This is a genomic window from Massilia sp. S19_KUP03_FR1 (assembly GCF_036688685.1).
GTDB lineage: Bacteria > Pseudomonadota > Gammaproteobacteria > Burkholderiales > Burkholderiaceae_D > JALYUM01.
Window position 1 is genome coordinate 57,672 of sequence record NZ_JAQQPS010000008.1, and the last position, 55,779, is coordinate 113,450.

58 protein-coding genes (2 of these 58 running past the window's edge) are annotated in these 55,779 nt (G+C 62.6%); 29 read left to right on the plus strand and 29 right to left on the minus strand.

Annotation, left to right across the window (positions count from 1 at the left end; genetic code table 11):
- The 4 genes from V6M87_RS10525 to V6M87_RS10540 form a co-directional block, all read right to left on the minus strand.
- A protein-coding gene (locus V6M87_RS10525; RefSeq protein WP_332876571.1) for a PAS domain S-box protein crosses the window boundary here: on the minus strand, positions 1–1,167 show its 5' end (the start). 1,569 nt of this gene lie to the left of the window's left edge; the window shows 1,167 of its 2,736 coding nt (coding positions 1–1,167); it begins with the start codon at positions 1,165–1,167; the stop codon falls past the left edge of the window.
- Positions 1,168–1,392: 225 nt separating this feature from the next.
- Entirely contained in the window at positions 1,393–3,549 is a 2,157-nt protein-coding gene (locus tag V6M87_RS10530) for a S46 family peptidase (RefSeq protein WP_332876572.1), read from the minus strand.
- Positions 3,550–3,661: 112 nt separating this feature from the next.
- Positions 3,662–4,942 (minus strand): phospholipase D-like domain-containing protein, encoded by a 1,281-nt coding sequence (locus V6M87_RS10535; RefSeq protein ID WP_332876573.1) that lies wholly within the window; start codon positions 4,940–4,942, stop codon positions 3,662–3,664.
- Positions 4,943–5,015: 73 nt separating this feature from the next.
- Positions 5,016–5,285, minus strand: a complete 270-nt coding sequence (locus tag V6M87_RS10540) for a GlsB/YeaQ/YmgE family stress response membrane protein (protein ID WP_332876724.1) — start codon at positions 5,283–5,285, stop codon at positions 5,016–5,018.
- Positions 5,286–5,587: 302 nt separating this feature from the next.
- On the opposite strand from V6M87_RS10540, the gene V6M87_RS10545 reads away from it, so the two are divergent.
- On the plus strand, positions 5,588–6,877 hold the full coding sequence (locus V6M87_RS10545; protein ID WP_332876574.1) for a hypothetical protein: 1,290 nt from the start codon (positions 5,588–5,590) through the stop codon (positions 6,875–6,877).
- Positions 6,878–6,945: 68 nt separating this feature from the next.
- Here V6M87_RS10545 and V6M87_RS10550 read toward each other — a convergent pair whose 3' ends face one another.
- Positions 6,946–7,524, minus strand: coding sequence for a YceI family protein (locus V6M87_RS10550; RefSeq protein ID WP_332876575.1), 579 nt, complete (start codon positions 7,522–7,524; stop codon positions 6,946–6,948).
- 54 nt (positions 7,525–7,578) lie between these two features.
- On the minus strand, positions 7,579–8,958 hold the full coding sequence (gene purB / locus V6M87_RS10555; RefSeq protein ID WP_332876576.1) for an adenylosuccinate lyase: 1,380 nt from the start codon (positions 8,956–8,958) through the stop codon (positions 7,579–7,581).
- 149 nt (positions 8,959–9,107) lie between these two features.
- Here purB and V6M87_RS10560 point away from each other — a divergent pair, with 149 nt between their 5' ends.
- Together V6M87_RS10560 and V6M87_RS10565 are read left to right on the plus strand one after the other, a co-directional pair.
- A complete protein-coding gene (locus V6M87_RS10560; protein WP_332876577.1) occupies positions 9,108–9,722 on the plus strand; it encodes a glutathione S-transferase N-terminal domain-containing protein in 615 nt (204 codons plus the stop codon).
- Positions 9,719–10,645: a PfkB family carbohydrate kinase gene (locus V6M87_RS10565; RefSeq protein ID WP_332876578.1), complete on the plus strand. Its 927-nt coding sequence runs from the start codon at positions 9,719–9,721 to the stop codon at positions 10,643–10,645. Before V6M87_RS10560 ends, V6M87_RS10565 begins: the two co-directional genes overlap by 4 nt.
- A gap of 118 nt (positions 10,646–10,763) precedes the next feature.
- On the opposite strand, the gene bfr is transcribed toward V6M87_RS10565, so the two are convergent.
- Positions 10,764–11,234, minus strand: coding sequence for a bacterioferritin (gene bfr / locus V6M87_RS10570; RefSeq protein WP_332876579.1), 471 nt, complete (start codon positions 11,232–11,234; stop codon positions 10,764–10,766).
- Positions 11,235–11,352: 118 nt separating this feature from the next.
- Here bfr and V6M87_RS10575 point away from each other — a divergent pair, with 118 nt between their 5' ends.
- On the plus strand, positions 11,353–11,766 hold the full coding sequence (locus V6M87_RS10575) for a DUF2141 domain-containing protein (RefSeq protein ID WP_332876580.1): 414 nt from the start codon (positions 11,353–11,355) through the stop codon (positions 11,764–11,766).
- A 60-nt stretch (positions 11,767–11,826) separates the two neighbouring features.
- Here the strand turns inward: V6M87_RS10575 and V6M87_RS10580 are convergent, their stop codons facing one another.
- A complete protein-coding gene (locus tag V6M87_RS10580; RefSeq protein ID WP_332876581.1) occupies positions 11,827–12,033 on the minus strand; it encodes a (2Fe-2S)-binding protein in 207 nt (68 codons plus the stop codon).
- Between the two features lie 222 nt (positions 12,034–12,255).
- On the opposite strand from V6M87_RS10580, the gene V6M87_RS10585 reads away from it, so the two are divergent.
- From V6M87_RS10585 to V6M87_RS10610, 6 genes are read left to right on the plus strand one after another with little or no spacing between them, the layout of a single operon-like run.
- Positions 12,256–12,522, plus strand: coding sequence for a FeoA family protein (locus V6M87_RS10585; protein ID WP_332876582.1), 267 nt, complete (start codon positions 12,256–12,258; stop codon positions 12,520–12,522).
- A 1-nt stretch (position 12,523) separates the two neighbouring features.
- Positions 12,524–14,407, plus strand: coding sequence for a ferrous iron transporter B (feoB, locus tag V6M87_RS10590; protein ID WP_332876583.1), 1,884 nt, complete (start codon positions 12,524–12,526; stop codon positions 14,405–14,407).
- A gap of 1 nt (position 14,408) precedes the next feature.
- Positions 14,409–14,696 carry a DUF6587 family protein gene (locus tag V6M87_RS10595; protein ID WP_332876584.1) on the plus strand — a complete coding sequence of 96 codons (288 nt, stop codon included), beginning with the start codon at positions 14,409–14,411 and terminating at the stop codon, positions 14,694–14,696.
- A gap of 41 nt (positions 14,697–14,737) precedes the next feature.
- Complete coding sequence (locus V6M87_RS10600; protein WP_332876585.1) at positions 14,738–15,409, plus strand: glutathione S-transferase family protein; 672 nt, start codon at positions 14,738–14,740, stop codon at positions 15,407–15,409.
- 24 nt (positions 15,410–15,433) lie between these two features.
- Complete coding sequence (locus tag V6M87_RS10605) at positions 15,434–16,210, plus strand: 5'-3' exonuclease (RefSeq protein ID WP_332876586.1); 777 nt, start codon at positions 15,434–15,436, stop codon at positions 16,208–16,210.
- A 34-nt stretch (positions 16,211–16,244) separates the two neighbouring features.
- The gene (locus V6M87_RS10610) at positions 16,245–16,640 is read left to right on the plus strand and encodes a response regulator (RefSeq protein WP_332876587.1); all 396 of its coding nucleotides are present in this window, start codon (positions 16,245–16,247) and stop codon (positions 16,638–16,640) included.
- Here V6M87_RS10610 and V6M87_RS10615 read toward each other — a convergent pair.
- Positions 16,624–17,025 (minus strand): GFA family protein, encoded by a 402-nt coding sequence (locus V6M87_RS10615; RefSeq protein WP_332876588.1) that lies wholly within the window; start codon positions 17,023–17,025, stop codon positions 16,624–16,626. The genes V6M87_RS10610 and V6M87_RS10615 overlap by 17 nt on opposite strands.
- 156 nt (positions 17,026–17,181) lie before the next feature.
- Here V6M87_RS10615 and V6M87_RS10620 point away from each other — a divergent pair, with 156 nt between their 5' ends.
- Positions 17,182–17,400, plus strand: coding sequence for a hypothetical protein (locus V6M87_RS10620; protein WP_332876589.1), 219 nt, complete (start codon positions 17,182–17,184; stop codon positions 17,398–17,400).
- Here V6M87_RS10620 and mnmA read toward each other — a convergent pair.
- Together mnmA and V6M87_RS10630 are read right to left on the minus strand one after the other, a co-directional pair.
- Complete coding sequence (gene mnmA, locus V6M87_RS10625) at positions 17,397–18,500, minus strand: tRNA 2-thiouridine(34) synthase MnmA (protein WP_332876590.1); 1,104 nt, start codon at positions 18,498–18,500, stop codon at positions 17,397–17,399. The two genes, V6M87_RS10620 and mnmA, sit on opposite strands and share 4 nt — an antisense overlap.
- A complete protein-coding gene (locus V6M87_RS10630) occupies positions 18,500–18,982 on the minus strand; it encodes an NUDIX hydrolase (protein ID WP_332876591.1) in 483 nt (160 codons plus the stop codon). The genes mnmA and V6M87_RS10630 overlap by 1 nt, the downstream gene beginning before the upstream one ends.
- A 242-nt stretch (positions 18,983–19,224) precedes the next feature.
- Here V6M87_RS10630 and V6M87_RS10635 point away from each other — a divergent pair, with 242 nt between their 5' ends.
- Genes V6M87_RS10635 through V6M87_RS10645 form a run of 3 tightly spaced genes read left to right on the plus strand, consistent with a single transcriptional unit; the run spans position 19,225 to position 22,142 of the window.
- Positions 19,225–20,343 (plus strand): Re/Si-specific NAD(P)(+) transhydrogenase subunit alpha, encoded by a 1,119-nt coding sequence (locus V6M87_RS10635; protein WP_332876592.1) that lies wholly within the window; start codon positions 19,225–19,227, stop codon positions 20,341–20,343.
- A gap of 9 nt (positions 20,344–20,352) precedes the next feature.
- Positions 20,353–20,685, plus strand: a complete 333-nt coding sequence (locus tag V6M87_RS10640) for an NAD(P) transhydrogenase subunit alpha (RefSeq protein WP_332876593.1) — start codon at positions 20,353–20,355, stop codon at positions 20,683–20,685.
- On the plus strand, positions 20,682–22,142 hold the full coding sequence (locus V6M87_RS10645) for an NAD(P)(+) transhydrogenase (Re/Si-specific) subunit beta (protein WP_332876594.1): 1,461 nt from the start codon (positions 20,682–20,684) through the stop codon (positions 22,140–22,142). Before V6M87_RS10640 ends, V6M87_RS10645 begins: the two co-directional genes overlap by 4 nt.
- 147 nt (positions 22,143–22,289) lie before the next feature.
- On the opposite strand, the gene V6M87_RS10650 is transcribed toward V6M87_RS10645, so the two are convergent.
- Genes V6M87_RS10650 through V6M87_RS10665 form a run of 4 tightly spaced genes read right to left on the minus strand, consistent with a single transcriptional unit; the run spans position 22,290 to position 26,556 of the window.
- Positions 22,290–23,420 (minus strand): FAD-dependent monooxygenase, encoded by a 1,131-nt coding sequence (locus V6M87_RS10650; RefSeq protein ID WP_332876595.1) that lies wholly within the window; start codon positions 23,418–23,420, stop codon positions 22,290–22,292.
- Complete coding sequence (locus V6M87_RS10655; protein WP_442920571.1) at positions 23,417–24,760, minus strand: aminopeptidase P N-terminal domain-containing protein; 1,344 nt, start codon at positions 24,758–24,760, stop codon at positions 23,417–23,419. Before V6M87_RS10655 ends, V6M87_RS10650 begins: the two co-directional genes overlap by 4 nt.
- Complete coding sequence (gene murU, locus V6M87_RS10660; RefSeq protein ID WP_332876596.1) at positions 24,757–25,476, minus strand: N-acetylmuramate alpha-1-phosphate uridylyltransferase MurU; 720 nt, start codon at positions 25,474–25,476, stop codon at positions 24,757–24,759. Before murU ends, V6M87_RS10655 begins: the two co-directional genes overlap by 4 nt.
- A gap of 9 nt (positions 25,477–25,485) precedes the next feature.
- Positions 25,486–26,556 carry an aminoglycoside phosphotransferase family protein gene (locus V6M87_RS10665; RefSeq protein WP_332876597.1) on the minus strand — a complete coding sequence of 357 codons (1,071 nt, stop codon included), beginning with the start codon at positions 26,554–26,556 and terminating at the stop codon, positions 25,486–25,488.
- Positions 26,557–26,652: 96 nt separating this feature from the next.
- On the opposite strand from V6M87_RS10665, the gene V6M87_RS10670 reads away from it, so the two are divergent.
- Genes V6M87_RS10670 through rsmA form a run of 4 tightly spaced genes read left to right on the plus strand, consistent with a single transcriptional unit; the run spans position 26,653 to position 32,319 of the window.
- Positions 26,653–29,007, plus strand: a complete 2,355-nt coding sequence (locus tag V6M87_RS10670) for an LPS-assembly protein LptD (protein ID WP_332876598.1) — start codon at positions 26,653–26,655, stop codon at positions 29,005–29,007.
- 44 nt (positions 29,008–29,051) lie between these two features.
- Positions 29,052–30,479, plus strand: a complete 1,428-nt coding sequence (locus V6M87_RS10675) for a peptidylprolyl isomerase (protein WP_332876599.1) — start codon at positions 29,052–29,054, stop codon at positions 30,477–30,479.
- A 5-nt stretch (positions 30,480–30,484) separates the two neighbouring features.
- Positions 30,485–31,537, plus strand: coding sequence for a 4-hydroxythreonine-4-phosphate dehydrogenase PdxA (gene pdxA, locus V6M87_RS10680; protein ID WP_332876600.1), 1,053 nt, complete (start codon positions 30,485–30,487; stop codon positions 31,535–31,537).
- Entirely contained in the window at positions 31,537–32,319 is a 783-nt protein-coding gene (gene rsmA, locus V6M87_RS10685) for a 16S rRNA (adenine(1518)-N(6)/adenine(1519)-N(6))-dimethyltransferase RsmA (protein ID WP_332876601.1), read from the plus strand. The genes pdxA and rsmA overlap by 1 nt, the downstream gene beginning before the upstream one ends.
- Here rsmA and V6M87_RS10690 read toward each other — a convergent pair.
- From V6M87_RS10690 to V6M87_RS10740, 11 genes are all read right to left on the minus strand, one after another.
- On the minus strand, positions 32,316–32,558 hold the full coding sequence (locus V6M87_RS10690) for a hypothetical protein (protein ID WP_332876602.1): 243 nt from the start codon (positions 32,556–32,558) through the stop codon (positions 32,316–32,318). The two genes, rsmA and V6M87_RS10690, sit on opposite strands and share 4 nt — an antisense overlap.
- 72 nt (positions 32,559–32,630) lie before the next feature.
- A complete protein-coding gene (locus tag V6M87_RS10695) occupies positions 32,631–33,572 on the minus strand; it encodes an FkbM family methyltransferase (protein WP_332876603.1) in 942 nt (313 codons plus the stop codon).
- Positions 33,573–33,590: 18 nt separating this feature from the next.
- On the minus strand, positions 33,591–35,150 hold the full coding sequence (locus V6M87_RS10700) for a GMC family oxidoreductase (RefSeq protein ID WP_442920577.1): 1,560 nt from the start codon (positions 35,148–35,150) through the stop codon (positions 33,591–33,593).
- Between the two features lie 259 nt (positions 35,151–35,409).
- Entirely contained in the window at positions 35,410–36,270 is an 861-nt protein-coding gene (locus tag V6M87_RS10705) for a pirin family protein (protein ID WP_332876605.1), read from the minus strand.
- A gap of 32 nt (positions 36,271–36,302) precedes the next feature.
- Positions 36,303–36,869 (minus strand): MFS transporter, encoded by a 567-nt coding sequence (locus V6M87_RS10710; protein ID WP_332876606.1) that lies wholly within the window; start codon positions 36,867–36,869, stop codon positions 36,303–36,305.
- On the minus strand, positions 36,866–37,759 hold the full coding sequence (locus V6M87_RS10715) for a pirin family protein (RefSeq protein WP_332876607.1): 894 nt from the start codon (positions 37,757–37,759) through the stop codon (positions 36,866–36,868). The genes V6M87_RS10710 and V6M87_RS10715 overlap by 4 nt, the downstream gene beginning before the upstream one ends.
- Positions 37,760–38,038: 279 nt before the next feature.
- Positions 38,039–39,025 carry a zinc-binding dehydrogenase gene (locus V6M87_RS10720; RefSeq protein WP_332876608.1) on the minus strand — a complete coding sequence of 329 codons (987 nt, stop codon included), beginning with the start codon at positions 39,023–39,025 and terminating at the stop codon, positions 38,039–38,041.
- Between the two features lie 21 nt (positions 39,026–39,046).
- A complete protein-coding gene (locus V6M87_RS10725; protein WP_332876609.1) occupies positions 39,047–40,066 on the minus strand; it encodes an MBL fold metallo-hydrolase in 1,020 nt (339 codons plus the stop codon).
- 180 nt (positions 40,067–40,246) lie between these two features.
- Positions 40,247–42,352 (minus strand): acyltransferase family protein, encoded by a 2,106-nt coding sequence (locus V6M87_RS10730; RefSeq protein WP_332876610.1) that lies wholly within the window; start codon positions 42,350–42,352, stop codon positions 40,247–40,249.
- A 401-nt stretch (positions 42,353–42,753) separates the two neighbouring features.
- On the minus strand, positions 42,754–43,671 hold the full coding sequence (locus tag V6M87_RS10735; protein WP_332876611.1) for a LysR substrate-binding domain-containing protein: 918 nt from the start codon (positions 43,669–43,671) through the stop codon (positions 42,754–42,756).
- A gap of 131 nt (positions 43,672–43,802) precedes the next feature.
- Positions 43,803–44,228, minus strand: a complete 426-nt coding sequence (locus V6M87_RS10740; RefSeq protein ID WP_332876612.1) for a DoxX family protein — start codon at positions 44,226–44,228, stop codon at positions 43,803–43,805.
- Positions 44,229–44,476: 248 nt separating this feature from the next.
- Between V6M87_RS10740 and V6M87_RS10745 the strand changes: the two genes are divergently transcribed.
- From V6M87_RS10745 to V6M87_RS10755, 3 genes are all read left to right on the plus strand, one after another.
- Positions 44,477–45,334, plus strand: a complete 858-nt coding sequence (locus V6M87_RS10745; protein ID WP_332876613.1) for an SDR family NAD(P)-dependent oxidoreductase — start codon at positions 44,477–44,479, stop codon at positions 45,332–45,334.
- 2 nt (positions 45,335–45,336) lie between these two features.
- Positions 45,337–46,080: an SDR family NAD(P)-dependent oxidoreductase gene (locus tag V6M87_RS10750; RefSeq protein ID WP_332876614.1), complete on the plus strand. Its 744-nt coding sequence runs from the start codon at positions 45,337–45,339 to the stop codon at positions 46,078–46,080.
- Between the two features lie 62 nt (positions 46,081–46,142).
- A complete protein-coding gene (locus V6M87_RS10755; protein ID WP_332876615.1) occupies positions 46,143–46,715 on the plus strand; it encodes an NADPH-dependent FMN reductase in 573 nt (190 codons plus the stop codon).
- Between the two features lie 155 nt (positions 46,716–46,870).
- Here V6M87_RS10755 and V6M87_RS10760 read toward each other — a convergent pair whose 3' ends face one another.
- Together V6M87_RS10760 and V6M87_RS10765 are read right to left on the minus strand one after the other, a co-directional pair.
- The gene (locus V6M87_RS10760) at positions 46,871–47,581 is read right to left on the minus strand and encodes a hypothetical protein (RefSeq protein ID WP_332876616.1); all 711 of its coding nucleotides are present in this window, start codon (positions 47,579–47,581) and stop codon (positions 46,871–46,873) included.
- Positions 47,582–47,602: 21 nt separating this feature from the next.
- Positions 47,603–48,274, minus strand: coding sequence for a hypothetical protein (locus tag V6M87_RS10765; RefSeq protein WP_332876617.1), 672 nt, complete (start codon positions 48,272–48,274; stop codon positions 47,603–47,605).
- 176 nt (positions 48,275–48,450) lie between these two features.
- Between V6M87_RS10765 and V6M87_RS10770 the strand changes: the two genes are divergently transcribed.
- Positions 48,451–49,149: an HAD family hydrolase gene (locus V6M87_RS10770; protein ID WP_332876618.1), complete on the plus strand. Its 699-nt coding sequence runs from the start codon at positions 48,451–48,453 to the stop codon at positions 49,147–49,149.
- A gap of 30 nt (positions 49,150–49,179) precedes the next feature.
- A complete protein-coding gene (gene hrcA / locus V6M87_RS10775) occupies positions 49,180–50,196 on the plus strand; it encodes a heat-inducible transcriptional repressor HrcA (RefSeq protein WP_332876619.1) in 1,017 nt (338 codons plus the stop codon).
- Positions 50,197–50,268: 72 nt separating this feature from the next.
- Here hrcA and fur read toward each other — a convergent pair whose 3' ends face one another.
- Positions 50,269–50,697, minus strand: coding sequence for a ferric iron uptake transcriptional regulator (gene fur / locus V6M87_RS10780; protein ID WP_332876620.1), 429 nt, complete (start codon positions 50,695–50,697; stop codon positions 50,269–50,271).
- A 77-nt stretch (positions 50,698–50,774) separates the two neighbouring features.
- On the opposite strand from fur, the gene V6M87_RS10785 reads away from it, so the two are divergent.
- The 6 genes from V6M87_RS10785 to holA form a co-directional block, all read left to right on the plus strand.
- On the plus strand, positions 50,775–51,368 hold the full coding sequence (locus V6M87_RS10785) for an outer membrane protein assembly factor BamE (RefSeq protein ID WP_332876621.1): 594 nt from the start codon (positions 50,775–50,777) through the stop codon (positions 51,366–51,368).
- A 10-nt stretch (positions 51,369–51,378) separates the two neighbouring features.
- On the plus strand, positions 51,379–52,182 hold the full coding sequence (dapB, locus tag V6M87_RS10790; RefSeq protein ID WP_332876622.1) for a 4-hydroxy-tetrahydrodipicolinate reductase: 804 nt from the start codon (positions 51,379–51,381) through the stop codon (positions 52,180–52,182).
- Positions 52,182–52,508, plus strand: a complete 327-nt coding sequence (locus V6M87_RS10795; RefSeq protein WP_332876623.1) for a barstar family protein — start codon at positions 52,182–52,184, stop codon at positions 52,506–52,508. Before dapB ends, V6M87_RS10795 begins: the two co-directional genes overlap by 1 nt.
- A gap of 92 nt (positions 52,509–52,600) precedes the next feature.
- Positions 52,601–55,243: a leucine--tRNA ligase gene (gene leuS, locus V6M87_RS10800; protein WP_332876624.1), complete on the plus strand. Its 2,643-nt coding sequence runs from the start codon at positions 52,601–52,603 to the stop codon at positions 55,241–55,243.
- A gap of 3 nt (positions 55,244–55,246) precedes the next feature.
- Entirely contained in the window at positions 55,247–55,759 is a 513-nt protein-coding gene (locus V6M87_RS10805; protein WP_332876625.1) for an LPS-assembly lipoprotein LptE, read from the plus strand.
- A gap of 12 nt (positions 55,760–55,771) precedes the next feature.
- On the plus strand, positions 55,772–55,779 hold the 5' portion of the coding sequence (gene holA, locus V6M87_RS10810; protein WP_332876626.1) for a DNA polymerase III subunit delta. 1,006 nt of this gene lie beyond the right edge of the window; 8 of the gene's 1,014 nt are visible here — the first part of the coding sequence; the start codon lies at positions 55,772–55,774; the stop codon falls past the right edge of the window.

Below are 55,779 nucleotides of genomic sequence, written 5' to 3' on the forward strand. Positions count from 1 at the left end.
GCTGTCGGTGAATGTGACCACCGCGCCGTTGGGGACGCCATCGACCAGGATCGGGGCGACCGAGTACGCAACCGGCACCGGATGGCCGTCCTTGTGCCAGAACACTTCGTCGTCGACGCGGATCGATGCGCCCTCGCGCGCGGCGCGGTTCAGCTGGCACGCTTCGAGCGGGTAGGGTGAGCCATCGGCATATTTCTGGTGGATGACGTCGTGCAGCCTGAGACCTTGCAGTTCGTCCGGCTGGTAACCCAGCATGGCCGCACCGGCCGGGTTGATAAAGCTGCAGCTGTTATCGCCAGCCATGCCGTAAATGCCTTCGCCGGACGAAGCGAGCAACTGCGAGAAACGGTCGCGCGAGAGATTGAGCTGCTCGTCGGCCAGCTTGCGCTCGGTGACGTCGCGGAAGATCTTGGCGAAGCCGCGCAGCGTGCCGCTGGCATCGACCAGCGACACCATCACGCCATCGGCATAGAACTGGGTGCCGTCGCGGCGCAGGTGCCAGCGCTTGTCGTCGGCGCGGCCGTGTGCGCGCGCCAGGCCCAGTTCCATTTCGGGGCGGCCGGCCGCCTTGTCTTCGGGATGGAAGATCAGGGCGATCGATTTGCCCAGCACGTGCGCTTCGGTCCAGCCGACGATTTGCTCGGCCACGCCTTCCCATTGGGTGATGATGCCGTCGGCGTCGGTGATGATCAGGGCGTAGTCGGTGGTGTTGTCGAACACCAGGTTCAGCCAGTCGATCCGTTCGCGCGCGCTGGCGACCGGTCCGGTGCGCACGCGGTCGGCGATTTGCACCGTTTGCCAGTGCAGCGCCGCCATTTGCAGGCGCGCGCGTACCAGGCCGCCATTGAAGGGCAGCGAAAGAAAGTCGGCCAGGCCGAGGCCATAGGCCGCATCGATGCGCGCACGCGCCGTGTCGAAATCGACCAGAAACACCAGGGGCGTCGGCGCCGTGTTCATGGCCCGCAGGCGCGCGCCAAACACGGCCGGATCGAGTTGGCAATGCACCAGGTCGATGACGGCCAGGCCCACCGCTTGTATGTCGGCGTGGGCCAAAGCCTGTTCGTCGGTGTCGACACCCACGATGCGGATGGACAGTTCCGCCGCCGCTTGGGACAGCATGGTGAGCGAAGCGGGATCGGCGCCAATGACCAGCACGGAAAACGGCACGGTGTCGGACAGGTCAGCGGGGCGGCGTTGAACGTGGACGGTTTCTGAATTGATAAGCGCTCCATGTAAAGACAGGCTAAGAGTAATTAAGGATAACGTATAGCTTGTCGGCGAGGTAGCACATTACAATTGTTTCAATTAGGGAAACTTTTTCTATGATCAGACTCGACGGACGAAAAAAAGCCGCGTGGCGCACCACGCGGCTGTTGTCTTGCTAAGCTCAGCTTACTTGACGTTCATCTCGCGCAGCAGGTTGTCCGCGTGGTCCACATGCTGCATGTTCCACAGGATGTAGCGCACATCGACCTGGATGTCGCGCGTGTTCGCCTTGTTGAAATCCCAGTCCGAAATGATCGAATCGAGCGTGCCGTCGAAGGCCAGGCCGATCAGTTCACCCTTGCTGTTCAAGGCTGCCGAACCGGAATTGCCGCCGGTGATATCGAGCGTGGCCAGGTAGTTGACTGGCACCGTTTTCAACTTCGGATCGACATAGTTGCCGAAGTCCTTGGCCTTGATGGCGGCCAGTTGCTTCTCCGGCGCGTTGAATTCGCCTTCGCCGGTGGCTTTTGCCACGACGCCCTTGACGGTGGTGAACGCGGTCCAGGAACCGGTGCCGTCTGAACCATGGTCGCGGCCGGCGATCTTGCCGAACGTGACGCGCAGGGTACCGTTGGCGTCCGGATAGACGGCTTGACCGCGGCTTTCCATGTAGGCAATTTTCGCTTTCATGTAGTTCGCGTAGGCTTGCTGGACTTTGCCGGCCAGCTCTTCCTCGGCGCTTTCACGCGCAATGTCGGAGGCGGACAGGGCCACTGCCAGCTTGATGAAGCTGTCGTTGCTGGCTTTGAAGTCGGCTGGCGACTTTTTCAGCCAGGCGCTGCGCTCGTCCTTGTTGGCCAGTGTCGAGCCGGCATAGATCCGGTCGAGCTGGGCCATGAGCTCGGCGTCGCTCATGCCTGCGCGCACGCCCAGGGCCTGGATGAAGGCGGCATCCTGCTCGCCGGCTTGCTGGGCCAGGTATTTCTTCAGACTGTTCATGACCAGGGCTTTGTCGACGCGGTCGACGTAGGTGCGGTCCTGGCCGTTGATGACGGCCGTCAGGCGCGGCATGTCGCGGTCCTGGTAGCCGAGCTTGCGGTCGGCGTCCGGTTTGGCGCGCTCGAGCGACAGGCGGTACAGGGTACGGGCCGAATTGAGGAACTTCGGCGCGGCGCTGGCGTAGTAAAAGTCGCGCTTGGTTTCGGCATCGCGCTGGGCCAGCAACTGCTCGACGGCGTCGATGTCGGCGCCAAATGCGGCCTTGCGGGCTGGGGTGGCGTTGACCCAGGCTTTCAGGGCGGCGTGTTCGGCCGTCTTGCGCGCCAGGAAATCGCTGTCGCCATAGCTGGTGAGCATGCCGCGGCGGTTTTTATAGTAATTGTTCACGTTTGCTACCTGGCCGGCGTACTTCAGCGTGGCAGCCGGGTCGCCCTTGGTTTCGCGCGCGATGATGTCCAGCGTTTCGCCCGAGTTTTTCACGAAGGCAGGGTAGTTCCAGTCGAACGTGAACGCCACTTCCGATGGCAGGCGGTGGCGGTTGGTGCGGCCGGGATAGCCCAGCGCCATGATGAAGTCGCCTTCCTTGACGCCTTCGCTGGCCACCTTGATGAAGTGTTTTGGTACGTAAGGAACGTTGTCCTTCGAGTAGTCGGCGGCCTTGCCATCTTTGCTGACGTAGGCACGGTAGAAACCATAGTCGCCGGTGTGGCGCGGCCACATCCAGTTGTCGGTGTCGCCACCGAATTTGCCGACGCCGGCGGCCGGCGCATGCACCAGGCGCACGTCGCGAATTTCGAGTTGCTTGATCAGGTAAAACTCCAGGCCACCATAGTAGCTGGCCACCGTGCAGCGGTAGCCGGCTTCTTTTTCACAGGCGGCGAGCAGGCGCTTTTGCGCTGCTTCGATGCCTTCGATGCGCGCTTTGCCCACCAGTTTCGCCACGTCAGGGGAGATGACCTGGTCCGACACATTTTTTACGTCGACCGTGACGAACACGCGGCTGCCTGGCGAGGCCGGCAATTCATCGGCCAGGGTTTTGGCCAGAAAACCGTTGGCCAGCAGGTCGCGCTCGGGCGTCGAGTTGACGGCCACGCTGTTGTAGACGCAGTGGTGGTTGGTAATGACCAGGCCTTGCGGCGAGACGAACGAGGCCGAGCAGCCGCCCAGGCTGACAATCGCGCCCATCGGGAAATCGGTCAATTTGGTGAGCGCTGCCGGGTCGAGCTTGAGTCCGGCGGCTTTGAGTTGCTTGGCTACTTGTGGCAGCTGCTGCGGCATCCACATGCCTTCGTCCGCGTGGGCGAAGCCTGAAAGGATGGCAAGCGAAAGGAGAGTCTTTTTCATGCGCATGGCCTGGTCTGGAGTGATCGAATTGTTTTAAGGGCGGCCCGAAAACCGCCCCCGAAAGTATCGTCACCACAACGCCGATAGTCAATTGTAATTTATGCGATTGATATCAAAGTTGGGTTCCGAACAGTGCGGCAGCTTCGCCCGCCAGTTTCTCCGTCCACGACCGTTTTTCCCACTGTGCCAGCGACATCGGCTTGGCTTTCGCCCAGTCGCTTTCGAACACGGCTTTCTGGGCGCGGGCAAAGTCCGGGTCCATCACGTTCAAATTCGCTTCATCGTTCAGGCTGAACGAGCGGTTGTCGAAATTGGTCGAGCCGACCGATACCAGCAGCGAATCGACCACCATGGCCTTGACGTGAAACATGGTTGGCTGGTATTCGGCAATGGCAATTCCGGCCTTCAATAAATCGCCCCAGCCTTCGCGCGACGCGATGCGCACGACGTCGGAATCGATGAATTTGCCGGGCGTGATGATGCGGATGTTGACACCGCGTCCTGCGGCGTCGACCAGCGCCTTGATGGTCAGGGCATCCGGCACGAAATACGCACTCGACAGGTCGATCGATCTGGTCGCGGCGGTGATCGCCATCAGGTACATCAGGTGCATGCTTTCGCTGCCGCCGGTGGGCGAGCTGCTGAACATTTGTGCGGGCATGCCATCGGTCACGGGCGCCAGGTGCGGAAAGTAGAGGGGCCCGTCGAGCACGGTGCCGGTCGACTTGGTCCAGTTGTCGGTGAACACCGCCTGGATCTGGCCAACTGCCGGACCTTCAACGCGGAAATGGCTGTCGCGCCAGTGGTGTTCATCTTCGCCGTTGCCGCGCCATTTGTCGGCGATGCCGACGCCGCCGGTGAAGCCGACCTTGCCGTCGACCACCAGCAGCTTGCGGTGGGTGCGGTTATTCAGGCGCGTCAATTTCCACCAGACTGGCTTGTGGTAACGCTGCACCTGCACGCCGGCCGCGCGCAACTCGTCCAGCGATTTGTTGTCCATTTTTAGGCTGCCGATGAAGTCCAGCATCAGGTGAACCTTGACGCCGGCGCGTGCGCGTTCCATCAGTGCGTCGGTGAATTCGCGGCCGATGGTTTCGGACCAGTAAATATAGGTTTCGAATGTGATGCTTTGCTTCGCAGCGCGGATCGCGCCCAGCATGGCCGGGAAAATCTGGTCGCCATTGACCAGCAGTTCGACCTTGTTGCCTTCGAGCATAGGCGGCCCCAGCAGCACACTGAGGGAACGGCGAAATTGTGGATCGCTGGCGCTGTACTGGTGCACCATCTGCGAATCGATTTTCTTTTCTTTGGGGGCGAAATTGAGTGCAACCAGCCCCACGACGAGCGTGACGATGGCGGTGTTAAATATATAGAACAGGGGCGAGCGGCGCATAGGCGAACATTCCAGGCAAAAAAAAGCCAACGCAGTGAAGGGCGTTGGCTTTTTGGGGTACGGCGAAAATAAATTAACGAGCGCGGCCGCGGCGCAGCAAGTTGACGATAGCTAACAAGATGACAGCGCCCAGGAACGACACCAGCAAAGACGACACGCTGAAGTCATCCGAGTTAATGGTGCCGCTACCGAACAGCGGCGAGAGCAACCAGCCACCCAGGAACGCACCGATGATGCCGACCACGACGTTCAAAATCATGCCCTGCTCGGCATCCGTTTTCATGACCATGCTTGCCAGCCAACCCAGGATGCCGCCTACAACGATCCAGATAATAAATAACATGGTAAATCCTCCGTAAGTGAAATGTACCCCAATAAACTCTGACGAATTTCTGTGGCCTTGTTGATAACTGTAGTGATGAGGGACGCCCGGGTCGGTGCGGCAACGAACCTTGGACGAGCAAATCCATTTCTGGTTCATTTGCGTGACGTTCGCACGAGAAGTGTTCTACTTGGAAACATTCGATGACGGTGCGTCAACGTACAGAAGAGTCGACAGCCAGCGCCTACTGTGGATACCTGATGACGGCATACAGCCGTCGTAACGCATGTCAAAACATCGAGACTTCACAAAGGATTAACGCTATGAGCAACTACGACACCAATCACCAGAATTCCCGCATGGTCACCGGCTTGTTCAACGATCGCGACAGCGCAGAGCGCGCCTATAACGCCATTTCTACGCGCGGCTACAGCCGTGACGATGTCACCCTGATGATGTCGGACGACACCCGCAAGACCCATTTTTCCGATACCGATTCCGAGCTGGGCTCGAAAGCGGCTGAAGGCGCCGGTGTCGGCGCTGGTATCGGCGGCACCATTGGCGCCGTGCTGGCGGGCATTGCTGCCGTCGGCACCACGCTGGTCCTGCCCGGCGTCGGCCTGGTCATCGCCGGTCCGATCGCCGCGGCGCTGGCTGGCGCTGGCGCCGGTGGCCTCACGGGCGGTCTGATCGGTGCACTGATTGGCGCCGGTATCCCGGAAGAGCGCGCAGCACACTATGAAGAGTCGCTCAAGAACGGCGGCATCCTGATGGGCGTGACGCCACGTTCGGAAGAAGATGCGACCCACATCGAGCGCTCGCTCACTGAAAACAATGGCCAGCACGTGATCGGTACGGGCCTGGGCGCCACTGCCGGCGCTTTGACCGGCGCGTCGATTGGTGCCGTGGCCGGCCCGGTGGGTATGGCGGCCGGTGCTGCCATCGGCGGCATCGCCGGTGGCCTGGCCGGCAAGGGCGCAGCCGAAGTCGTGAACCCGAAATCGGGTGACGATCTGGGCGAACATTACCTGGCCAAAGGCGTGGGCGCCGGCGGCGGCGCAGCAGCAGGCGCGGCGATTGGCGCGGTGGGCGGCCCGATCGGCATGGCTGCCGGCGCGGCTATTGGCGGCATCGCGGGCGGCATTGCCGGCCGGGGCGCAGGTGAAGTAGCGAACCCGCATGGTGCAGACCGGCTGGGCGAACACAACCTGGCTGAAGGCGTGGGCGCCAGCGGCGGCGCGGTTGCCGGTGCGGCAGTTGGCGCAGTCGGTGGCCCGATCGGCATGGCAGCTGGTGCGGCAATTGGCGCACTGGCCGGCGGCGCAGCCGGGCACGGCATTGCACGCGTGGTCAATCCACAAGCGGAGGATGCTTACTGGCGCGATGCGTACACCACGTCGTCGTACTACACCCCAGGTTACACCTACGACGATTACGCACCAGCCTACATGCTGGGTTACACCGGCGCCAGCAAATATCCAGGCAGCTACGATACGTCTGAGTCGTACCTGGCCAACGAGTGGGATACCGTCAAGGGCGAGTCGCGCCTGACGTGGCAGCAAGCCAGATCGGCTTCGCGCGCGGCCTGGGACAAGGTCGACCGCAAGATGTAATCCGCTTGCGCAATCGAAAAAGCCCCACGACCTCGCGGTCGTGGGGCTTTTTTAATGTAGGCTACTAATTAGTTTGCTTTGATCGCTTCGACTTCGATCAGCAACTTCACTTCCGGCAAGAACTTCGGCAAGCCGTAGCTGATGCCGAAATCGCCGCGGTTGAACATGCCGGTCACGTCCGCGCCGCAGGCTTCCTTCTTGAACATCGGGTGCTCGATGCACTTGAAGCGGTTGATCGTCAGGGTCAGTGGCTTGGTCACGCCGTGCAGCGTGAAGTCGCCTTCGGCCGTGGCTGGCACGTCGCCGTTGAACGTGATTTTTTTCGATTTGAAGGTCGCGGTTGGGAATTTGGCGACGTCGAACATGTCAGCGCCCTTGGCGTGATCGTTCAGCTTGGCATTGCCGAAATCGAGGGTCGACGTATCGACGGTGATGTCCACTTCGCCGGTTTTGGCGGCGCGGTCGAGCGTGATGGTGCCGCTGGTTTTGAGGAATTTACCGCGCAGGATCGACAGGCCGCCCATGTGGTCGGCCTCGAAGCTTGGATAGGTGTGGTTCGGCTCGATGTTGTAGGTCACTGGCGCAGCAGAAGCAAACGATGCGCTGGCTGCGGCGATCAGGGCCAGGCTCAATTTTTTCAATGTCATCTTGTTTTCCCTCGTGGTGGTAGTGAAATGAGAAGGTAGCACGAAATAGCGATATTAAATCGTCGCCGCCAGCTTCGCCGCCAGCCCGATGTAGTTGGCCGGCGTCATCGCCAACAGCAAATCCTTGGCATCTTGCGGAATGGCCAGCGTCAGGATGAATTCGCGCAGGGCGTCTTTCGAAATGCCCTTGCCGCGCGTGAGTTCCTTCAACTGTTCATATGGGTTGGCGATGCCATACCGGCGCATCACGGTTTGTACCGGCTCGGCCAGCACTTCCCAGTTCGCATCGAGGTCCTGGGCCAGGCGCGCCGCATTCACTTCCAGCTTGTTCAGGCCGCGCAGGCAGCTGTCATACGCCAGCAGCGTGTAGCCGAAACCGACGCCGATGTTGCGCAGCACGGTCGAATCGGTCAGGTCGCGCTGCATGCGCGATACCGGCAATTTTTCCGCCATGTGCTTCAGGATTGCATTGGCCATGCCCAGATTGCCTTCGGAGTTTTCGAAGTCGATCGGGTTGACTTTATGCGGCATGGTCGACGAGCCGATTTCGCCGGCTTTCAGGCGCTGCTTGAAATAACCGAGCGAAACATAGGTCCAGATATCGCGGTTCAGGTCGAGCAAAATGGTATTTGCGCGGGCAAAGGCGTCGAACAGCTCGGCCATGTAGTCGTGCGGCTCGATCTGAATGGTGTACGGATTGAACACCAGGCCCAGGCGATCTTCGATGACGGCTTTGGAAAACGCCGCCCAGTCGACATCCGGATACGCCGACAGGTGGGCGTTGTAATTGCCGACCGCGCCATTCATTTTGGCGAGCATCTCGACCGCTTCGATGCGGCCGGCCGCGCGCTGCAGGCGCGCCACGACGTTGGCGAATTCCTTGCCGAGCGTGGTCGGGCTGGCGGTCTGGCCGTGCGTGCGCGAGAGCATCGGCAGGTCGGCGTTGGTATGGGCAATCTCGGTCAGCTTGGCGATGACGGCATACAGCGTCGGCAGCATGACGGTGTCGCGCGCGGCTTTGAGCATCATGCCGTGGGAGGTGTTGTTGATGTCTTCCGAGGTGCAGCCGAAGTGAATGAATTCGCTGGCGGCCACCAGCTCCGGCACGTCCTTGACCTGCTCCTTGAGCCAGTACTCGACCGCTTTCACGTCGTGGTTCGTGACCGCTTCGATTTCCTTGATGCGGGCAGCGTCAAGCGCCGTGAAGTCGTTCGCCATGCGCTCGAGGTAAGCATTCGCTTCGGCGGAGAATGGCTTGATCTCCGGCAGGCCCGCTTCCGACAGCGCCTGCAGCCAGGAAATTTCGACTTTCACGCGGTGGTGCATGAAGCCCGCTTCGGACAGGATAGGACGCAGCTTGTCGGTTTTGGACGCATAGCGGCCGTCCAGTGGGGACAGGGCCGACAGGGTAAAGGAGGGGGCGGTGGCGGTCATGGCGGGGCGCTTGGTGAAAAGACGCGATTTTACCACCCCCGCCAAGTGTTGCAGCGCCGGCATATAGCTGTCGCATACAGCGCCCGGGGGCCGACTTTCGCCGCAGACCCGATGATATACTGGCATCCAATCCTGCCACCTGAGCGCTTATGAAACTGATCGGTTCCCTGACAAGCCCCTTTGTCCGCAAAGTGCGGATCGTGATGGCTGAAAAAAAGCTCGATTATGTCTTCGAGCTCGACAATGTCTGGGGCGCTGACAGCAAGGTCGGCCTGGCCAACCCGCTGGGCCAGGTGCCGTGCCTGGTGATGGAAGACGGCGGCGTGATGTACGACTCGCGCGTCATTGCCGAGTATCTCGACACGCTCACGCCGGTCTGCAAACTGTTTCCCCCGAACAGCCGCGACCGCGCCGCCGTGAAGGTCTGGGAAGCGCTGGCCGACGGCGTGCTCGATGCCGCCGTACTGGTGCGACTGGAAACAACCCTGCGCCCGCCAGAACAGCAAAGCGCGCCCTGGATCGCGCGCCAGCTGGGCAAGGTGCACGCGGGTCTGGGGGTGATGGCCGCCGATCTCGGCGAGCAGCCGTTCTGCATGGGCATCCACTACACGCTGGCCGACGTTGCCGTGGGCGGCGCGCTGGGATGGCTGGCGTTCCGCTTCCCCGACATCGACTGGCGCAGCGATTACCCGAACCTGGCGCGCCTGTCCGATAAATTGTCCGAACGCGCCTCGTTCAAGGACACCGTTCCGCGCGAGGCATGATGCGCACCACCGTCATCATCGGTGAAGCCCTGGTCGACGACTTCGGCACCGAGCAAATCGTCGGCGGCGCACCGTTCAACGTCGCACGCAACCTTGCCGCCTTCATGGCGCCGCAGCTGATGGTCACGCGCATCGGCGACGACCGCAACGGCGCCGTGGTACGCGCCGAATTCGAGCGTTTTGCGATGTCGAGCGCCGGCTTGCAGCAGGACGCGATGGAAGAAACCGGCCGCGTCGTGGTCGAGCGCGCGCCCGGCGGGCACCGTTTTGTGATTGTGCCGAATCAGGCCTACGACTTCATTGCCACGCCCGAGGCGCTGGCGGCGGTGGCGGCGGTCGAGGTGGGCGCCGTGTATTTCGGCACGCTGGCACAGCGCTCGGAACGTTCGCGCGCGACGCTGTTTGCCGTGCTCGAGGCGACCGACGCCACCCGCTATCTCGATCTGAATTTGCGCGGCAACCAGGTCGACGAGCAGTGCGTGACCCGGTCGCTGCGTGCGGCCAACATCGTCAAGGTCAACGAGGAAGAGTTGCAGGCCTTGTTCCAGTGGTATTTCCAGATCAAGCCGACCGACCCGGCGCTCACCGCCGATGAAGTACGGGCCTCGTGCCGCGCGCTGATGCAGATGTTCGCGCTGGACGCGCTGATCGTCACGCTGGGTCACCGCGGCTCGGTGTATTTCGGCCGCGACCTGGAACAACCCATTGTGCACCGCGACAATCCGGCGCCGCCGTTCGTCATCGACACGGTCGGCGCGGGCGATGCGTTCTCGGCCATCTTCCTGCTGGGCCGCATGCGTGGCTGGCCGCTGGAAACGACGCTCGCGCGCGCGAACGAATTCGCCGGTGCGATCTGTGCGATTCCGGGTGCGATTCCGCAGGATATGGGGTTTTACGACAAGTGGATGACGCGCTGGCGTTGAGCACGCACCGCTACAGCCGTCACCCCCGCGAAGGCGGGGGCCCATACTGACTATTCGACTTCGGAACCTCAGCATAGGCTCCGGCTTTCGCCGGAGTGACGGTTTCTAAGGCCGGTAGTTACGTTTCCAGCTGGCTCTGCAGGTAGTTCTGGATACCGATCTTGGTGATGATGTCGAGCTGCGTTTCCAGCCAGTCGATATGCTCTTCGGTGTCTTCCAGGATCATCAGGAACAGGTCGCGCGAGACGTAATCGGCCGCGATTTCCGAGGCGGCGATGCCTTCCTTGACGGTCACTTGCGCGGCGCGTTCCAGTTTCAGGTCGCATTCCAGCATTTCCTGGGTCGATTCACCGATCAGCAGCTTGTGCAGCGCTTGCAGGTTCGGCAAGCCGTCGAGCATCAGGATGCGGTCGATCAGCTTGTCGGCGTGCTTCATTTCCCCAATGGATTCTTCGTATTCCTTCTTGCCCAGCTTGGCGAAGCCCCAGTGCTGGTACATCCGGGCATGCAGAAAATACTGGTTGACTGCAGTCAGCTCGTTGGTCAACTGCGCGTTGAGCAAACGGATGATGTTTGGATCGCCTTTCATGACTTGCCTTGTTCTGTGTTTGGGGATAGGCCCATGATAACAAAATGGGTGCGGCGAATGGGAGGAATTGTCCGATCCGCCGTAAGATGACGCTTCATCCATCTCATCCGGACCCAACATGAAAAAACTGCTCATCATTGCATCGCTGGCCCTGTCTGCCAGTGCATCGGCTGCGGCCGCCACGGTCCAGGTCAAAATCGACGGTGTGCGCAACGACAAGGGCGTCGTGCAAGTGGCCTTGTGCGACGAAGCGACTTATCCGAAAGATTGTCGCCTGACCGCTTCCGCGCCTGCCAAAACCGGTTCAGTGACCGTCGACGTGCCCAACGTGCCTGCCGGAACCTGGGCCGCCTTGGCCTACCACGACGAAAACAGCGATAAAAAGCTCGATACGAACTTCGTCGGCATACCCAAGGAGGGTTACGGCTTTTCGAATGGCGCCAAGGGCACGTTCGGGCCGCCCAAGTTCAAGGACACCGCCATCACGGTGGGTGAGGGCGCAAGTACGGCCACGATCACGTTGAAATATTAATTAGTGAGGAATGCAGTGCGGCGCGAGAATTCGCGCCGACCGGTAACTTGCAGAGGATTGTTACGCAGCCTGGCGTTGGAAGCGCAGTTCGGTAGCGTTGAGAGTGCTCAAGTGCTCGTCGAGCACTTCACGGGCGTAGTCGATGCACTTGCCGCAGCAGGTGCCGACGCCCAATTGTTCATGCAGTTCCGCCATGGACGAGATGCCAAGCTCCACTGCCTGGCGGATTTCGCGGTCGGAGATGTTGTTGCAGACGCAGACGATCATCGTATTTCCTTGCCATTCAATCACTATGAGTGAGAATCATTCTCATTACGTTTCGTATTGTGCCTCCACTTTTGACGCTTTGCAAGCGGTTTACGCGCCGTACGGCAGGTCAGCATTGGGCGCGTTTGCGCGATGCCAAAAACGCAAATAGAAATTATTCGCATTTAGGTTTATGATGTGTCATCCGTGTCCCAACAGTGCTCCACTGTTCAAGAAGACTCTATGACTTTAGCTCCTACCCTCACCACGCTCGACGCCCTGCCTGCCGGGAAAAGCGCCACCGTGATCCACCTGGCGCCAGCCGCGCCCAACGGCCAAGGCGCCGATGTGTCGCGCCGCCTGATGGAACTGGGCTTTGTTCCCGGCGAACGCATTCGCGTGCTCAAGCGCGGCGTGCCGGGCGGTGAACCGATTGCCGTGAAGGTGGGCCAGTCCACCTTCGCACTGCGCCGCTTCGAAGCGGCCCTCATCTCCATCAAACCGGAATAACATGGGCGCAGCGGAATATGTACAAGCGGCGGTGACGCCGCTGGTGGCGCTTCTGGGTAACCCGAACTGCGGCAAGACAGCCTTATTCAACCGTCTCACCGGTTCGCGCCAGAAGGTGGCCAACTACGCGGGCGTGACCATCGAACGCAAAGAGGGCGCGTTCACGTCGCCTGCCGGGCAGCATTTCCGCGTGCTCGATTTGCCGGGCGCCTACAGCCTGTCGGCCCATACGCCCGACGAAGCCATCACCCGTGACGTCGTCGCCGGCCTGCGCGCCGGGGAAGCACCGCCGAATGCGGTGGTCTGTGTCGTCAATGCCACCAATTTGCGCCTGAATTTGCGCCTGGTGCTGGAAATTCAGCGCCTCGGCCTGCCGATGATCCTGGCGCTGAACATGGTCGACGTCGCCAAAAAACGCGGCATCGTGATCGACACCGTGCGCATGGCGCAGGAGCTCGGCATGCCGGTGGTAGAAACCATCGCGGTGCAGGCCGGCGGCGAGAAGGAACTGCTGCGCGTGCTCGACCAGATGCCGTTCGGCGACGTCACCACGCCGTTTCCCCTGTCCGTGATCGACGCCGTCTCGGTCGAAGAAACCCAGCGCGAAGTGCGCCGCATCCTCGACGTCTGCACCAGCCATGAATCCGATACCGGCAACCTGACCGAGCAGATCGACCATGTCGTGCTGCACCCGGTGGCCGGTCCCCTGATCCTGGCCGCCATCATGTTCCTGATTTTCCAGGCCGTGTTCAGCTGGGCCGCCGCACCGATGGAGATGATCAAATCCGGCGTCGAAGCGGTCGGCGCCTGGATCGGCACCGGCTTGTCCGACGGTCCCCTGCGCAGCCTGCTGGTGGAAGGCATCATGGGCGGCGTCGGTAGCGTGCTGGTGTTCCTGCCGCAGATTTTGATTCTGTTCTTTTTTATTTTGGTCCTGGAAGACTGCGGCTACCTGCCGCGCGCCGCCTTTTTGCTCGACCGCCTGATGGGCCGCGTGGGTCTGTCGGGGCGCGCGTTCATTCCGCTGTTGTCCAGCTTTGCCTGCGCCATTCCTGGCGTGATGGCCGCACGCACCATCCAGAACCCGCGCGATCGCCTGATCACCATCATGATCGCGCCGCTGATGACGTGTTCGGCGCGCCTGCCGGTGTACGCGCTGATCATCGCCGCCTTCATCCCGGACCGCGAAGTCGGCATCTTCAATTTGCAGGGCCTGGTGCTGTTCATCCTGTACGCGGCCGGCATCCTGTCGGCCATGGCGGTGGCGTGGGTGTTCCAGCGCTTCATGGGTTCGCACGGGCAGCAGCCGCTGATGCTCGAGCTGCCAAGTTATCACTGGCCGCACCTGCGCAACCTCGCGCTGGGCCTGTGGGAACGCGCGCGCATCTTCATGACGCGGGTCGGCACCACCATCCTGGTGCTGATGATCCTGGTCTGGTTTTTGTCCAGCTTCCCCGGTGCACCGGAAGGCGCGACCCAGCCGCCGATTTATTACAGCGTGGCCGGCATGATCGGGCGCGGCCTGTCCGTCATTTTCGAGCCGATCGGGTTCGGCTGGCAGATCTGCATCGCGCTGGTGCCCGGCATGGCGGCGCGCGAAGTGGCCGTGGGCGCGCTCGGCACAGTGTACGCGCTGTCGGCCAGCGGCTCGGACGTGGCCCAGTCGCTCACGCCCCTGATCGCCAAATCGTGGTCGATCGCCACGGCGCTGTCGCTGCTGGCCTGGTATGTGTTCGCGCCGCAGTGCCTGTCCACGCTGTCGGTCGTCAAGCGCGAAACCGGCAGCATGCGCTATCCGCTGATCATGGCCGCCTACATGTTCGCGCTGGCCTACGTCGCCTCGTTCATCACCTATCGCGTCGCGCTGGCGACGCTCGGAGGCTGATATGCAGAACCTGGTCGTGGCAGTCATCGTGGCGATTGCGCTGGTGGTCGCGGCGGCCAGTTACCTGCCGCGCGCCTGGCGCGAGCAGATCGTCTATTACCTCAGCCAGCGTGGCCTCAGTCAAACCCGCCTGGCGAAGTTCTTCAAGACCGAGGCCAGTTGCGCCAGCGGCTGCGGCAGTTGCGGCAGCGGCGAAGGCGGCTGCGCAGCGCCGGCGCTGAACCTGGACGACGACGCGCCTGCCAATGGGCGGCGCGTCATCAAGATTCACTCCCATCCCCGGCCCTAGTGCTGCTAAGCTAGCGCAACTTATTACTATCGCTTGCGCACATGATCATCGTCCACCACCTGAATAACTCGCGCTCCCAGCGCATCCTCTGGCTGCTCGAAGAACTGGGGCTGGACTACGACATCAAGAAATACCAGCGCGACCCGAAGACCATGCTGGCGCCGCCTGAATTGAAGGCAGTGCACCCGCTGGGCAAATCGCCTGTCATTTCCGACGACGACAACGTGGTGGCCGAATCCGGCGCCATCGTCGAGTACCTGGTCGAGCGCTATGGCCAGGGCGCACTGGTACCGGCTGCCGGCACGCCCGACAAGTTGCGCTACACCCACATGCTGCACTACGCCGAAGGCACGGGGATGCCGCCGCTGCTGATGAAGCTGGTGTTCGACCGTATTGAAACAGAGCGCATGCCGTTCTTCGTCAAGCCGATCGCCAAGGCCATCGCGGCCAAGGTCAAACAGATGTTCATCATGCCGAACATCGAGAACAACCTGCGCTTCCTCGAAGCCGAGCTGCACAAATCGAGCTGGTTCGCCGGCGAGGCTTTCACCGCCGCCGACGTCCAGATCAGCTTTGTGCTGGAAGCGGCCGCTGCGCGTGGAGGGCTCGATGCGCGCTATCCGAAGCTGATGGCATGGCTGGAACGCATCCACGCGCGCCCGGCCTACCAGCGCGCCCTCGCGCGCGGCGGCAAATACGATTTTGTAAAATAGGGGTTTTGCTACCGCATTGACGTTATGGCCAAACTGCTCGCCATTGACGGCCTGAACATCGTCAGGCGCGTCTACGAAGCCAGCCCCGAGCCGGATTCACCCATCAAGGCTGCCACGGCCCTGCGCCACGCGCTGTCGTCGTTTCGCACCGTGCTCGACACCCACCAGCCGACCCACGTGCTGGCTGCGTTCGACTACGGCGGCACCACCTGGCGCCATGCCTTGTATCCGCGCTACCGCGAGCACCGCGCGCCGATGCCGGCCGACCTGCGCGCCGCGCTGCCGGAGTTCCAGCAGCGCCTGACGGCCGCCGGCATGCATCCGCTCTGTATCGCCGAGGTGGAAGCGGACGATGTGATCGGCACCGGCGTGCTGCGCTGGCTGGCCGAGGGTCGCGGCGAAGCCATCGTCGCCACCACCGACAAGGATTTGCACGGGCTGGTGGCGCACGGCGCGCTGGTGTGGGACCACTTCAAGAACGAGTGGCACGACGACGCCTGGGTGCGCAACCGTTTCGGGGTCGCGCCCGAGGCTATCGTAGACTTGCTGGCGCTGATGGGCGACGCCACCGATGGCGTGCCGGGCGTCTCGAAAGTCGGCATGAAGACGGCGGCGCGCCTGCTCAATGCGTACGGCGACCTCGATGCCGTCATGGCCGGCGCCGGCATTTTGAAAACGCCGCTGGGCGAGCGCTTGCGCGCCGAGCGCGACATCCTGTATCTGTCGCGCCAGCTGGTCGAACTGAAAACAGACGTGCGCCTCGGCGTCACGTGGAATATGCTGGCCTACAGCCACACATAAAAAGCCGGGACCAGTACCCGGAAGGAGAAACGGCATGCTCAAAGCACTCATCATCGACGCCAGCGGGGTTGCCCGTGGTTTATTGAATACCGTTCTGACCGAAGGCGGGTACGAGGTCGTCGGTTCGACCCATACGATGGCGCAGGGCATTGCGCTGGCCATGAAACACCGGCCGCAAATTATCTGCATTGCGCGTGAAAACATCGAAGATGGCAGCGGCGTGATGGAAGAATTGCGCGCCAAGCTGCCCAAGTCGCTTATTTTCATGGTGTCGGGTGCGATCGACGCGGCCACCATCCAGAGCTCGCTGGCGCTGGGCGTCAACGGCTTCATCGTGAAACCGTTCAAACATGATGCGGTCCTGAAAACCATCCGTACGGCGGTACTCGCGCTCATCCGCAAGCAACAGGAAGCTACAGGTGATCAATAATCGCCGGTGCGCTGTCCCAGTTGTCGTTCTTGCCATCGATCCAGGTGACCGGTGCCGCCGCTAGTTCCGCGGGGGTTGTGTCATCCAGGCAAGGTAGATTCACCGCATAAAACGCGCCCCAGCGCGGCGAGCTGCCGGTGCCGAACGGATGCACGCCGCAGTGGCGGCAAAAAAAGTGGTGGTCGCGCCGGGTGTGAAACTGGTAGTCGGACAGCGCCTCTTCACCTGCCAGCAGGCGGAACGCTGACGGCGCGACAATCGCGGGCCAGAAGCGCAGCTTGGCGCAGATCGAGCAGTTGCAGCGCAGCGAGCCCTGCGCCAGATCGATTTCGGCCGCGAAACGCACCGCGCCGCAGTGGCAACTTCCCTGGTAGCTTTTCAACACATCTGGCTCCTGGCGCGCTGATCTTGCCGTTTCATACCTATAACTGTTGCGCGGAAATTTAAAATTCCGGCAAATACAGTAATTTTTGGGCGTTTTCGTTCGGAAAATAATACACTATCAGTTCCGCATCCTGAATAGTGGCCTGGACGACTGCGCATGCCGAATCAACGAAAAGATCATCTGACCGCCCAGAAAGTAGAGGTGGCGCTGGTATTCCAGCAAATGCTCAGTACTGCTGAAGCGCTGGCTTACCTGGCCCAGACCGGGGTGCCGGTGCTGGTGATCGAGCGTGTGCTGTTTCAGCCGGCATCGCGGCGCAACTACGCCACCGGCCAGCGCGGCCCATTCGTTCACCAGGGCAACATAACGAGTTAAATCGCGGTGTGACCGTCGATGATGCCGCCGCCCAGGCAGACGTCGCCGTCGTACAGCACAGCCGACTGGCCCGGCGTGACGGCCCACTGCGGGTCGGTGAAATCGAGCGTGAACCGATCCGGGCCCTGCGTCAGGATGCGGCAGTCGACGTCGGCCTGGCGGTAGCGGGTCTTGGCCGACAAGCTGCCACCGTCTGGTGCCACGCCCGCGATCCAGTTGGCCTGGCCCGCTTCGAGTTGACTCGACAGCAGCCACGGATGGTCGTGGCCCTGCACGATATACAAGGTGTTGTTCTCGATGTCCTTGCGCGCCACGAACCACGGTTCGCTGGTGCCGTCCGCATTCCGGTGCGCCTTCAGGCCGCCGATGCCGATGCCCTTCCTTTGCCCCAGCGTATAGAACGACAGGCCCACGTGCTCGCCGACGATGCTGCCGTCGTCCAGCCTGATCGGGCCGGGTTTATAGGACAGATACTGGTTCAGGAAGTCGCGGAACGGGCGCTCGCCGATAAAACAGATGCCGGTCGAATCCTTCTTGGCGGCGTTCGGCAGCAGCAGCTTTTCAGCGATCTTGCGCACTTCCGTTTTCGGGATCTCGCCCAGTGGAAATAAAGTTTTGGACAGCTGCGCCTGATTCAGGCGGTGCAGGAAATAGCTTTGGTCCTTGGTCGCGTCGAACGCTTTGAGAAGCTGAAAGCTGCCCTGGTGCTCACGCACGCGCGCGTAGTGGCCGGTGGCGATCAAATCCGCGCCCAGGTGCATGGCGTGGTCGAGAAAGGCCTTGAACTTGATTTCTGCGTTGCACAGCACGTCCGGATTGGGCGTGCGGCCGGCCTGGTATTCGCGCAGGAAGTCGGCGAACACGCGGTCCTTGTACTCCGCGGCGAAGTTCACCGCTTCGATATCGACGCCGACGACATCGGCCACGCTGGCCGCGTCGATCCAGTCCTGGCGCGTCGAGCAATATTCGGAATCGTCGTCGTCTTCCCAGTTTTTCATGAACAGGCCGACCACCTCGTAGCCTTGCTCCTTGAGCATCCAGGCCGCGACCGACGAATCGACCCCGCCGGACATGCCGATTACAACTTTTTTCTTTGCCATCAAATGCCGCCCGCGAAAACAGAAGGGTGGGTGTACAGGAGTGCGAGTTCGGTGCGTTTGCCGGCCAGGTAATCGTCCACGCACTGCAGCACGATCGGGCTGCGGTGGCGCTCCTGGCAAGCCGCCATCTCGTCGCGCGTCATCCACAGCACGCGCAGGATGCCGTCGTCGAGCGGCTGGTCGAATTCGACGCCGGCGTCGCCGCAAAACGTAAAACGCAGGTAGGTGACGTCCTTGCTGCGCGACCTGGAATAGTAGCGCGACATATACATGCCGACCAGCGCGGTCGGAATGAACTCGTGCGCCGCTTCTTCGTTGACCTCGCGCACCACCGCCTGCTCCAGCGATTCGTTTTCGTCCAGGTGCCCGGCCGGCTGGTTCAGCCTGATGCCTTCGCTGGTTTCTTCTTCGATCAGCAGGAAGCGCCCATCGCGTTCAATGATGGCCGCGACGGTGACGGATGGTTTCCAGGTAAGGGGCATGAGGTCCTCGAAAATTGAGCCGACATTCTACCTTGGCCGGTCATCCGTTGCTTTAACACCTGCTGTTCCGATACAACAATCGACTGGATGTCTTTGATTTGACACAAAATTCTGAAAATTCCATGCGGAATGAATCATGTCGCACTGAATTGGCGCATTTGCACCACGAAATGTGGCCGGTTACATCGGCGGCCAGGTTCCGTGATAGATTCTGGACAGATTAATAATATCGGGAGGCGTTGATGAGAATTGGGATTCCGGCGGAAACCAGGCCTGGCGAAACGCGCGTCGCGGCCACGCCCGAAACAGTGAAAAAGCTTGCAGTGCGCCACCAGGTGCTGGTGCAGGCAGGCGCCGGCGTGCCGGCCTCGATCACCGACGCGCAGTTTACGGCGGCCGGGGCGACCATCGTGGATGCTGCGACCGCGCTGGGCGCCGAACTGGTGCTGAAGGTGCGCGCGCCGAATGACGCCGAACGGGCGCAGATGCAGCGCGGCGCCACCCTGGTCGGCATGCTCAATCCGTTCGACGCGGCCAACAACGCCGCCATGGCGCAGGCGGGCCTGGCCGCGTTTGCACTGGAAGCGGCGCCGCGTATCACGCGCGCGCAGTCGATGGACGTGCTGTCGTCGCAGGCGAACATCGCCGGCTACAAGGCCGTGCTGCTGGCCGCGAATACCTACGGCCGCTTCATGCCGATGCTGATGACGGCGGCCGGCACCGTGAAAGCGGCGCGCGTGCTGATCATGGGCGTCGGCGTGGCGGGATTGCAGGCCATTGCGACGGCAAAACGACTCGGCGCCGTCATCGAGGCATCCGACGTGCGCCCGCCGGTGAAGGAACAGGTCGAGTCACTCGGCGCCAAATTCATCGATGTGCCGTACGAGACCGACGAAGAGCGCGAGATCGCCAAAGGCAGCGGCGGCTACGCACGCGCCATGCCGGCCGACTGGATGCGCAGGCAGGCGGCGCTGGTGCACGAGCGCGCCAAACTGGCCGACATCATCATCACCACCGCCCTGATTCCCGGGCGCGCCGCACCGGTGCTCATTTCCGAAGACACGGTCAAGGCGATGAAGCCGGGCTCGGTGATCGTCGACATGGCGGTCGAGCAGGGCGGCAATTGTCCGCTGTCGGAGCTGGATAAAACGGTCGTTAAATACGGCGTGTACATTATCGGCGAGGCGAACCTGGCGACGCTGGTGCCGGCCGATGCATCGGCGCTGTATGCGAGGAATGTGCTCGATTTTCTCAAGCTCCTGCTCGACAAGGAAGGCAAAGAGGGCGTCGACATCGAGCGCGAAGACGAGATCATCAAGGCCACGCTCGTTTGTTTGGATGGCGCCCTGCTGCGCACTTAAGGAGACACCATGGAAATCAGTCACACCATCATCAATCTGATCATTTTTGTGCTGGCGATCTACGTCGGCTACCACGTGGTCTGGACCGTCACGCCGGCGCTGCACACGCCGCTGATGGCGGTCACGAATGCCATCTCGGCGATCATCATCGTCGGCGCCATGCTGGCGGCCGGCCTGACCGAAGGGGTCGTGGGCCAGGTGGCCGGCACGCTCGCCGTCGCGCTGGCGGCGGTGAATGTGTTCGGCGGCTTTCTCGTCACGCAGCGCATGCTGGAAATGTTCAAGAAAAAGGAGCCGAAGAAGGCCAAGCCAGTCGTCGCCGTGAAGGAGAACCAGGCATGAATTTCATCAGCATGAATCTGGTGACGATGATGTACCTGATCGCCTCGGTGTGCTTCATCCAGGCCTTGAAGGGACTTTCGTCGCCGTCGAACGCGCGCATGGGCAACACCTTCGGCATGGCCGGGATGGCCATTGCCGCCGTCACCACCGTGGCGCTGATTTTTAAATTGCGCGAACAAATGACCAGCACCACCGGCATGGGTTTGCCGCTGGTCGTGCTGGGCGTGGTGGTCGGCGGCGCGATTGGCGCCTTTGCGGCGAAAAAGGTCGAGATGACCAAGATGCCGGAACTGGTCGCGGCCATGCACTCGCTCATTGGACTGGCCGCCGTCTGTATCGCCATTGCCGCCGTCTCGGAGCCATGGGCCTTCAATATCGCCACGCGCGAGACCGCGCTGCCGTTCGGGAACCGGCTGGAACTGTTCATCGGCACCTTTGTCGGCGCGGTGACGTTTTCCGGCTCGGTGATCGCCTTCGGCAAGCTGTCGGGCAAATACAAATTCCGGCTGTTCCAGGGCGCGCCGGTCAGCTTTCCGGGCCAGCACCTGGTCAACCTCGCTGTCGCCATCGCCATTGTCGCGCTGGGCCTGGTGTTCTGCTTTGCCGACGGCGTGGCGCCCGCCTGGACGCCCTTCATCATCATGACAGCGCTGGCGTTCGTGCTGGGCATGCTGATCATCATCCCGATCGGCGGCGCCGACATGCCGGTGGTCGTCTCCATGCTCAACAGTTATTCCGGCTGGGCCGCTGCCGGCATCGGCTTCTCGCTGAATAACTCGATGCTGATCATCGCCGGCTCGCTGGTGGGGTCTTCCGGCGCGATCCTCTCGTACATCATGTGCAAGGCGATGAACCGGTCGTTCTTCAATGTGCTGCTGGGCGGCTTCGGCGGCGAAGCGGCGTCTGCCGACACTGGCGGCGCAAAGGAACAGCGGCCGGTGAAATCGGGCTCCGCGGAAGACGCGGCGTTTATTTTGTCGAACGCGGAGTCGGTCATCATCGTGCCCGGCTACGGGCTGGCGGTGGCGCGCGCGCAGCACTCGGTCAAGGAACTGGCCCAGAAACTCACCGAGCGCGGCGTCCACGTGCGCTACGCCATTCACCCCGTTGCGGGGCGCATGCCTGGCCACATGAACGTGCTGCTGGCCGAAGCCGAGGTGCCCTACGACCAGGTGGTGGAGATGGAAGACATCAACGGCGAATTCGGGCAGACCGATGTGGTGCTGGTGCTGGGCGCGAACGACGTCGTCAACCCTGCCGCCAAGGATCCGAAGTCGTCGATTGCGGGGATGCCGATTCTGGAGGCGTACAAGGCGAAAAGCATCATCGTGAATAAACGCTCGATGGCGTCAGGGTATGCGGGGCTGGATAACGACCTGTTTTATCAGCCGAACACGATGATGGTGTTTGGGGATGCGAAGAAGGTGATTGAGGCGATGGTGAAGGCGGTGGAGTAAATCCGTTTAATTGTTGCACCAAAAACCGTCATACCGGCGAAAGCCGGTACCCATAGTGAGCATCAAGTATCGTTGACGGCAGTGATGCTGCAAACGCAGTATGGGCCCGGTTTTTCAACGGGGTGACGGTTCTCAGGCCGGTGGTGACTAGCGCCGCCCGAACATCATCACGCTGCCCAATGCCTTGCGCGCCGGGCCAACCGCGTCTAGCGCGCCGAGCGACAAACCGAGCAGCGACTGCAACGGCCCGGTCCCGGCAAACACCCGCGCCATCGTATCGGTCAGGCCAACCGTCAGCCTGCGATCGTTCGAGCGCGCCGCGCCGAAGCGCGCAATGCCGTCAACCAGATCGCCCTGCGCCAGCAAGCGTGCCAGCACGGCCGCGTCGCGTAAACCCAGGTTCAGGCCTTGCCCGGCCACCGGATGGAGCGTCTGCGCCGCATTCCCGATCGCGACGGTGCGCGCCGTCGAACGGGCATCCGTCGTCAAGCCGAGCGGGTAGGAGGTGCGCTTCGACGTCTTCGTGAAACTGCCGACCCGATCGCCGAAGGCCTGCCCCAGCGCGGCCAGGAACGCAGCATCGTCCAGCGCCAGTAGCGCAGTCGCGCGGTCAGGCTTCACGCACCACACCAAAGCGTATTGGTGGCCGTCAGCGCCGGCCTGCGGCAGCAGCGCCAGCGGACCCTCTTGCGTAAAGCGTTCGAACGCCCGATGCGGCAGGGCGCGGCTGGCGGAAACGCGCGCAATCACGCCAGTCTGGCCGTAGTCGCGGCTGTGCGCCTTGTCGCCCTGCGCGCCGAACACGCCGCCTTCGGCCTGCACCGCGACCGCAGCGCGCACAGTGGCGCCGTGTTCCAGCCGCAGCGTCACGCCATCGGCGTCTTCATCGATGCCGGCCACTTTCGCCGGGCGCATGACGTCGATCCCGGCCCGCACGCAGGCCTGCGCCAGCGCGGCGACCACGTCACCGTAACGCGCCACATAACCGAGGGCGTCGACATCGTGCTCGCTGCGATTCATCAGGCTGCGCCCGAAGTGACCCGCGCGCGAGACGTGAATTTCGTGAATGGCGGTGCCTGGCAGCGGCCACACGTCGACGTCGTCCAGCAACTGGCGGCTGCCCCACGACAGCGCCACCGAGCGCGGGTCGGCCACGCTTTGTTCAACCGAACGCGCGTCCAGCAGGGCGATGTCGGTGACACCGCGCCGCGCCAGCAACAGCGCCAGCAGCATGCCCACCGGGCCGGCGCCGCAGATGGCAACCTGGTATGTCTTCATGCCTGCACCATCATCGTTTCTATCTCGTCGATCGTCTTCGGCGCCGCGCCGGACAGAATGCGCGCGCCAGCGTCATGCACGATCACGTCGTCTTCGATGCGGATACCGATGTTCCAGAATTGTTCCGGCACCCCTGCGCCGGGCCGCACATAGATGCCCGGTTCGACCGTCAGCGCCATGCCGCTGGCGAGTTTGCGCGACGGCTTGCCTTCGCGCGCCACGTCGCGGTACAAGCCGGCGTCGTGCACGTCCAGCCCGAGAAAGTGGCCGGTGCCGTGCATGTAGAAGGCTTGATAGGCGCGCGCGCCGATTGCGTCTTCCACGCTGCCGACCTGGTCGCGCGCCAGCAGGCCCAGGTCCAGCATGCCGGCCGTGAGCACGCGCACGGCCGCGTCGTGGATGCCGCTGTACGGCAGGCCCGGGACCACGGCCGCCAGCGCAGCCGCTTGCGCAGCGAGCACCAGTTCGTACAGCTGGCGCTGGGGCGCGCTGAACACGCCGTTGACGGGGAAGGTGCGGGTGATATCGGACGCGTAGCTGTCCAGCTCGCAGCCGGCGTCGATCAGCACCAGGTCGCCGTCCTGCGCCTGCGCGTTGTTGGCGCTGTAATGCAGCACGCAGGCATTCGCGCCGGCCGCGACGATAGACGGATAGGCCGGCGCCTGGGCGCCGTTGCGGCGAAATTCGTACAGCAACTCGGCTTCCAGCGCGTACTCGAACACGCCCGGGGCTGCTGCGCGCATCGCGCGCGCGTGGGCCTGGCCCGAGATGGTGGCGGCACGCAGCATGGTGGCCTGTTCGCTGGCGTCCTTGATGACGCGCATCGCGTCGAGCATGCTGGTCAGATCGTGCGCAATGGCGGGCGCCGCGATGCCGGCACGCGCTTGCACACGCACGGCTTTTAACCACTGCGCGACCTGGGCATCGAGCGCGGCGCTGTGGCCCAGTGCGTAGTAGACGGCCGGCGCATCGGCCAGCAATTGCGCCATTCTCGCATCGAGTTCATCGATGGCATACGCCTCGTCGACGCCGACGTGGCTGCGCGCGGCCTCCGGTCCGAACCGGAAGCCTTCCCAGATTTCGCGCTCGGCATGTTTGGCGCGGCAGAACAGGATCGCGCGCGCCGGCGTCTGGCCCTTGGCCGCAACCAGCACCAGCAGCGCGTCCGGCTCGGTAAAGCCGGTCAGATAATAGAAAGCGCTGTCGTGGCGGTAGGGATAATCGATGTCGCTGTTTCTGGCCGTTGCCGGCGCCGTGGCCAGCAGGGCGACCGATCCCGGCGTCATTTGCGCGGCCAGGTGCGCACGTCGACCGGTATGTGACGAAACTGCCGGCATCATGGGGCAGTGCGCTTCGACAGTGGCGCGTTCAGTTCTTCGAGCTGGGCTACCGTTCCCACATTGACGTACGGGCCTTCATAGATCTCGCCGCCAACGCGTTTCAGGTCGATGAATTTGCGCATCAACTCACCGAAGCGCAGATAGGTGCCGGTACCGATCCCGGCGAACATTTGTGGCCGGTACACGCCGATGCCGGCGAAATTCCACTTGGTCGATCCCTCATTCGACAGCGTGAATGCGCTCAAGGCAAAGTCGCCGTCGGGATTGTGGAATGGGTTCGGCGTCAGGTACAGCCACGCGACATCGCGCACGTGTTCGGGATGCGGCACGCCCCACATATCGTTTTCTTCCAGGACTTCGAGGCACTGGCTGAAATCGAAATACGGCACGTAGATGTCGGCAGCCACCGCGATGAATGGCTCTGTTCCCAATAAATGCAGGGCGTTGGCCACGCCGCCGGCCGTTTCCAGCGGGGTCGGCTCGTGCGAGTAGACGATGGATGCGCCGAACTGGCTGCCGTCGCCCAGCGCTTCTTCGATCATGTGGCCCAGGTGAGAATGGTTGATGACAATCTCGGTGACACCCGCGCGCACCAGGCCGAGGATGTGCCAGACGATCAGCGGCCGGCCCCGTACTTTCAGCAGCGGCTTGGGACAGGTATCGGTCAGGGGACGCATGCGCTCACCGCGGCCGGCGGCGAATATCATTGCTTTCATCGGGCCGCCTTAAAACGTGTAGCCGACTTGCGGGACGACGTTTTCGAACGCATCGAGCAGGCGCACCAGCGGTTTCAGTTCGATGTAACGATTCGCCGTCTTGCGCACGTAATCGAGCACGGTCGGCAGATCGCCCATGTAGACCGGTTTGCTGTCGCGGTAATTCAGGCGGCAGAAAAGGCCGAGGATTTTCAGGTGGCGCTGCAGGGCCATGAATTCGAAGTCGCGGTAAAACGCGTCGATGTCCGGATTGACCGGCAGGCCGATCTTCTTGGCGCTTTGCCAGTAGCGCACCACCCAGTCGAGCACGAATTCTTCATCCCACTGGATGTAGGCGTCGCGCATCAGCGAGGCAAGGTCGTAGGTGACCGGGCCATAGACGGCGTCCTGGAAGTCCAGCACGCCCGGGTTGCCTTGCTCAAGCCACATCAGGTTGCGCGAGTGGTAGTCGCGGTGCATGAACACCTGCTGCTGGGCCAGCACGTTGGCCGTGATGGTCTCGAACACCTTGTCGAGGATGGCTTGCTGGGCCGGCGTCATCGTCACGCCCAGGTGTTTCGCGACGAACCACTCGGGGAACAGGTTCATTTCGCGCAGCACGAAGGCGCGGTCGAACTCGGGCAAGACGCCCGGTTCGCTGGTCAGCTGGAACGCGATCAGCGCATCGATGGCGTCCGAATACATGAATGAGGCGTTGTCGCTGTCGAGCCGCTGCAAATAGGTGGTGGTGCCCAGGTCGGAAATAAGGAGGTAACCCCGTTCGACATCGCGCGCGACGATGGCCGGCACCGTGACGCCGGCGTCGAACAGCAGGCCGTCGACGTGGATGAAGGCGGGGACATTTTCACGTTCCGGCGGCGCATCCATGGCAATGAGCGTGTCGCCCAGTTTGGCGCGCAAATCAGGCAGCACGTCAAACCGGAAGTAGCGGCGGAAGCTGGCGTCAGTGGAAGCGGGGCGGCGCGAAGCGATGTCGACCAGGTTCAGGGACGCCAGCCAGCTGTCGAGCTGGGACAGGCGCAGGTCGGCAGGCAAAGCGGGTGCAGGAGTGGACACGGGAATAGAAGGCAATGAAGACATGAAGCGACCCGGGAATCCGGTTGAAGGTGACAATTCCCATATAATAAGGGATTCAACCCAAAAAATCGCCTATATGGTGAATCACACCTTCCCCTCATGAGCTGGTTTTCGGCCCCACCCCCTTTCCGCCGGCGCGCCCTCGCCCTGGCCGCACTCCTCGCCGTGTCGGCCGCGCCCTCGTACGCCTGGGCCCAGGTCGTCGTTCCGGCGCCGCCACAACCGGGCCAGCCAGGATTGACCGGGCCGCGCGTCAGCGATGACGATGCGCCCGTGGTGATCCGTGCCGAAGACATTACCGGCCGCCCGGACCGCGACCTCCAGCTCGAGCGCGACGTCGAAGTCACGCGCGGCCAGACCGGCATCAAGTCCGACACGGCGTGCTACCAGCGCGTGCCGGACGAGGTGACTGCCAAGGGCCATGTGAATATGTGGCGCTTCGGCGACCGCTACCAGGGCGACGAGATGCAGCTGAACATGGAGACGGGCAAGGGCTGGATTTTGCACCCGACCTATCGCCTGCAAAAGAACAATGCGCAGGGCCGCGCCGACCGGGTCGACTTCCTCAGCGAAGACGAAGCCATGATCTACAACGGCAGCTACAGCACCTGCGAAGGCCCGGACCCTGACTGGTACCTGAAAACGAGCCGTCTGCGCCTCGATTCCGGCCGCGACGTGGGCAAGGCCGGCAAGACCATCATCTATTTCAAGGACGTGCCGATCCTGGGCACGCCGGCGATGTCGTTCTCGCTGTCGGGCGCGCGCCGCTCCGGCTGGCTGCCACCGACCATCGGCTTCGGTTCGAAAGGTTCGGCCGAGGTCATGGTGCCGTACTACTTCAATATCGCGCCGAACCGCGACCTGACGTTGTTCCCGCGCTTGATGCTCGACCGCGGCGTGCAGATGGGCGCCACCGGGCGTTATCTGGGCGTCACCGACGCCGGCAATGCCTACAGCGGCGAAACGCACATGGAAGGCTTGCTGCATGACCGCGCCTACGAAGGCGAAGTCAATGCCGACGACCCGACCGGTCCGCGCCTGCACAAGAACGCCAACCGCTGGCAGCTCAATTCGCTGCACAACCAGATGCTGGCACCCGGCTGGGCGGCCGGCTGGAACGTCAAGGCGGCGTCCGACGACGACTACCCGAGCGATTTTTCGCGCACCGTGGCCGCCAGTGCCGAGCGTCAGCTGCTGCGTGAAATCAGCACCAGCTACAACGGCCAAATCTGGTCGCTGTCGGCACGCATGCAGAACTACCAGGTGCTGCAGGACCCGGGCGCGGCCACCAAAAAGGAGCTGACCGTGGCGCGGCCGTATGACCGCTTGCCGCAGATCGTGTTCCACGCCGGCCAGTACGACGTCGCCGGCGGTTTCGACTGGTCGCTCGACAGCGAAGCCACGCGCTTTTCGCATCCGACGCAAATCGAAGGCAACCGGATGGCGCTGCTGGGCCAGGTCAGCTACCCGTGGGTGCGCCCCGGCTATTTTATTACGCCGAAGGTGCAATTTCGCGCCGCACAATACTCGCTCGACCTGAACGGGAACACGCCGCTGACGCCGGCCAACGTCAAGAGCCCGTCGGTGACCGCGCCCACGGTTTCGCTCGACGGCGGCCTGGTCTTCGAACGCAACACCGATTTGTTCGGCAAAGGTTCGACGCAGACGCTGGAACCGCGCCTGTTTTATGTGCGCACGCCGTACCGCAACCAGGATGCGTTGCCGCTGTTCGATACCGCTGAAGCAGGCTTCAGTTACTCGCAGCTGTTCAACGAAAATCGCTATGTCGGCTATGACCGCATTGCCGACGCCAATCAAGTCACCGCCGCGGTCGTGTCGCGCTTTATCCAGGATAACGGCGCCGAGCGCCTGCGCCTGGCCATTGGTCAGCGCTTTTATATGACCCCGTCGCGCGTGGGCCGGGTCGTCACCACCACCACGCAGAAAACCAGCCGGTCCGACGTGCTGCTCGCTGCCGGCGGCAGTATCACCGACGCACTTGCCTTCGATAGCGCGGTAGAATACGATGCGCAAAACCGCAGCCTGTACAGCTCGAATGTGGGCGTGTCGTGGCATGCGGGGCCGATGAAAGTGTTGAACCTGGCCTACCGCCAGCAGCGCAATACCGATCGCATCCTTGAAAGTTTTCGTAACGTCGATGTATCGGGGCAGTGGCCGTTGTCGGCGCGCTTGTACGGCATCGGGCGGGTCAGTTATTCCTTGCTGGGCAAGAAGTTTCTCGAATCGCTGGTCGGCCTCGAATACAAGGCCGATTGCTGGGTCTTCCGGGCCGGCGCCTCGCGCTTCGTAACGGCTTCCCAGACCACATCGACGCCGGTCTTTTTCCAGCTTGAGCTGAACGGCCTGTCGCGCCTCGGCTTCGGCAATCCGCTCGAATCGTTCAGCAAGGGCGTGCCCGGCTACAACCGGCTGAGCCAGTCCAACGGCCTGTAAGGGCGACGTTTCTCCATTTACCTGACATGAGTGCTTCCCTGACTATGCGTACTATTCGTTTGCACCACATCAAACCAGCCGCACTGCTGCTGGGCGTGCTCGCCGCCGGCGCTGTCTTCGCGCAGCCGACCGGTTCGAGAATCAAACCGTCGAAACCGACCGCACCCGCACCGGGCGCCACGGCGCCGACCGTCACGCCCCCTGGCGGCGGTTTCCTGCCGCCGGCCGCGGCCGACGCCAACGTGATCGACCAGATCGCCGTGGTGGTCAACGACGAAGTCATCACCCGCAATGAAGTGAACCAGCGCGTGGCGCAGGTGGAAGCGAATATGCGCGCCAAGGGCGTGCCGCCACCGGAAGCGGCCGACATGCGGCGCCAGGTGACGGAACAAATGATCGCCACCCGCGCCCAGCTGCAACTGGCCAAGGAAATGGGCGTGCGCGTCGACGATCCGACGCTCGACCGCGCCATCGCCAACATCGCCGAGCAGCAAAAAATGACGGTGCAGGAAATGCGCAACCAGATGGAAAAAGAAGGCATGACGTTTGCCGGCTTCCGCGATGAAATTCGCGGCGAAATCTCCATGCAGCGCCTGCGCCAGCACGAAGTCGACAGCAAGATCCAGGTGTCCGACGCCGAAGTCGATACCTACCTGCTGGCCGAGAAGGCCGCCGCTGCCGAGCAGGTCGAAATGGACATCGCGCAAATCCTGGTGCGCATTCCGGACAATGCCACGCCCGACCAGATCGCTGCGCGCAAGGCCAGAGCCGACGATGTCGCGCGCCAGTTGCGCACCGGCGCCGATTTCGCCAAGATGGCCGGCAGCTATTCCGATGCGCCCGATGCCCTCAAAGGCGGCGCGATCGGCTGGCGCGACCCGAACGGCTTGCCGCCCTTGTTTGCCAATGAGCTGAAAAAGCTGTCCAAGGGCCAGATCACGGTGGTCATCAAGAGCAACACCGGCTTTCACATCCTGCGCCTGAACGACGTGCGCAGCGCCGCCAAGGTGGCCGACAAAGCCGCCGTGCAGCAAACCCACGTGCGCCACATCCTGCTGAAAGTCACGCCGACGATGACGGCGACAGAAGCCAAGCGCAAGCTGCTGGAAATGAAGGAACGGCTCGACAACAAGGCCACCACCTTCGAAGAACTGGCGCGCCTGAACTCGAACGACGGTTCCGCAGCCAAAGGCGGCGACCTGGGCTGGCTGTTCCCGGGCGACACCGTGCCGGAATTCGAAAACGTCATGAATGGCCTGAAAATCGGCGAAGTGTCGACCGTGGTGGAAACGCAGTATGGTTACCACCTGATCCAGGTCACCGAGCGCAAGTCCGAAGACCAGTCCAAGGAGCGTGAACGCAATGCCGCTCGCCAGGTCATCCGCGAACGCAAGCTGGAAGAAGCGGCCGAGAACTGGGTGCGCGAAGTGCGCGACCGCGCTTACGTCGAATTCCGCGACGAGCAGAAGTAAGCGCCGTGGCAACCTCAGGGCGCCGCCCGGTGCTGGCCATCACCACCGGTGAACCGGCTGGCATCGGCCCGGAAATCGCGATCCGCGCCGCTTGGGCACTGCGCGAAGAAGCCAACTGCGTGCTGCTGGGCGACGCCGCCTTCCTGGCCATGACGGCGTCCAGTATCGACCCGGAAATTTCCCTGGTAGCGCTGTCGACGATGGCGCTGCGCAATGGCGGCTTGCCGCATTTCGGCCTGCAGCGCGTGGCCGTCATCGACGTGCCGCTGGGCGCGTTCGTGGTGCCCGGCCAGCTCGATGCCGACAATGGCCGCTCGGTGCTGGCCACGCTGGACCTGGCTGTCGAAGGCGTGCAGGCCGGCTGGTTCGAGGCGATTGTCACGGCGCCGCTGCAAAAAAGCACTATCAACGATGCCGGCGTGGCCTTTTCGGGCCACACCGAATACCTGGCCGAGCGCACCGGTACCAGCCAGGTCGTGATGATGCTGGCCGGTTCTCCCGGCGCTGACGCGCCCTATTTGCGCGTGGCGCTGGCCACCACCCACTTGCCGCTGCGCGCCGTGCCGGACGCCATCACGTTTGACGGCTTGACGCGAGTGCTCGACATCCTCGACGCCGACCTGAAAAACAAATTCGGCATCGCCGCGCCGCGCATCCTGGTAACCGGGCTGAACCCGCACGCGGGCGAGGGCGGCTACCTGGGGCGCGAGGAAATCGATGTCATCGAGCCAGCCCTTGCGGCGGCGCGCGCGCGTGGCATCGATGCGCGCGGCCCCTATCCGGCCGACACCCTGTTCCAGCCCAAGTACCTGGCCGACGCCGATTGCGTGCTTGCCATGTACCACGACCAGGGTTTGCCGGTTTTAAAATACGCGACGTTTGGCCACGGCATCAATATCACCCTCGGCCTGCCGCTGATCCGCACCTCGGTCGACCATGGCACGGCGCTCGACCTGGCTGCACTTGGCGTCGGCCACGCCGACACCGGCAGCATGGTCGAAGCGATCCGCGCCGCCATGCACATGGTGGCTGCGAAAAATTTGAAAGAACAAGAATAATGAAACACGTCGCCCGCAAACGTTTCGGCCAGAATTTTTTGACCGACAAAATGGTTTTGCAGAACATCATCGACGCCATCGATCCACGCCAGGGCGAAGCCATGGTTGAAATCGGCCCCGGTCTGGCCGCCATGACCGCGCTGCTGCTCAAGCAACTGGGGTCAATGCATGTCGTTGAGCTCGACCGTGACCTGGTCGCGCGCCTGGAAAAAACGTACCCACGCGACGCCTTGACGGTGCATTCGGCCGATGCGCTGAAATTCGATTTCGGTTCCATCCCCGTGCCGGCCGGCCAAAAGCTGCGCGTGGTCGGCAACCTGCCGTACAACATTTCCAGCCCGCTGCTGTTTCACCTGGCCGATTTCGCCCACCTGATCGAAGACCAGCATTTCATGTTGCAGAAGGAAGTGGTCGAACGCATGGTGGCAGAGCCGGGCAGCAAGACCTACGGCCGCCTGTCGGTGATGCTGCAGTGGCGTTACGACATGCGCCTGATGTTCATCGTGCCGCCGACGGCATTCGATCCGCCGCCGCAGGTGGAGTCGGCCATCGTGCGCATGATCCCCGTGAAAGAGCAGTTGCCGTGTGATGCAACCATGTTGTCGAACGTCGTGCAAAAGGCGTTCTCGCAACGCCGCAAGGTGATTCGCAACTGCCTGGCCGGTATGGCCACGGAGGCGCAAATCAGTGCCGCCGGCATCGATCCGACCTTGCGCCCGGAAGCCGTGGGCCTAGCCGAATACGTGGCGCTGGCCAATCTGCTCAGCGCCGCCAAAGCCTAAGTCTTCTCCGCGGCGCCCGGCAGCAATGCCAGCGCGGCCACCCTGGCTTCGGCCAGGGCATCCTGTTCCGTCGTAAACACCTGTTCCACGGCTACCCGCTGGTGCGGCACCAGCGCGTTGCGGTGCATGGGGTTGGTGGACGGTCCGTACACGGTAACAAACGCCGCCCAGCCCTCGACCTCGTTCAGGTGCTCGCCTGCGTACTCGATTTCGTAATCGCCGATCTGTTCGGTAGGCACGTGGTCTCCTCCTCATTGTTGGTATGACTGGCATCATGCCAGCAATGGATCGGCAACGGCGCTTGCCTGGCGTCAGGCCGCGTCGATTTCCATGACGAGGCCACCGATATGGGCTTTCTCCTCACTCGGTACCAGCACCGTCTCGATGTGGCCCCGCGCGAGGAGATACAGGGTATTGATCCAGCGCGGCAGCCAGCGCAGCGGGTGCTTGAGCGTCACCATGTTCATCAACCTGGCCCGCCCCGCCAAGGCATCCAGAACCGTGGAAAAATGGAGTTCAAGGCTCCAGTTTTCGAAAATGACCACCGCTTTCATTTCCGGCGGCAAGGTCCTGGCGATGGCTTCCAGCACGGTCAACTCGTAGCCTTCGACGTCGATCTTGATGACACCGGCGCTCAGGCCGCGCCGGGCCAGGTCGCCGAACAAGGCGCCGAGGGTGTCTCGCGCTGAACGGATCGCGACGCTGGTGACACGATAGTTGGTGTGGTCGAACGATGCGTGGCCATCTTTCTCGGCCTGGGTTTGTGCCGAATACGCATTGCCTTCGCTCATCACGAAGGCGCCGCCCCAATTATTGTTGGGAATGCAGAAGCGCAGCACGCTGTCCTCCTCGCCCAGGCCGTATTCGTGAATATGGTAGTTGTGGCCGGTGAGGAGAATGTTCGCGTTGACCTTCAACACGTTGTAGCAATCGGGGTTCGGTTCGTACAGGTGCAGTTCCTTGAAATGGCGCCCAGACTGGCACGAGGTCAGGCCGATATTGGCGCCGATATCGAGCAGGAAGTCGGCGTGGCCGGTGGCGGCATAATGCTCGATTAGCGCCTTGATTTCGGGCTCGTAGACGCCATTCACGACAGGCTGTACGGTGATGCTGTCGCCGGCGCGAAAAAACAGCGGCAACTGGTTACTGGTCAATTGTTTGTACAGGCTGTTTTTCAAGCGCCCGACGCGGTAAGCGACGGCGTTGCGTTTGAAGATAAAACGGCCTGGTGTGCGAAGCGCGGAAGTGGTCATGGCATGTGCGGTAAGGTGTCAGCGCGCCAGATGGGCGCTGATGCGCTCGGCCAGCATGATGGTGGTGAGATTGGTCGCCACCGAAGGAATGTCGGGCAGGATGGACGCGTCGACAACGCGTAGTGCCGCAATGCCGCGCACCGCGCCCCAGGCATCGACCACGGCAGCCCTGTCGTCGGCGGCGCCCATTGGCACGGTCGAGGTCGGGTGTTGGTAGCCGGCGACGTTGGCGACGATATTCTGGCGCAGGGCCTGGCCCTCGAGCACGGTGGCGCCGGGCGCCATTTCGTGGTCGACCAGATCGGCAAACGGCGCGCTGCGGCCGATCCGGCGCGACAGCTCGACCGCTTCGACCATGCGGTCCAGGTCGTCTTCCTGCTGGAAGAAGTTATATCGGATCTGCGGCGCGGCGCGCGGGTCGCGGCTGGCCAGGCGCAAACTGCCGTTCGACTTGGGCAGTGTCACGGCACAGGCGAGCACGATTGCGCCGCCGGTCGGGCTGGCTTTCGGGTCGATCAGGTGGGTGCCGGAGATGTGCAGGTCCAGGTCGCCAGGGGCGGCGCGGCGGGAGCGCGTCCAGACGATGGCGCCGGCAGCCGGCGTCATCGCCACTGCCGAGGCTTTCAGTGCATACACGTTGAAGAAAAACGGGTGTTCCTGCAGGCGCTCGCCCACCGGCAGGTCGGCCATTACGTCAATCCCCAGCTCGCCGAGGTGGCCCTGTGGACCGACGCCGGAGCGCATCAGGATGGCGGGGCTGCCGATGGTGCCGGACGACAGGATCACTTCCCCTGCGCGCACGATGTCGTCGCCGACCAGGCGCACGCCAACGGCGCGCCCCTTCTCGATCAGCACGCGGTCCACCTCCGCGTTGCCGCGGATGGTGAGATTCGGGCGGGCCCGCACGGCAGCGGTCAGGTAGGCCATGCCGGTATTGATGCGTACGCCATCGATGACGTTGAGCGGGTAGGGGCCGACGCCATGCTGGTGGGCGCCATTGAAGTCGGCCACGTGGGGCAGGCCGGCCGATTCTGCCGCGCTGACGAAGGCACGCATCGACGGGGTGTTTTCTTGCGCGCTACGCTGGCGCACCGGAAACGGGCCGCTGCGGCCGTGCCAGGCATCGTCACCGGTCGGCGTGTTTTCCATGGCACGGTAGGCGGCCAGTACCTCTGGCCACTCCCAACCTTCGATACCGCGCCTGGACCAGCGTGCAAAATCGGCGGGGCGGGCGCGCATCGCGACGGCGGCGTTCACGGCCGAACTGCCGCCGATTACGCGACCGCGCGGGATGCCGATGTCATGGCCGAGGCGGGCGGCGTCCTGGCTGTGATAGTGCCAGTCGTGCTCCGGCGAGCCGGCCACCAGGTTGGCGTTGGTCAGCGCGGCCGGATAGGCGCCGGGCGCGTAATCGGGACCCGCGTCGAGCAACAGCACCTGGCGCTGGCCGTCGGCGCTGAGGCGTGTGGCAAGCACGGCGCCGGCCGAGCCGCCCCCGGCAATCACCACGTCGTAGTGCTTGCCGGCGCGCGCGCCGTTGGTTGGCTGGGCCTGGGCGCGCGCGGCGCCGGCGGCCATACTGCTGGCGCCGCCGGCCATTGCCGCCAGGGCGGCCTGGGTGCCCAGGGTCAGGATGCCGCGTCGTGTGATCGTCAGATTCATGGATACTCCGGAACAGGTTGCCGGTCGGGATGAGCGGCATGGAACGCATGTTAGGGAGGGCCGCATCGTCCAGCAAGATGGCATGGCAGGAACCTGCGTCCGGTGAAATGGACATTGCGGCAGTCGGGTTAACGCAGGCGCGTGTGCTGATGTGGAAAGTACCTGCAGCAGGAGGTCAGGCCGCAGCGGCGTCCCGCATGGCGCTGTGCAGGCGCACGATTTCGCGCTCGCCCTGGCGCAGCGCTGCGGCGCTGGTGTGGACCGAATAGTCGCCGGAGATCAGTGCATGCGGATGCTTGACCGCCGACCCGAGCACGAACTCGGTGCGCCCTTCGGCGACGAATTCAATCGCTTGTTCTCCTTCTGCGAAGACCGCCACTTCGAGGGACAGCGCAGCTTTGCCGGTGTGCAGGACGCCGCTGGCAATGCCCACCCACGCCACGGTATGGCCAGATGGCGGCAGGTAGCGCCAGCGCTCGCCGTCGGCCAGCACCACGTGCAGGTAAGTGAGCGAGGCGCGCGGCTGGATCGGGCTGACGGCGTCGCCGTACCTGCCGAGCAGTACCCGTGCGGGGCCGGCGTGGGGCACGTCGGCCGGCGCCAGGTACTGGCTGCGGGCGGGGGCATTTTCGTCTTCGGGCGGCAAAGCCAGCCACAGCTGGAAGCCGAGCACCTTGGCGCCGTCGGCCGCCATGCCCTGGTGCCACACGCCGCCGCCGGCGCTCATGAATTCCACCCCGCCAGTGGTCAGTTCGCCATGGGCGCCGGTTGACTCGCGGTAGGCGAAGGTGCCGTCCAGGATGGCCGTGACCGTGGCGATGCCGGAGTGCGGGTGCATCGGCATCTTGCCGTGGCGGGAATCGAGTTGAAAGCGGTCGACAAAAATGAATGGCTTGATCAGCTCGCCGATATCGCCGGGACTGACCAGTCGCGTAATGCCGCCGTGTCCACTGCCTTCGGTACGCAAGTGCACGGTGCGCGTGGGTGCTTCTGGTGGCCGTGCCAACGTGGCCAGGTGATGTGTTTCGTTTTGCATGATGGACTCCCTGGTGAATGCATTGATGGTGCTTAGCGCGCCGATGAAAGCGCTGTGCCATACCCGCGCAAGCGGTCTTTTTTGCCTGCGATGAAGATCGCGCAGAGTGACACCGCGCTGAGGATGAAGATGGCGGCCGGTCCCATCAGCGTGGCGACGACGCCGCTGGCCAGATTGCCTGCGGTGCGGGCCAGGTGCATGCCCACGGTGCCGGGCAGGGCGATCTTGCTGAATATCTCCAGTAATACCGGCTGCAGCGAGAGCATGGCAATCGCCGCGCACAAGCCCAGGATGACTGCGGTGCACAGCATGACCCAGGGGCCGACGAAGCCGAGGAAGGTCAAAATGCTGACCGCAAAGGTTCCAGACCCCATTTTTTTGAATGCAAACTGACGGTGGCCGTGCCGGTGCACGTACAGCGATACCACCACCGACAGCAGCGCGAGCAGGCACATCGGCAGACTGGTCGACATCTTGACGGCGGCCAGCGGCAGCGGTTGCGCCATGGCCGATGCCAGGTTCGACGCGATGATGCCGATCCAGACAGCCCGAAACAATGGGTTGAACAGCAGGCGGCTGCGGGCAGGTGCGTGGTTCATGTCGATTCCTCGATAGCGGGTTGACGGTCTGGGACGGTTTGGACGGGCGCAGGCCTGGCTGCACGCAGCGTTGCGTGAAGTCCGCCTGGTACAGGGACCGGCTCCGCCGTGATCAGGATGAAATGGCAGGCTGCGGCCGCGCGCACGGCGATGCGGGTGGCCGCGCCTGCGCCGACGGTCGTCATCTGGCCCGCCGCCAGCACGCACACGCTATCGGCGACCTGCAGCTCGAGCTGTCCTGAGATGACGTACAGCCAGGCCTTGCGATCGCACGGCAGGTGGTGCGTGAACCTGCCACCGGGATGGATGACGCCGTCGAACAGCGCCATCTCGTCTGCGGTGCGTTCCATCCCGGCGCCGCCTTCTGCTCCCAGCACGGCGCGCAAGCGGTAGCCGGCGCCCTCCAGCAGCGCCACGTCGGCGCGGCGGACATGCGATGCCTGCGGCGGATTGTGGTGCAGCGCGCAGGGAAGCTTGACGAAGATCTGCAGCGCGTGGATACGGGCGCCTTCGCCAGGCCGTTGTTCGTGCACGGCGCCGCTGCCGGCGGCCAACCGGTACAGATCGCCTGGCTCCAGGACCACGCTGCCACCGACCGTATCGCGATTGTGGAAACTGCCCAGCGAATCCTCGAACAGGGCGGTAATCGTCGTGATCCGCTGGTGCAGATGGGGCGCGAATGTGGCCCCGGTCATCACGAAATGGTCCAGCATCAAAATGGGATCGGTATCGCGCTCGAACATCGGCCCGCCAAAGCGCAGCGAGGTGAAGCCGGTGCCGATCGTGCGGGGGACGCCCGCCACCACCGCCCCAAAGCGGGTGGGAAGAATGTCGCCTTGTTCGCCTGTTGCCTGCTTGCCCATTTGTTCGCTCCATCCGCCTGTTGTCATGGATGGAATATAAGCCGGGCCGCGTCCAGTGAGAAGCCGTCGAATCGGCAACGCTGTGTCCAGCTAACTGGACGATGAATTGACCGCAGGAAGATCGTGCGTATCCACCCTCACGTGCTCAACCGGCGTGTCGCGGGTCCGGTCGCTTCAGGATCGTTAGACGGTGGATTTGATGTGGGATATGCAACTGGTTCAGCTGGCGTGGGCACGATTGTGCCTGGCGCGATGCGTGACCTGAACCGGCAGGTTTGCTGGTCCAGGTCAGAAATCACGACGGTTTTACATCAGGACGACCAGCTTGCCCTGGGCGCCGTTGCTTTCCATCAGGCGGTGCGCGCGCGGCACATCGCCGAAAGCGAAGGTTTGCACGCGCAGCGATGCGGTGGCGCCGCTGGCCTGGCGGTCGGCCATCCATCGCAACGGCGCGCCGTCCAACGGCAGGGCGGCGCTTCCGAGCATGCTGCTGCTGAAAAACGCCAGGCGCACGGCATTGGGCAGGTCCCGGGCCAGGTCCAGCTGTTCCAATACCGGCATGCCGCTCATCAGGCCGATCACGACCGTCGTGCCGAATGCGCTGACGGACCTGGCGGTGTCGAGCACGGTGCCGGCGCCGACCACGTCGAGCGCCACATCGACCCCCTGCGGCGCGGCAGCGCGCACCTGTTCGGCCACGCTGCCGCTGTCGATGATGACGGCGTCGGCGCCGATCGCCTTCAGCCGCGCCGTGTTCTCCAGCGAACGCGTGGTGGCAAGCACCGTCTGGCCGCGCGCCTTGGCGTAGGCCACGGCAGCCTGGCCGACGGCGGCCGAAGCGCCGCGCACCAGCACGGTCAGCTTGGGTGCCGTGTCGATCAGGCGGCCCAGCGCGCCCCACACCGTCAGATAGCTCAGGGGCAAGCTCGCCAGTTCTTCCCAACCCAGCGTGGTGCCGTCCAGGTCGACAACATTGCTGCGCAACACGGTGACCTCCTCGGCGTAACTGCCGGGGCGGTTCACCTGCATGCCGCCGGTTGCCGTGGCGACGCGCTGGCCGGCGTGGAAGGTACCGGACGGGTCTTCCAGCACCTCGCCGACCGCCTCGATGCCGGGCACGACCTGGCCGGTGATCGGGCCCATCCTGCCGCTGCGGCGGTAGAGTTCGGCGCGGTTCAGGCCGAAGGCGCGTACGCGGATACGCACCTCGTCGGCATTCGGGCGCCGCGCGTCGATCTCGCGCAGTTGCAGCACTTCCGGGCCGCCGGCAGTTTCAATGACGTATGCTTTCATGCGGTATGCTCCTGGTCGGAATTAGTCGTCCCAGCGGGCGTAGATCAGGGCGGCGCGGCAGTGGCTTTCACCGAACACGTCGACCGCGGCCAGGCGGTTGATCCAGCGTCCGCGGACCTCGGTCGTGCAACTGTCGATCATGCCGTCGAGTACGGTGCGGTACAGTGCGAACTTGTTATCCCAGGTATATTTTTCCGCCGCGTGCGTCGCGATGGCCATCTGGTCGCTGCCGTCGTGGATGCGCTTGATCGTGTGGTAGACGTCGTAAGCGTATTCCTTGGTGTCTTCCACGTCGGCACGGCCGGCAAGGTAGGTCAGGTGGCCGGCCACCAGCACGTCGAAGTCGTACGCCAGCACTTCATCGAACACCTTCAGATAGCTGTGCATATTGGTGGTGAGGTCGAAGTCCAGGAACGGCACGTGGCCCGCCACAACCGTGTCGACCGCCATCAGGAACTTGCGCTGCGGGAGGTAGATGAACAGGTCGCCGTGCGGGGAATGCCAGTCGCTGCGTTTGAGTTCCGCATGCAGCGTGCCCAGGTTGAGCTGGTAGTGGTCGCGGAACGTCTGCGTCGGTACCGGCCGGCGCGGGTCGCGTTTTTCGCGCAGCAAACTGGCCGCGCCTTCCTCGGCCAGGATGCGCAGGCCCTTGATTTTCTTGTTCAGCGACTGGGCGCCGGAGATGTGGTCCAGGTGGGTATGCGAGTAGACCAGTTCGACGATGGGTTCACGCGTCACCTCGGCCACCGCCTCCGGCAGCTTGTCGGCGAAGGTGGGCGGCGCGTCGAACAGCACCACGCCCTTGCCGGTGGTGACGAAGACGGACTGGTAAGCGCCGTCGGTGACAACATACACGTCCTGCTTGACCTGCTTGACCAGGTAGCCTTTCGCCGGAATGTCGAGCGCTTTCGCCTTGATCGCCGGCAGTACCGGCACGAAGTCGGGCAACGGGCGTGCCTGCTGGGCAAAGCCGGCCAGTGGCAGCAGCAGGGCGGCCGCCAGGGCCTGTGCAGCAAGGCGTGGGAAGGTGAACGATTTCATGGTGATCCTTTCAATGTGCGGGTGGCAGCGTGCGGGTAGCCGGTCGGAATGAACGGCATGCGTTGCATGGTATGGAGGGGTGCAGGGCCCGGCAAGATGGGTTTCCCGGAACCTGTGTCTGGCGTCATGGACGTTGCGGACCGGGTGCCGGAGCGCATGATCGCGCGCCATGCCAGGCGTTTAATCCGGCAACAACGGCAGCAACGCATCGGCCATGCGCCCATTGGCGAAGTCCGAGACGTGATCGCCGTAGCTGTACAGGTATTTTCCATCCATCGTCATCGGGCAGCGCCGGGTCGACTGATCGCACAGCACCGGGCCTGGGTCATACACTATCATCTGGGGGTGGCGGTGTTTGATCTGCATGATCAATTGATCGAGGGCCTGGCGCTGCTTCAAGTAATCCGCATAGGGCAAATCACAGCGGGGGGCACTGCTCCTGGTGCCCAGCGCGAGCGCCGTGCGCACACCCGGCCACGCCAGCACGGCGCGGTCCATGCAACGTTCCGGATCAGGCAAGCGCGGATTGTCGAGTACTACGCCGACTAGCTTGCCGGCCTGTTCGAGGGCGGTGACGGCTTGCTCGACGCCTGCAAGAACCAGAACCTTGTCATCTGCAGTCGGATCCATGTTTTCGCGCGGGGAACTGTAGGCAAAACGCGGCCCGATCATGTCGCGATCCGTGAAGGCGAGTAAGACGGTGTGGATAGAGCGCTCAGAAATCAATGCCTGCAAGATCGCCCGGTTTGCCTGTGCACAGTCCTGCGGGCGATCGCGCAAAAAGGCGCTGGTTCGTTCCACGCCGCTCATCGGCGCACAACCGCGCTGGCCTAACAGCATCCAGCCCTGGTTGGGCGCCGAACGGCGCACCAGGCCCCAGAACAGCGCTTCGGCCTTGCTGTCGCCCCACACGGCGAAATGCGGCGGCGTGCGCAGATCGGTCGCGCACAAACCGGGATGGGTTTGGCTGACAACAGCACATTCCTGGCGTACAAATTCCCTTCCCTGGCCCAGGCTGGCCGTCGCCACGTCAGCATGGGCATCGGAACCCCTGCGGAAGCTGAAACCGTCCCGTTCGTAGACCCGGCTGCCCACGAAGCCGATCGACAGCAAGGCCAGGCATGGCACCACCAGCCTGGCCATGCGCGGCGGCCCGAATCGAAAGCGCGCTTCGATGGCGGTCGTGGTCAGCCAGGCAAGCAGGACGCTGGCGCCGAGAATAGCGCAGCGCACCCAGGCCGGAACAGGCTGCGCTCCGGCAACGATGACGGTCAACGACAGCAGAGGCCAATGCCACAGGTAGAGCGGGTAGCTGATCCCTCCCACCCACACCGCCAGCGGATGCGCCAGCAGCGTGCGGCCGGCCCAGCTTTGCGGACCCGCCGCAAGCACGGCGCAGGCCCCCAGCACAGGCAGCAGTGCCCACCAGCCGGGAAACGCGAATTCCGGGCGCAGCAGCAAAAATGACAGGAAGCACAGCGCCAGTCCTGCAATCGATAGCGTATCGGCGTTGCGCCCCGGTGTCGGTCGGGCGGCGGGAGCGAGCGCCAGCATGGCGCCGGCAAGCAATTCCCAAAAGCGGGTGGCCGGTAAAAAGAACGTGGCGGCGGCATGCTCGCGCACCAGCCAGACATTCGCGCCGAACGATAGCACGAGCATGGCGGCGCAGAGCGTGACGGCGGCCCGGCGCCAGCGCAGGGCCAGCGTGAGCACGAGCGGCCATACCAGATAAAACTGCTCCTCGATCGCGAGCGACCACAGGTGCAGCAGGGGTTTGCTGGCGGCGTCCCGGTCGAAATACCCTGCTTCATTCCACGCCACCCAGTTGGAGACGAAAGCCGCTCCCGCCCAGATGTGCTTGCCTAATTGTTTGAACTCTGCGGCATGCATGACAAACCACCCAAGTCCGTGGGTAGCGGCCAGCACCAGCGCCAGTGACGGGAAGATCCGGCGTGCGCGCCTGGAATAAAAGCGTGCGAGGCTTACCCCGCCGTGGGCAGCATCCCTGGCCAGGATGGCGGTAATGAGGAATCCGGAAATCACAAAAAAGATGTCTACGCCAGCGAAACCGCCAGGAAGCGCCTTGGGGAAAGCATGGAAAATCAGTACCGCGCAGACGGCCAGTGCGCGCAGCCCATCGATGTCGGAACAGTAGCGCCAGGGCTGCGCCGCCGCGAGGGTGAGCGCGGACGGGGCAACGTCGGTCCGGCCGAGGACGCCGTCCTTGCGGGCACGACCCGTTGAGAAACTGAAAAATTTGGAAAAGCGTAGCAAAAATAGCCGCATGCGATGATGTCCAAACAGCCTGTCCGATGTACCGGGACGAGCGAATGCCGGCAGCCTTCACAGGAAGTTGCAGCATGATTTAAGAGAAAGGTGAGGCGCCTGGAATCAGCGCGGGTATCGCTGGGGGGGCCGCCTTGTGCCGAAGCGCTACTGTCTCCGCCAGGGCGAAGCAACACCATGGTAGAGAGGGGCATACCCCCCAGCAAGATGGGTTTTCCGGAACCTGCGTCCGGTCAGATGGACGCTGCGAAGCAATGCTCGCGCCGCCAGAACGGGGTGAGGCGGAGCAAGGAGGGAGGGACGACGTCGGCGCGCTTGGGCAGAAGCGCTTCGTGACACTGGACTACCCTGACCGGCGCTGCGCGCGCAGCGTTACGCCGGTCAGAGAATGGGACAATGAATTACAGCAAGACGATTTTTGGAAATTCCGCAGCGAGATGGTCGAGGAACACGCGCACTGACGGCAGCAAGCCTTTGCGCGACGGCACCAGCGCCGTGATCATGGCGTCGCCGGCGATCCATTCGGGCAAAATGCGCTGCAATTCGCTCCGATCGACGGCGGCCTTCGCGATATAGCTCGGCAAGGCGACGATGCCCAGTCCGTTGATGGCGGCTTGCTGCAGGCTGCGCATGTCGTCGCTTTGCAGGCGGGGCGCAAGCGGGACGGCGACTTCTTCGGTCAACAGCGTTGTATGGCGCAGGCGCCAGTGCAGCGGGGCGTTGGCGCGCGCGAAGAAAATCGAGGGATGGTCGTTCAGCTCGGCTGGCGTGGCCGGCGCGCCGTGCTCGGCGACATAGGCGCTGCCGGCAAACAGGCACCAGGGAGCCGGCGCCAGGGTGCGCTGCACCAGGTCGGAATCGGGCAGGGCCGCGCCGTGCGCGCGGATCGCCACGTCATAGTTCTCGCCGACGATGTCGACGGTGCGGTCGGCCGCGTGGGCGATGACATTGACTTTGGGGTACAGGCGCATGAAGTCAGCAATCATCCCCGACATGGCGAAGTGCATGGTGGCTATGCCGGCGGTACAGCGGATCGTCCCGACCGGTTCCGACAGGCGGTGCCGCACCGACATTTCGGCCAGTTCAGCCTCGCGCAACGTGGCCACGGCGTGCCGGTAAAATTCTTCGCCCGCTTCTGTCATGCCGAAGCGGCGTGAGGTGCGGCTCAGCAAACGGACGCCCAGTTCGGCTTCCAGCTGTTGCATGCGGTGGCTGAGCGTTGATTTGGGCATGCCGAGGTTATTACCAGCGGCAGTAAATCCACCCCGATCGACGACATTTACAAAGATAAAAAAATCATTTAAATCAAGCCGGCTCACGCACTATCCAATCTGTCGAATACAATTCGCGAGTTTGAAGGGTAACGTCGCTGCCGTCCAGAATTAATGTATATGTACGTCGTCAAACATATTCGAGCCGCATAAGTGATTATTCACCGCAGCTGGATTTTTTATAGTTTCCAGCGTTTTCCGTGTGTGGCACGTTGAATGCCGCCAGCGGGCTCCTCGATTGCGGCGATATGCAGCAATCCGCCGGCGATGGCGATATTTTTCAGCAATTCCATCAGCTGCATTTGATTTTCCAGATCGTGATGAAATACCAGGCCGGTCGCCACCGAAAAAACGGCCAAAGCGATGGCAACGCTGCGCGTCTGTATACCGCATGCCAGCAGCAGGCCGCCGCCAACTTCGACCGCCACGGCGATCAGGAAACCCAGTATGGCGAATGGCAGGCCGGTCGATGCGATGAATTCGATCGTGGCGCCGGGCGCCATCACCTTGGCGGCGGCGCTCACCAGGAACAGCGTGGCAATCATGAGACGGCCAAGGACCATGACCGCTGGCGTGGGGTGATTTGACGTATTCAATGGTTTCATATCAGTTCTCTCTCAATGTGTGCCGATCGGTTCTGCCGGCGGTAGCGCATCGTAATTATTAAGCGATGCGGGCGCAATGCAGCATGCCGGGAAGCTGCGTCCAGTCGACTGGACAATTGCCGCCTTAATGATCCAATGGGTGAGACGGTGCATCCGGCAAAACCGGCTTGTTGGCCGGACATTGAAAACTTACTATTGGGTCTCGGTACCGCCACCCGGTGGAATCAAATCAAAACCCTGGAGCAAATATGAAATCAGTAAATGGCAAAGTCGTTCTCGTTACCGGCGCCTCGTCAGGTTTGGGACATGAGCTGGTTCACCAGTTGCTGGAAAAAGGCGCACTGGTTGCCGCCACTTTCCGCAAGCAGGCAGAAGTCGATATTTATAACAGCAAGCACCCAACGCAGGGCATGGGCGTGCTGGCAGATGTGACGGACGACGCGGCGGTGCAAGCCGGCGTGGCCCAGGTGCTGGCCCGCTTCGGCCACATCGACATTGTCGCCAACTGCGCCGGCGCCGGCACGGTTGGCGCGGTGGAAGAGATGTCGGATGCGGAAGCGCGACGTGTGTTCGACCTGAATTTTTTTGGCGGCCTGAACATCATCCGCGCGGTTACCCCGGCCATGCGCAAACAGCGCTCCGGCCACATCATCCAGTTTTCGGCCATCGGCGGCTTCATCGGCTACCCCGGCATGGGCGTGTACGCTGCCGCCAAGGGCGCGACCGGCATCCTGGGTGAAGCGCTGGCCGGTGAACTGGCCTCGTTCGGCATCTTTGCAACGGTCCTGACCATCGGGGTCTTCGAGACGCAGTTTGCGGGCCGCTCGCTGGCGTACGCCGCCAATAAAATCGACGACTACGAAGGCACGCCGGCCGGTAAATTCCGCGGCGCCATTGGCGGCCTGCAAGGCAAGCAGCCGAATGTTCCCGAGAAGGGGGCGCTGGCGATCATCCACCTGATGGAAGCGGACCATCCGCCCGTGCATGCAGCCCTGGGCGGCGATGCAATGGGCGGCATGCGCCGCAAAATGGCCAACATCGAGCAGGAACTGGTCCAGTGGCAAGACAACGCCGTTTCCACCGCACGCAACGTCGAAGGAGCATGATCATGCGCATGACCAACAAGGTTGTTCTCATCACGGGCGCTTCGCGCGGACTCGGTTTGCGCCTGGCGCGCCGCTTTGCCAAGGAAGGTGCTGCCGTCGCGCTGACCTATAACAGCGACGCGGCTGCCGCTGCCGCCAACGTGGAGGCGCTCGTCGCCGAAGGTGCCCAGGCAATGGCCGTCGGTGGCGACGTCAGCGATCCGGAAGCCGTCAATGCGATGTTTGCCGCAGTACTGGCCCGGTTCGGACGCATCGACATCGTGGTGGCGAACGCCGGCATGGAGCTGATCGATACGCCGATCACCGAGATCGACAACGCGATGTTCGAGAAGGTCACCAAGACCAACGTCTTCGGCACCTTCTACACCCTGCGCGAAAGTGCGCGGCACGTGACTGACGGCGGGCGCATCATCGTCATTTCGTCGACCACCACGATTGTGCCGAACGCCGGCTTCACTGCCTACGCCGGCAGCAAGGCGGCAGGCCGGTTGTACGTCGAATGCCTGGCGCAGGAACTGGGCAAGCGCAACATCACGGTCAACGGCGTCGTGCCCGGCCCGCTGCGTGACGCCGGTGTCATCGCCAAGCTGCAGGAAAGCGACTACCAGGCCCTGGCGCAATTGTCGCCGTTCGGACGCCTCGGCTCGGTTGCCGACGTGGAAGGGGCCGTGATTTTCCTCGCCAGCGACGATGCCGCGTGGGTCTCTGGCCATCACCTGGTCGTCAATGGCGCAGCGAAAGTCTGACGCCGGCCTGCAGTGCTGCGCAGCGCGCGGCACTGCATCTTGAACTCATAGAAAGGAATGTCATGCTGCCTAAAAAGATTGCCGTCATTATCGGCAGCCTGCGCAAGGATTCGTTGAATCGCCTGTTCGCCCACGAAGTCATGGCACTTGCGCCGCCGTCGCTGTCCCTGGAAATCGTCGAGATCGGCGGCCTGGACCTGTTTAACGAGGACCTCGAAGGACATGGCGTGATTGCGCCACCGGCGTGGACCCGCATGCGCGAACGCATCGCGCCGATGGATGGCGTGCTGTTCTTTACGCCCGAATACAACCGTTCGGTGCCGGGTGTACTGAAGAACGCCCTCGACGTTGGTTCGCGTCCATACGGCGCCAGCGTCTGGGCCCACAAACCGGCCGCGATCGTCAGCGTCTCGCCGGGTGCCGCGGGCGGCTTTGGCGCCAACCACCATGTGCGCCAGTCGATGGTTTTCCTGGACATGCCGTTGTTGCAGCAGCCGGAAGCTTACATCGGCGGCGCCGGCAAGCTGCTGGGCGAAGACGGCAGGCTCAACAACGACGGCACCCGGCAATTTTTGAAGCGCTTCATCGACGCCTTTGCGGCCTGGGTCGATACCAATGCGGCACGCGCCGCCTGAATTGCGGACAAAAAAAAGCCCACTCGAGAGCGGGCTTGAAATCCAATTCTTTTCTGAGGAGAGTTGGAGGAGACAGATGCAGTATGCTGCGCTACAGCATATAAATCCAATTTATCTTCATAATATTAGATATAAGCTGCGCCTATATCTCATCCTCAGGCCGGATTATCCTCGCACTTTACCGCGATGTTCAGGACCGCAGCATCCTTCATCAAGCCGGCGCCATTGGTGACGGTGCAGTGTTGACCTTTTGGCTGGGCCAGGATCGTTACGCCATAGGCTTGGTCGAACCCGACGGCAGTCGCAAAGCTGAACGAAGGTGTTTTTGCGCCAGAGCCGACTGCGCCACCGGCGGCGACTGCGGCCGCCTCTGCCGCTGCCTCGGTTGCTGCATTGGCGTCGACAGTTGCCTTGGTCGGCGTCAGGGTGCCATCCAAACTGCCGTTGATCAATGTCAGGCCGTCGCCCTTCAAGCCAGAGATATAGCCATTCACCGTGTAGGCGTTGATGCTGCACGTGACACTAACATTGATCGAGGCGGTATGGCCCGCGCTGTCCGCCGCAGTCTGGAGGACCGAGCAGCTTTGATGCGCCGGGTTGCTCACGAGCTTGACGAAGTACACATCGCCATATTCGAGAATTTGCGGAAAGGTGTAGTTCACGACATTGGCCACGCCAGACGAATCGAGGCCGGGTTTCTTGATCTCGAGCGTCTGCGAGCCGGTGGTCAGGGTCAGGCTGTCGTAGTACAGGCCCGAGACGGTGCCGGAGACCGGGAACTTGGCTTTGTCACTGCCGCCGCCGCAAGCCGCGAGGCTGGCGGCCAGAAAAAGTGCAGCGCCGGTGCGCACTGTAAATAAAGTCATGCGAATTCCTTGTGAATAATGTTAGGCGCCACTGGCTGGCGTGCAAGTAACCACGGGGGCGGCCGCGTTCGGGGTCCCGTCAGCATTCGTAGGGAGGATATCGACCAAGCCCATTTTGTCGATCCCTTTGGTGACGGTGCAGGTCTTGCCGGTTGGCTGCGTGAGCACAGTGATGCCATATGGATAATCTTGCGACACCGGCGCCATGGAGAATGTCACGTTGCCACTATCTGCTGCCGGTGTGACCGTCACCTGATTCGAGCCGTTGACCAGGACCAGCTTCTTGTCGGTGGCGTTGGCGCCGGCGTTGCCGAGTCCGGTCACCGTGCCGCTCAGCTTGTGGGTGAAAATGACGCAGGTGACCACCACCGAGCCGACGCTGTACAAGCCGGTATTGCCGGAACCGTTCGCCACAGAGCACTTTTCAGTATTGCTTGGCCGGGCCTTGACGGTCACGTTGTAGATCGAATCGCTCGGGACCAGGTCCTTGAACTGGAAGCTGCCTGAACCGCCCGGTGATACGCCCGCAATTGCCAGATCGGCGCCGCCATTGTTTTGCAGGATCAGGCCATCGAGGGTGACACCGCTGAAGTTGCCAGCCAGGTACAGCGTGCCAGTATTGCCGCCGCCGCAGGAGGCCAGGCTCACTGCACATGCCAGCGCCAGGCCGGTACGCAGGATCGAACTTTTCATAATTTCTCCAAAACAAGCAGGGAAAGGCCCGCTGTCACAGGCAGCGCGCCCTTGAATAATCTTTGTGCCGACATTCTAGTGCATTTGCCCAGCCGCAGCGCCATTCGCGTGTATCTTCATGTAAGACCAGGTAAATCCTTTACGATGGTTGATTATCCGCTTTCAGGCTGCATTCCATGACCACACCCCACGCCGTTTTGTTCGACCTCGACGATACCCTGTGGCCGATCGGCCCCGTCATTGCGCGTGCCGAAGAACTTGTGCAAGCCTGGCTGGCGCAGCATGCGCCCGGCGTCGCGCAGCGCTTTTCGATCGAAGCACTGCGCAGCGCGCGCATGGCGCTGTTGCAGGAGCAACCCGATTTCCATCTCGACTTTGGCGCCCTGCGCCGCGCCGGCCTGCACGCCGCCTTCGCCGAGGCGGGCGAGGATGCCAGCGGTGTCGAGCACGCGATGCAGGTGTATTACAAGGCGCGCAATACCATCGAGCTGTATGAAGACGTGCTGCCGGCTTTGCAGGAAATCGGCGCGCTGGCAGTGGTCGGCTCCATTTCGAATGGCAATGCCGATCTGCAAACGATCGGCCTGGCGCAGCATTTTTCGTTTTCGCTATCGGCCGGCGCCCATGGCAGCGCCAAACCGGATCCGGGCATTTTTTTGGCGGCCTGTGCCGCGATGGGGGTGGCGCCGCAGGATGCTGTCTACGTGGGCGACGATATCCTGCTCGATGTGCAAGGCGCCCAGCGGGCCGGCTTGCGCGCCGTGTGGCTCAACCGCACCGGCAGCACGCGCCATCTCGAGCATGGCGTGGTGCCGGATGCGATCTGCCGCGATTTTACCGAACTGCTGGAATGGCTGCGCGGTCAGCGTGCATAATAGGGGCGCATCCATCCTTCCAGTCTATTCATGCAACTCGACACCCGTGCCCAAACCCTGCTGAAAGCTCTGGTCGAGCGTTATATCGCCGACGGGCAGCCGGTCGGCTCGCGCGCGCTGTCCAAAATCTCCGGGCTCGACCTGTCGCCGGCCACCATCCGCAACATCATGGCCGACCTGGAAGAGCTCGGCTATGTGTCCAGCCCGCACACCTCGGCCGGGCGCATCCCGACGCCGCGCGGCTACCGCATCTTTGTCGACACCTTGTTGACCGTTCAGCATTTCGACGAGCATTCGGTGGAAGCGCGCATGCGCATGCCGCTGCTGCAGCCGCAAAAAATGATCGCGAATGCGGCCCAGATGCTGTCGTCGCTGTCCAAGTTTGCCGGCGTGGTGCAAAGCCCGCGGCGCACCTCGGTGTTCCAGCAGATCGAATTTTTGCGTTTGTCCGAAAAGCGCATTTTATTGGTCATCGTCGACCCGCGCGGCGACGTGCAAAACCGGCTGCTGCTGACCGACGTCGATTACACCCCGAGCCAGCTGATCCAGTCGGCCAATTATCTGAACCAGCATTTTGGCGGCCTGTCGTTCGATGAGGTGCGCTTGCGCCTGAGCGGCGAATTGCGCCAGTTGCGCGACGACATGGGCCGGCTGATGCAGGCCGCGGTGGAAGCAGGCAGCGAAGCGATGACCGACGACTCGGACGCCATGATCATTTCGGGCGAGCGCAACCTGCTGTCGGTGGCCGATTTGTCGTCCAACATGAGTTCGCTGCGCCAGATGTTCGATATGTTCGAGCAAAAAACCGGCTTGATGCAGTTGCTCGACGTGTCCAGCAAGGCGGGCGGGGTGCAGATATTTATCGGCGGCGAATCGAACCTGGTGCCGATGGAAGAGATGAGCATTGTCACCGCCCCCTATGCGGCCAACGGCAAAGTGGTCGGCACGCTGGGCGTGATCGGGCCGACCCGGATGGCGTACGAGCGGGTGATTCCGATCGTCGATATTACGGCCAAGCTATTGTCGAATGCACTGAGTAACCACTAGCGTACGAGCTAGCCAACGTCATCCTCGCGAAGGCGAGGACCCATAACACGCAACCGAATTTCAGGCAGCTGACTAGCCGCGATGCGGGCACGCCACCTTGGTGCAATTGCCGTAAATCGCCAGCGCGTGATCGGCAATATGAAAGCCACGTTCGGCGGCGATCTTGTGCTGGCGCGATTCGATTTCTTCATCGTAGAACTCTTCCACCCGTCCGCAATCCAGGCACACCAGGTGATCGTGGTGCGAGCCGGCATTGAGTTCGAAAATCGCCTTGCCGGTTTCAAAGTGGTTGCGGTGCAGCAGCCCGGCCTGCTCGAACTGGGTCAGCACGCGGTACACGGTGGCCAGGCCGACGTCCATATTCTCCGTCAGCAAAATTTTATAGACGTCTTCAGCAGTCAGGTGGCGCACCTCGCTGTTCTGGAAAATTTCCAGGATTTTAAGGCGGGGCAGGGTGGCTTTCAGGCCGCTGGCCTTCAGGTCGGTAGGATTGTTACTCATGTTATTGCTCGTAGATTGAAATAGTGCTTTATGATATAGCGTTTTGGGGCCCTGGCTCACACGTTTTGAGGTTATGTATGCACGTCAAGCAGTCGATTTCTCCTCGTTTCCACGCACGCGCGGCCCTGGTGGCCGGCCTGACCGTCGCCACGCTGACCCTGTCGGGCTGCGCCGCATTGCGTGACACCAGCCCTCTCGCGACCGCCGCCAGTCAGGATGCGATCGCGCGGGATGCCGAGAAAAGCGCCGCCACGGCCAACGCCGGCGCCCAGACCACTAAAGTGACCAACCTGCAAAAATTTCTGTGGGTATTTACACCGTATCGGCCGGACGTGCAGCAGGGTAACTTCGTCTCGCAGGAAATGATCGAGCAGGTCAAAGTGGGCCAGACCCGCGAACAGATCATGTTCATCCTCGGGACCCCGCTGCTGCAGGACGTGTTCCACAAAGACCGCTGGGACTATCCGTTTTACCTGGCGCGCGGCAATGGCGAACTGACCACCAGCCGCGTCACCCTGTATTTCAAGGATGACAAGCTGGAACGCTTCGACGGCGGTAACCTGCCGAGCGAGCGCGAGTACATCGCCCGCATCGCCGGCCCGTCGCGGGTCAAGGAGCAAATCGCGCCGCCGGCCGATGCGCCGCCGAAATCGACCCTGCCACAGAAATAAGAGACGCACGATGTTGAAGATTGCAGTAGCAGGCGCCAGCGGGCGCATGGGTCGCATGCTGGTGGAGGCGATTGCCGCCGCGCCGGAGGTGACCTTGTCGGGCGCGCTCGACCGCGCAGGTTCCGACGCCATTGGGCAGGATGCGGCCGCGTTTGCCGGCCAGCCAGCCGGCGTGATCATCAGCGCCGACCTCGCCACTGGCCTGGCCGGGGCCTATGTCCTGATCGATTTCACCCGCCCTGAAGGCACCCTCGAACACCTGGCGTACTGCGCCGAACACGGCATTAAGCTGGTGATCGGCACCACGGGGTTTGACGACGCCGGCAAGGCAGCCATCCGCGCCGCCGCCGAAAAAACCGCGATCGTGTTCGCGCCGAACATGAGCGTGGGTGTGAACGTGACGCTCAAATTGCTGCAAATGGCGGCCAAAAGCCTGTCCGAAGGCTACGACATCGAAATCATCGAGGCGCACCACCGCCACAAGGTCGATGCGCCATCGGGCACCGCACTGAAAATGGGCGAAGTCATTGCCGACGCGCTGGGGCGCGACCTGAAAGAATGCGCCGTGTATGGCCGCGAAGGCGTCACCGGCGCGCGCGACCCGTCGACGATCGGCTTTGCAACCATCCGTGGCGGCGACATCGTGGGCGACCACACCGTGCTGTTTGCCGGCACCGGCGAGCGCATCGAGATCAGCCACAAATCGAGCAGCCGCGTTACCTACGCGCACGGCGCGATTCGCGCCGCGCAGTTCCTGGCCGATAAAACCACGGGCCTGTTCGACATGCAGGACGTGCTGGACCTGGGCGCCTGATGGCGATCGCTGAACTCAAGGGCGCCGTCATTATCGACATGGCCAGCTTCCACGCCGAAAGCAAGAAGGCATTCGGTTTTCCGGACACCTACGCGGGCACCATGGACGCCTGGATCGACTGCATGAGTTACCTGCGCGATGAAGACGGCATGAGCAAATTTAAATTGTTCCCGAACGAAGCGCTGCAGATCGTGGTGCTGGACGCCGCCATCTTGCAAGCCAGGGCGCCCGACGTCCTCGAAGAATTGACGTATTGCGTGGCCGGCCTGAACGAGCGCTACGAGGATTACGGCGAAAAGCCGGCGCTGCAACTGATCCTGAAGTAATTTACCGCCCGGTCTTCGTACCGGGCTTTTTTTTATCCCGATGGCAGCCGGTATAATGTCCGGTTCCACCTCTCATTTGGCCGCAGAACACCATGTTAGATAAATATAGTCCCGCCGACGTCGAACAGGCCGCCCAAGCCCACTGGAAAGCCATCGACGCGTATAAAGCCGTCGAAAACGACCCGCGTTTCCCAAAGGGCAAGTATTACGCTTGCTCGATGCTGCCTTACCCATCGGGCAAGCTGCACATGGGCCACGTGCGCAACTATACGATCAACGACGTGATGTACCGCTACCTGCGCATGAACGGCTACAACGTCCTCATGCCAATGGGCTGGGATGCATTCGGCATGCCGGCGGAAAACGCGGCCATGGCCAACAACGTGCCGCCCGCGCAATGGACATACTCGAACATCGCCCACATGCGCACGCAGATGGAATCGATGGGCCTGGCGATTGACTGGTCGCGCGAAATGACGGCCTGCACGCCCGAGTATTACAAGTGGAACCAGTGGATGTTCCTCAAAATGCTCGAAAAAGGCATCATCTACCAGAAGACCGGCACCGTGAACTGGGACCCGATCGATCAGACCGTGCTGGCCAACGAGCAGGTGGTCGACGGTCGTGGCTGGCGCTCGGGCGCGCTCATCGAAAAGCGCGAGATCCCGATGTACTACGCGCGCATTACCGATTACGCCGACGAATTGCTCGACTACGCCGAAAATAAATTACCGGGCTGGCCGGAGCGCGTGCGCGTGATGCAGACCAACTGGATCGGCAAATCGGTGGGTGTGCGTTTCGCGTTCCCGCACACGATCGCCAACGCGGCAGGGGAGTTGGTGGGCGATGGCAAACTGTACGTCTTCACCACGCGCGCCGACACCATCATGGGCGTGACGTTCTGCGCCGTCGCCGCCGAGCACCCGCTGGCGCAACTGGCGGCGCAAACCAATCCGGCCCTGGTCGACTTCATCGCCGAGTGCAAACTGGGCAGCGTCATCGAAGCCGACATGGCGACGATGGAGAAGAAGGGCATGCCGACCGGCCTGTTCGTTACCCATCCTTTGACGGGTGAGCAGGTGCCGGTCTGGGTCGGCAATTACGTCTTGATGACCTACGGCGACGGCGCCGTGATGGGCGTGCCGGCGCATGACGAACGCGATTTCGGCTTCGCCAAAAAATACCACCTGCCGATCAAGCAGGTGGTCGCCATCGAAGGCAAGGAATTCTCGCTCGAAGCCTGGCAGGACTGGTACGGCGATAAGGAAGCCGGCCTGATGATCAACTCGGGCAAGTTCGACGGCCTCGATTACATCGCTGCCGTGAACGCCGTCTCTGGCGACCTGGCTGGCATGCAGCTGGGCGACAAGAAGGTAACGTTCCGCCTGCGCGACTGGGGTATCTCGCGCCAGCGCTACTGGGGCACGCCGATCCCGATCATCCACTGCCCGGAGCACGGCGCCGTGCCGGTCCCTGAAAAAGACCTGCCGGTCGTGCTGCCGGAAGACTGCGTCCCGGACGGCACCGGCAACCCGCTGAATAAATACGAAGCGTTCCTGGCCTGCGCCTGCCCGATCTGCGGCGCCGCGTCCCGGCGCGAGACCGACACAATGGACACCTTCGTCGATTCGTCGTGGTATTACATGCGTTATACCTCGCCCGGCGCGAAGGATGGCATGGTCGATGCGCGCAACGATTACTGGATGCCGATGGACCAGTACATCGGCGGCATCGAGCACGCCGTCATGCACTTGCTGTACGCGCGCTTCTGGACCAAGGTGATGCGCGACTTCGGCCTGGTGAAATTCGACGAGCCCTTCGTCAACCTGCTCACGCAAGGCATGGTTCTCAACGAGACCTATTATCGGGAAGACGACGCCGGCAAGAAGAGCTGGTTCAACCCGGCCGATGTCGACCTGGCCATGGACGACAAGGGCCGCCCGCACGCAGCGCTGCTGAAAGCCGATGGCCAGCCGGTGAATATCGGCGGCACCGAAAAAATGTCGAAGTCGAAGAACAACGGCATCGACCCGAAAGCGCAGATCGACCAGTATGGCGCCGATACCGCGCGCCTGTTCACGATGTTCGCCTCGCCACCAGAGCAGACGCTCGAGTGGTCCGATTCCGGTGTCGAAGGCGCCAGCCGTTTCCTGCGCCGCGTGTGGGCGTATGCGTATGCCAAATCGGGCAACGTGACGGCGGCGTTGGCAGCCACCGAAGCGGGTACCCCGACGGAAGCGCACAAAACCCTGCGCCGCGAGCTGCACAAGATTTTGCAGCAAGCCGACTACGATCTGAAGCGCATCCAGTACAACACGGTGGTGTCGGCCTGCATGAAGATGCTCAACACGCTCGAGTCCAGCAAGCTGGAAGCGGGCGCGGCGACCGATGCCGTGCTCACCGAAGGCTTGTCGATGTTCCTGCGCGTCCTGAACCCGGTCGCGCCGCACATCACGCACGCGCTGTGGCAGGAGCTCGGGTTTGCGCAGGCGCACGGCGACATCCTCGATGCGCAGTGGCCGCAGGTCGACCCGGCCGCGTTGGAGCAGGCCGAGATCGAGATGATGATCCAGGTGAACGGCAAGCTGCGCGGCTCGATCAAGGTCGCCAAGGATGCCGACAAGGCCACCATCGAAGCGCTGGCCATGGCCTCGGAAGCGGTACAAAAATTTGTAGAGTCGACGCCGAAGAAGATCATCGTCGTTCCCGGTAAGCTGATCAGCATTGTGGTGTAAGCGATGACCTTATTTAACTCCCGGCTGGCCCGCGCACTGTGCATGATGGTGCTGGCCGCCACGCTGACGGCCTGCGGTTTCCATTTGCGTGGATCGGAAGGCTACAACCTGCCGTTCCACACCATTTATCTGGGCTTCCCCGACAATTCGCCGCTGGGCGCGGAGCTGCGCCGCAACTTGCGCGGGCTCGATGGTCTCACTGTCGTGACCACCGCCAAGGGCGCCGAGGCGCAAGTGGACGTAGTCAGCGAAACGCGCGGCAAAACCATCCTGTCGCTGAACAGCCAGGGCCGCGTGCGCGAATACCTGCTGACCTACACCTTCGTGTTCAAGGTGCGCAATGGCGCCGGCGTCGAGCTGCTGGGACCGACCGAGATCGCCCTGAAGCGCAATATCGCCTTCAATGAAGACGCGGTACTGGCCAAGGAGTCGGAAGAAGCCTTGCTGATCCGCGACATGCAGACCGACCTGGTGCAGCAGGTCTTGCGCCGCCTGGCGGCCATCAAGCCAATCTAGGGTGATCTTGCCATGATGCT

Coding starts and splice junctions, on each gene's coding strand:
- V6M87_RS10710 (WP_332876606.1), bottom strand. CDS start 36,869: ATGAACCACGCACCTGCCCGCAGCCGCCTGCTGTTCAACCCATTGTTT.
- V6M87_RS10755 (WP_332876615.1), top strand. CDS start 46,143: ATGCTGCCTAAAAAGATTGCCGTCATTATCGGCAGCCTGCGCAAGGAT.
- V6M87_RS10550 (WP_332876575.1), bottom strand. CDS start 7,524: ATGACATTGAAAAAATTGAGCCTGGCCCTGATCGCCGCAGCCAGCGCA.
- V6M87_RS10785 (WP_332876621.1), top strand. CDS start 50,775: ATGCACGTCAAGCAGTCGATTTCTCCTCGTTTCCACGCACGCGCGGCC.
- V6M87_RS10770 (WP_332876618.1), top strand. CDS start 48,451: ATGACCACACCCCACGCCGTTTTGTTCGACCTCGACGATACCCTGTGG.
- V6M87_RS10765 (WP_332876617.1), bottom strand. CDS start 48,274: ATGAAAAGTTCGATCCTGCGTACCGGCCTGGCGCTGGCATGTGCAGTG.
- V6M87_RS10705 (WP_332876605.1), bottom strand. CDS start 36,270: ATGCAAAACGAAACACATCACCTGGCCACGTTGGCACGGCCACCAGAA.
- feoB (WP_332876583.1), top strand. CDS start 12,524: ATGGGCGCAGCGGAATATGTACAAGCGGCGGTGACGCCGCTGGTGGCG.
- V6M87_RS10645 (WP_332876594.1), top strand. CDS start 20,682: ATGAATTTCATCAGCATGAATCTGGTGACGATGATGTACCTGATCGCC.
- V6M87_RS10670 (WP_332876598.1), top strand. CDS start 26,653: ATGAGCTGGTTTTCGGCCCCACCCCCTTTCCGCCGGCGCGCCCTCGCC.
- V6M87_RS10640 (WP_332876593.1), top strand. CDS start 20,353: ATGGAAATCAGTCACACCATCATCAATCTGATCATTTTTGTGCTGGCG.
- V6M87_RS10580 (WP_332876581.1), bottom strand. CDS start 12,033: ATGATCGTCTGCGTCTGCAACAACATCTCCGACCGCGAAATCCGCCAG.
- fur (WP_332876620.1), bottom strand. CDS start 50,697: ATGAGTAACAATCCTACCGACCTGAAGGCCAGCGGCCTGAAAGCCACC.
- V6M87_RS10740 (WP_332876612.1), bottom strand. CDS start 44,228: ATGAAACCATTGAATACGTCAAATCACCCCACGCCAGCGGTCATGGTC.
- V6M87_RS10575 (WP_332876580.1), top strand. CDS start 11,353: ATGAAAAAACTGCTCATCATTGCATCGCTGGCCCTGTCTGCCAGTGCA.
- V6M87_RS10560 (WP_332876577.1), top strand. CDS start 9,108: ATGAAACTGATCGGTTCCCTGACAAGCCCCTTTGTCCGCAAAGTGCGG.
- V6M87_RS10530 (WP_332876572.1), bottom strand. CDS start 3,549: ATGAAAAAGACTCTCCTTTCGCTTGCCATCCTTTCAGGCTTCGCCCAC.
- V6M87_RS10545 (WP_332876574.1), top strand. CDS start 5,588: ATGAGCAACTACGACACCAATCACCAGAATTCCCGCATGGTCACCGGC.
- rsmA (WP_332876601.1), top strand. CDS start 31,537: ATGAAACACGTCGCCCGCAAACGTTTCGGCCAGAATTTTTTGACCGAC.
- V6M87_RS10695 (WP_332876603.1), bottom strand. CDS start 33,572: ATGACCACTTCCGCGCTTCGCACACCAGGCCGTTTTATCTTCAAACGC.
- purB (WP_332876576.1), bottom strand. CDS start 8,958: ATGACCGCCACCGCCCCCTCCTTTACCCTGTCGGCCCTGTCCCCACTG.
- V6M87_RS10725 (WP_332876609.1), bottom strand. CDS start 40,066: ATGAAATCGTTCACCTTCCCACGCCTTGCTGCACAGGCCCTGGCGGCC.
- V6M87_RS10720 (WP_332876608.1), bottom strand. CDS start 39,025: ATGAAAGCATACGTCATTGAAACTGCCGGCGGCCCGGAAGTGCTGCAA.
- V6M87_RS10605 (WP_332876586.1), top strand. CDS start 15,434: ATGGCCAAACTGCTCGCCATTGACGGCCTGAACATCGTCAGGCGCGTC.
- V6M87_RS10760 (WP_332876616.1), bottom strand. CDS start 47,581: ATGACTTTATTTACAGTGCGCACCGGCGCTGCACTTTTTCTGGCCGCC.
- V6M87_RS10635 (WP_332876592.1), top strand. CDS start 19,225: ATGAGAATTGGGATTCCGGCGGAAACCAGGCCTGGCGAAACGCGCGTC.
- V6M87_RS10540 (WP_332876724.1), bottom strand. CDS start 5,285: ATGTTATTTATTATCTGGATCGTTGTAGGCGGCATCCTGGGTTGGCTG.
- V6M87_RS10805 (WP_332876625.1), top strand. CDS start 55,247: ATGACCTTATTTAACTCCCGGCTGGCCCGCGCACTGTGCATGATGGTG.
- V6M87_RS10655 (WP_442920571.1), bottom strand. CDS start 24,760: ATGATGCCGGCAGTTTCGTCACATACCGGTCGACGTGCGCACCTGGCC.
- V6M87_RS10585 (WP_332876582.1), top strand. CDS start 12,256: ATGACTTTAGCTCCTACCCTCACCACGCTCGACGCCCTGCCTGCCGGG.
- V6M87_RS10700 (WP_442920577.1), bottom strand. CDS start 35,150: ATGGCCGCCGGCGCCGCGCGCGCCCAGGCCCAGCCAACCAACGGCGCG.
- V6M87_RS10535 (WP_332876573.1), bottom strand. CDS start 4,942: ATGCGCCGCTCGCCCCTGTTCTATATATTTAACACCGCCATCGTCACG.
- bfr (WP_332876579.1), bottom strand. CDS start 11,234: ATGAAAGGCGATCCAAACATCATCCGTTTGCTCAACGCGCAGTTGACC.
- leuS (WP_332876624.1), top strand. CDS start 52,601: ATGTTAGATAAATATAGTCCCGCCGACGTCGAACAGGCCGCCCAAGCC.
- V6M87_RS10595 (WP_332876584.1), top strand. CDS start 14,409: ATGCAGAACCTGGTCGTGGCAGTCATCGTGGCGATTGCGCTGGTGGTC.
- murU (WP_332876596.1), bottom strand. CDS start 25,476: ATGAAAGCAATGATATTCGCCGCCGGCCGCGGTGAGCGCATGCGTCCC.
- V6M87_RS10730 (WP_332876610.1), bottom strand. CDS start 42,352: ATGCGGCTATTTTTGCTACGCTTTTCCAAATTTTTCAGTTTCTCAACG.
- dapB (WP_332876622.1), top strand. CDS start 51,379: ATGTTGAAGATTGCAGTAGCAGGCGCCAGCGGGCGCATGGGTCGCATG.
- V6M87_RS10750 (WP_332876614.1), top strand. CDS start 45,337: ATGCGCATGACCAACAAGGTTGTTCTCATCACGGGCGCTTCGCGCGGA.
- V6M87_RS10665 (WP_332876597.1), bottom strand. CDS start 26,556: ATGTCTTCATTGCCTTCTATTCCCGTGTCCACTCCTGCACCCGCTTTG.
- V6M87_RS10600 (WP_332876585.1), top strand. CDS start 14,738: ATGATCATCGTCCACCACCTGAATAACTCGCGCTCCCAGCGCATCCTC.
- V6M87_RS10565 (WP_332876578.1), top strand. CDS start 9,719: ATGATGCGCACCACCGTCATCATCGGTGAAGCCCTGGTCGACGACTTC.
- V6M87_RS10630 (WP_332876591.1), bottom strand. CDS start 18,982: ATGCCCCTTACCTGGAAACCATCCGTCACCGTCGCGGCCATCATTGAA.
- V6M87_RS10610 (WP_332876587.1), top strand. CDS start 16,245: ATGCTCAAAGCACTCATCATCGACGCCAGCGGGGTTGCCCGTGGTTTA.
- V6M87_RS10795 (WP_332876623.1), top strand. CDS start 52,182: ATGGCGATCGCTGAACTCAAGGGCGCCGTCATTATCGACATGGCCAGC.
- V6M87_RS10715 (WP_332876607.1), bottom strand. CDS start 37,759: ATGACAACAGGCGGATGGAGCGAACAAATGGGCAAGCAGGCAACAGGC.
- hrcA (WP_332876619.1), top strand. CDS start 49,180: ATGCAACTCGACACCCGTGCCCAAACCCTGCTGAAAGCTCTGGTCGAG.
- V6M87_RS10675 (WP_332876599.1), top strand. CDS start 29,052: ATGCGTACTATTCGTTTGCACCACATCAAACCAGCCGCACTGCTGCTG.
- V6M87_RS10745 (WP_332876613.1), top strand. CDS start 44,477: ATGAAATCAGTAAATGGCAAAGTCGTTCTCGTTACCGGCGCCTCGTCA.
- mnmA (WP_332876590.1), bottom strand. CDS start 18,500: ATGGCAAAGAAAAAAGTTGTAATCGGCATGTCCGGCGGGGTCGATTCG.
- V6M87_RS10650 (WP_332876595.1), bottom strand. CDS start 23,420: ATGAAGACATACCAGGTTGCCATCTGCGGCGCCGGCCCGGTGGGCATG.
- V6M87_RS10620 (WP_332876589.1), top strand. CDS start 17,182: ATGCCGAATCAACGAAAAGATCATCTGACCGCCCAGAAAGTAGAGGTG.